Source organism: Thiorhodococcus drewsii AZ1 (assembly GCF_000224065.1).
Classification (GTDB): Bacteria; Pseudomonadota; Gammaproteobacteria; order Chromatiales; family Chromatiaceae; genus Imhoffiella; species Imhoffiella drewsii.
The window spans coordinates 1-43,931 of sequence record NZ_AFWT01000040.1; the positions used below are offsets into that span (position 1 = coordinate 1).

Consider the following 43,931-nt stretch of genomic DNA (forward strand, 5'->3'; position numbering starts at 1 on the left):
CGGGCTTCGTCATCTCGTGCTGACTCGCCCAGGGGCCAAGCCTTCTATGCGGTTTCTGTCCGTCGGCTCGCACTTTTGCACTCGGGCTTCCTCCAGACATCCCCTCGCGGGTTTGCCCTTGCCGTCAGCTAGTAGTTACAGTCCACTTCGTGGACACAGGTACTCCTACAGGGGACTTTCACCCCATGAGTTCACGCCCATGCCGGGCGTACACCAAGGGCTCAACCCGAGCGCATACTGCGCTCGTCGAGCTAAAGCGTATTTTTCAAAGTATGAGGAAGGCGCAGTATGCGCCGGGTTAGCCTTACGTTAGGCCATCCACAGAAAATAGGACAATCCCATGAGCAAAAGTGAACCTTACTGGTTAGGAAAGCGCCCGTTGGATGGAAAAAGGTGGGCGTATACAACATCTGCCGTTGTATTGGACGCAGGTGATTACCACGAAAAGTTGTTTCGGATGTTTCGTCGCTACACAAAACAGTGGAACGATATTGAACTTAACATGGATAGAGATTTATCCGAGCATACACACGAGATCCACGGAGCGCACATTGTCGGGGGCGCTGGCCGCAACTTCACGTTGCACTGGCATAACGATAAAGAAGATCACTGGATTCTTGAAATCCATTATGCCCGAGGATTCTCAGAATATTACCCTGAATTGTCTTGTGCGCGTAACCCCTTCCGTTCCGTCGATGATATCCGAAGCGCTCATCTTCATTCGAAGGGTAACGGTCAAGACAAATTCGAGAAATGGCTGGAGCTTGAAGAGAAGGAGAATAAGGAAAATGGAGAGTGGGACGAATACAAAGCCTAACGCAACTCAAGCCGACCCATACTGCGCCCATAGCTCAGTGCTTTTTTCAGCCTCATAGCAGCGCAGTATGGGTCGGCTTAGGTGTGACGTTAGGCATCTTCCTTTAGCGGATATCTATTGGAGTATCAAAATGATAAATAAGCCATTCGCATTAGCAACGCTCGTCTTTTTGAGCGCAACAAATGTTCACGCAACGCTTTACAATGTAACATATACCAACAACGACGGATCCCAGTGGACAGGTATCGTTGATACAATAACTGATTCACTGATGTTAACTAGCTGGATTGAGGGAGCTGGGGATAAGTCCTGGTGGACCCCCATTGATCCTACATCCATCATTTTTCATGCATATCAAGGTTCACGTTTTCAGAATACTTTATCAAGTCTAACTTCTTACGATGTGCCCGATGTCTGGAACGGAACGATCGATGCAAATTGGGGTTTCTTGTCAGACCTAGGTAAGAAAGAAATCCTCTGGAAAGAAGGTGAATTTACAGGAAATAATTCGCGTTTAGCTTGGGGGCTGGCACCCCTTAACAATGGGAATATTGACAACAAGGTAGAATCGTCGCTTGCTACAGAATATAGCTTCGGATACGTTCCAGCCAGCTCTGACGTCAATTATTATCAAGTATTAGATATTGGCAGTGGTGATACTGTATTAGTAACAAAATCGGTAGTTCCAATTCCTAGTTCTGTTTCGCTATTTGGAATTGGTATCGCTGTTCTTCTAGGCGCAATTAGGCCTTGGAAGACACTCAAGAGAAGGGAAACCGGGGCAGGCCACGTTTTATTTGCGTGAGCTGAAGAATCGCCTAAAACGCCCATAAAGCCGAGGCCATACTGCGCATTGACCTCAGAGCAATCCTATAGTGCCGTACTGGCCCAGTATGGCCCGGCTTATGGGTGACGTTAGCCTTCGAAAACCAGGATAATCGCTCTTTGAGCCAAATTTACATTCCAACTTCAAGCCCGGACCAATGGGCGCAATTTCTCGCCGAACCTGTCAAGCATTGGCGCCAGGGATATTCAGCGCGCGCCCTCGCTTATTCGTGGCAAGAATCTCGTGGCTTCCCCTCCGAGGTCGGATCTGTTCTGGAGTCAGCCTTCCCATCGATAGAGCTTCTTCTGGCCTTTCCAGAGCACAAAGTCCCATTGCCCGGTGGTTCTCGTCCATCGCAAAACGACATCTGGGTTCTCGCTCGCTCGGAAGGTCGGCTTATTTCCATTGCGGTAGAGGGTAAAGTTTCTGAGCCATTCGGCCCCACAGTGCAAGAGTGGCAACCCGACTCCAGTCCTGGCAAAGCCAAGCGCCTTGCATACCTTCTTTCTTTGCTTGATCTGCCTTCGGTCTCAGAGACTACGCGCTATCAACTCCTACATCGCACGGCATCAGCCATCATTGAGGCTCATAGATTCAACGCGGCTGATGCGATCATGCTTGTTCATTCCTTCAGTCAGTCAGTCAAGCGAGTGGTTCCAAGACTACGCGGCCTTTGTTTCGCTCATGGGCGGCAACCCGGCCGAGGACAGCATAATTTCGGTTGGCACGCGCTCTGGCGTTGCGCTTCACTTGGCATGGGTACGTGGCAATGCTGACTACCTTTCCAAGTAGTTCGCCAGCAAGGGCTGGCTGTTGCGCCCTAGGGATTGATGCGGAAGTCGAGCTTCTTTGCCAGAGCAATGTGATGGCTGTCAGCTTCTAGAGAGTGGCTGTCGGAATACCGATCAAATCAAAAGCAGTGACGTAATCCAATAGATCCAGCTTGGATTATTCTAAGAAAATCTGGTGGAATACAGCACGCGTTAACACCGGCGTTAGAATATTCAAGGCGTCCACTCTTCCTTCAATCGATCCGGGACGACTGACGTCTTGGACGGTTTATGCGCAAGATGCGATTCGCACGCTCACCGCATTCTACGGAGAGATGCTTTTCTGGATATCATCTTGATGGCATGGCGATTTGGCGTAGGTGTGAATTCATTCACATCGTCAAGGTTTCGAGTGTGAATGAATTGGCACCTACGCGTATTGAGAGGCGATTGGTCGAAGTTTATGCGATTTTTTCAATGTGTCACAAGCACATGCCGAAGAATGGTGTAATCCTCCAGGCCGTACATGGACAAGTCTTTTCCATAGCCGGTCTGTTTCATGCCGCCGTGAGGCATTTCGTTGGGCAGCATGAAATGGGTGTTGATCCAGGTGGCGCCATACTGAAGCCTGGCGGCAACCGCATGCGCTCGACCGACATCCTTGGTCCAGACCGATGATGCGAGGCCATACTCGCAGTCGTTGGCCCACTCGACCGCCTGCTCGATGCTGTTGTCGAACTTGGTGATCGAAACGACCGGCCCGAAGGCTTCTTCCTGCACGATCTCGTCTTTTTGCAAGGCGCCCTTGAGGACCGTGGGTTCATAGAAAAAGCCAGGGCCATCCACCGGTTTACCTCCACACAGCACCTCGATATGACCGGTGGCCACCGCACGCTGGACGAAGCCATCCACGCGTTCGCGGTGACGGGCGGTAATCAGGGGCGGAATCTCACCTTCAGGGTCGTTGATATCGCCGTATTTGATCGTACTGACCGCTTTAGCGAGCTCTGCAGCAAACGCATCATAGATCCCTTCAGCGGCGTACACTCGACAGGCAGCGGTACAGTCCTGTCCGGCGTTGTAATAGCCATAGCTGCGGATTGTTTCCACGGCATCGGCAATATCGGCGTCATCGAAGATGATTACCGGAGCCTTGCCACCAAGCTCGAAGTGGGTGCGTTTCAAGTTCCCTGCCGCGAGTCGGAGCACCTCTTTACCGGTGTTGACCGAGCCGGTGACGGATATCATGCGCACACGAGGGTGCTTGGCCAGCTCGGCACCAACCTCTGGTCCATTTCCGGCAACGATGTTGAGTACGCCAGCCGGAAAGAGCTCGGCAAAAAATGGCGCCAACTCGAGCATGGTCAGGGGGGTGTTCTCAGAGGGTTTGAAAATCACGCAGTTCCCGGCCGCCAGTGAGGGCGCAATCTTCCAGGCGGCCATCATGAGCGGGTAATTCCAAGGCGAAATTTGGGCAACTACACCAATGGGATCGCGCCGGGTCATGCTGGTCATGCCCTCGAAGTATTCGCCTGCCGCTGATCCGGTCATCAGCCGACAGGCCGAGGCGTAGAAGCGAAAACAGTCGACAATGGCCGGGATCTCATCCTCGAGCATGCGTTGATAGGGCTTGCCGGTATCTAGTGATTCCAGCCGGGATAGTTCTTCGGCGCGTGACTCGATGGTATCTGCAACCTTGGCGAGCAAGGCGCTACGCTCGGCAGGCGTGACCCGCGACCAGCTTTCGAAGGCCTTTTCAGCCGCGATGACCGCATCATTGACCTGAGCTGGGTTTGCGCCCGTGATTTCGGCAATGATTTCCCCGTTTTCGGGATTGACGATCTTTTCGATGCTTCCCTGTCCTTCAACAAGCAATCCGTTTATGAGTAGTTTATCCTGCATACTGTCCTCCCTATTGGGCGACTGGGATCATTGGCCCGCTGTCACGGAACGGGGTTCAAATAAGACCCTTGGCCTTCAGCTCTTCGGTCGCTTGTTCGATGCTTTGGGCCAAGATAGACACCAATTGATCAATGCCTTCCTTATCGATGACCAAGGGGGGGGAGAGGATCAATAGCGCCTCGTAGGGTCGGACGATGAGACCTGCCTCGTCGCAAAATTTGTCGACTGTGCGTGCGGCGGTAATATCCTTGTCCTCGGCTGCCACCGGGTTGCCGCTGATGTTGCATTCGACACAGGCCATAAGGTGATTGCCCCGAGTCTCGCCAACGATGTCGTACTTCTCCAGGGTTTTCAGCCTTTCGATGAAGTAGGGGCCGACCTCCCGCACATGCTCGCAGATATTATCCCGCTGAATAATTTCGATATTCTTTAAGGCAGCGGCACAGGTGATCGGGTGACCGGAATAGGTGTAACCGTTAGTGAAATAGGCTGCTTCCGGTGCATTGTCGCCAGAAATACGGTCGAAGAGGCGATCCGAGATGATCACCGCGCCCATGGGCTGGTAGCCGCTGGTGATACCCTTGGCACAGGTGATCAGATCAGGGATGATCTCCCAGACCGGTTCTGCCGAGAAGAAATGACCGAGGCGACCAAAACCGGTGACGACCTCATCGAGGATATAAAGAATATCGTACTTCTCGCAGAGCGCCTTCATCCCCTTATGGTAACCGGTTGGAGGTACGAGCACTCCGCCGGAGCCCATGATCGGCTCGGCGATAAAACAGGCGATGTTATCCGCACCTATTTCATTGATCTTATCTTCAAACTCACCCAGAAGCTGCTGACAATACGCCTCCAGTGAGAGACCAGGTTCACGCCGGTACGGATTAGGGCAGGAAATATGGTGGATAATATCATCCATATAATGGAAATAGGTGCGGTCAACCTGTTTTCCGGAGAGAGAGGCTGTGAGATACGAGCTGCCATGATAGCTCTCCAGGCGCGAGATAATATGTTTTTTCTCCGGCTTACCAATGGCATTAAAATAAAAGTGGACAAAACGGATTGCCGAATCAACCGCTCCTGAGCCACTGGTCGTGAACTGCACGCGATTCAAATCACCTGGAGTCAGCTCTGCAAGAACGCGGGCAAGCTCTGCGGAAAGCGGATTGGTCATCGCGCCAAAGGGCGTGTAGTAGGCGAGCTTTTGAGCCTGTTTGGCTATAGCCTCGGCAATTTCCACGTTACCATAGCCAATATTGACGCACCACATACCGGCAATGCCGTCAATGTAGCGTTTTCCATCGCTATCGTAGACGTGATACCCCTCTCCCTTGCTGATTACCAGGTCGCCGGTCGTGGGTGCGGTGGCCAAGTCTGCCCAAGGATGAATGGTGTGGCGCTTGTCGGTTTCGCTGATCTGTTCTGTTGTTACTGCCGGATGGGCGGCAGTGGCCTTTACCTGTATCGTCATACCCACCTTCTCATTCGCACTCTACTTCTAGTGTCACTATATCGCTGGATTCGCGACCCAGCGCTTTGAGTTTTTGTTTAATGACGCGCAAGCCCTCTGGGTTCACCATCTCCTTACGGCCGGTGATCCAGAAGCGACAGTTAGGCGTGTCGCAGAGACATGGAAACTGCTTGAAGAGAACATCTTCGGTGGAAGCGTAATCCATGGTCAGGGCCTGTCCCGCCTCGATGTCCCTCAAGGCCCAAATCTCGAACTCGGTCATATCCAGGAAGATATTGGGCGAGCAGGAGTGAAGCAGGTAACCCGTGAAATAAGGGTCGTAGAGATGAGTGGTCGGCGTTATTTGCAGGCTGTGCTGAACGATATTGGGAACGATGTTGCCGGTAATTCGGGCGACAAACTCACCGCGTTTGATGTTATTTTTGGTATAGACTCCGGCTCCTTTTCCATCCTCCTGACGGGTGACAAGGAAGTCCTTTTTCTGAGGATAGCCGTCATTGGGATTAAGACCGTATTCATCAGGGTATATCAGCATCTATTCTCTCCTGTACATCTGATATTTATTTATGAGATCTGACTAATTAGCGGACCTCTTTGAGGCGCTTTATTTGCGCAAATCAACGCCATCGAGCAGAAGACATTCTGAATACTCTCCCCGCATGCAGTGGTTCGAGCCCATTGATGTGGTGTAGGCTCCGGAATTGATGAACACCAACAGGCTTCCCTCTTCAATTGAGGGAAATGGAAGGTCGTCATACATGACGTCGAGTGCCTCGTTGATATTGCCGACAAAGGTTGTCGGCTGCATATTTTCCGCAGCAAAGATCTTTTCTGGAGAATCCGGAAGCCGGCACATAACAGGTTCGGCGGGAAGCTGATAATGGACCGGTTCCATAGTCAGATTGAACCCGCTATTGACACCGACGAAGAGCTTGCCGGATTTCGTTTCCACGGTATTTGCTTCGAGAACGAGCAGGCCAGCGTCCTTGGCAATATAGGTTCCAGGTTCGACATGGATCTCATATCCGCTCGAGCCGAAAACGCGTTCGATAACCCCTGCCCACTGATCGAGATCGAGCTCACTATCATCGCTGGTGAGCGGGACGCCGAGTCCGCCGCCCAGGTTGAGGGCGCTGACGGTGGGGATTTTTCGGATCATCGCCAGGCTGGTTTTCAGGATTTCTTCCCATGAATCCAACTGGTCGTTGAGATAGCCGCAACCTGTGTGGAAGTGGATCCTGGTGATGGCCAGGTCATATTGAGCGGCAAGCTCTATGGCCTCGTCGAGTTCCGAGGCGTATATGCCAAATTTGGTCGGTTTTTCACCACTGTACCGGAGCAGTTCGTTGGAACCGTAACCCGTGCCCATGGCCGGATTGATGCGTAAACCGATCTCTCGACCAGGGGCTCGCTCGCCGACCCGCCGAATCATGCTCAAGCCGTCACAGTTGAGTTTGAGGTCATCGAGGCCGGTGAGGAAATCGAGATCGGCGTTGGAGACCGATGTACCGGTATAGGAGATATCCGAAGGGACGAATCCGCAACTCAGGGCATGAATAACTTCAGCAGGGGCACAGGCATCGATCCCGCAGTCGGTCGCGGTCTTGATGAAGGTCAGCAGAGGGGCGTAGCGATTGGCCTTGAGTGCGTAAAACACCCGGCTTGCCAGGCCCGTACTCTGCAGAGCCTGCTCTACCCGATTAATATTGGCGAGAATGCGTGCTGCACTGTGAACGAAAAGCGGTGTGCCGACCTGCTGGGCAAACTGCTGTATGTTTTTATTAGCGAAGATGAGTTCATTATTGTCGTCGTAGCACAAATCATCTCTTTCCCACCATAGTTTCATTTTTATGTGGCGCTCCATAAATCAGTCGTTCGGTTGATAGAGACTGAGCAGCAGACAAGTTTCTTGGTCTAGCCGCGAGGCGTGAAACTTTTATGAAGCAGACTGTCGCATTCTGATGTGATTTTTGTAACGTGCAGCATTGCGTTACAAACTAGAGCAGAGTCTTTTTCCGGTATCAGGAGGTGCGACCATCGGCCTTGATTTTACTCTTGCCCTTAATAAGTCACGCATGTATTCATGCAAAATGCGCGAACAGCGCTCAGGCAAGAGAAATGAATTCAGCCTTTCCTAGCATTACAACCATGCAGTGTTCCTGAAAGAAAACCCATGAAACTGGAACCCTCCGGATCGAAGGGTAAATATTTCTCAATCAGAACGCGGTACAACGAGGAGATGAGCAGATTGCCTGTATTCAGGAATGCTGGTTCCTGATTTATGCAAGAGGCGGGAAAATAATGCTCGTTTACTAATTCGACTTTGTCAGATTCGCGGAGCTAAATATTTGCAATGAGGGCGTGCAAAAAACTCCTTTTTTATAGCTAAAGAGTAAATTACGACACGAAGATCTCCCATGACCACCAGCCCGATACACCCGAGCCCACGCCAGTGAGAGACTTGACCCGTGCCCAAACTCAGTGGTTCTTCATCGAGCACCGTTTTCGCGAGATCAAGAGCACGTGCGTACGGACCAATTATTCAGGTCCACCGCTTGAATGCGGGTACCACCACATGGCCGTGGTGATGTTGGCGACGCTGTTCATACTCCAGCAGAAGATCCAAGAGTAGAACTCAGTGGCCGACGCTCTCGCTCAACGGTTCTGTCACGGCTCTAGTCCATCTCTTGCCAATGACCAATACCAAGGCGCCAGTCACCGCCGAAGAACTGGCGGACATCATCGCTAAGCGCCATCAACATCCGCCGCAGGCCAAAGCACTCTCTGCTCCGTAGACGACAGAAACGCTGGAATCAAGTCTGACAAAGCAGAACGAAATGATGAATAAATAATGGGTGAAAAACACACGCTTATTGATTTTCAGAGAAAAACAACAGCCTCTAGACCTCAAGTAGCGCTTGCTTAATAAGCATCCTAGCGAGTGGATGGGTGATCAGTCAACGGACCAGTGATTCGCGACGCATTTAAAAATCCTTTTATATCAGTTATTTGGAAAATCGGTCTTCATAAATCTTTAATGCTAATATCTTTATTTATCAAAGATATAAAAGGTTTCAAGGCAAAAAACCCTGTCAACGGGCTATCTTTATTGACAACGACCGGATCAGGGCGGCGAACGGAGGATCGCCAACCCCATCTACCGCGAAACGCTTCCATGCATGCTGGCCCGGTAAAGAAAGGCCGCGACCAGCGCGGTGAAGGGGGCCACTGTGATGAGTCCGAAGCTGCCGACCAGGATGTTGACCACCTCGGCGGCGACGAAGGGGGCGTTGAGGATATTCGCGGCCGGGAGCCCCTTGGCCATGAACAGCAGGAACATGGCGATGTGGCTGCTCGAATAGGCGAGCAGCAGGGTGGTGGTCATGGTCCCGATGACGGCCCTTCCGACCCTCAGCCCTGAGGTCAGGTGCTCGAACAGCCCGATGCCCGGATGATTGCGCTGGATCTCGTCCATGCTGGCGGCGATGTCCATCGCCAGATCCATGACCGCGCCCGATGAGGCGATGAAGATGCTGGCGATGAAGATGTCGGTCAGACGCAGATCGTAGTAGCCGGCATAGAGCAGCGTCTCGGCGAATGGCCTCACCGCGCCGTGCAGATGAAAGGCGTTGACGGACCAGACCGCCAGGGTGCAGGTCAGGGAGACCCCGAGCATGGAGCCGGCGAAGGTCGCGATACCGCGCCGGCTGAGCCCTCCGACCGAGAAGGTGATGACCCCGGTCAGCAGCGCGACCAGCGCCAGTCCGCACGGGATTGGCGGGTAGCCGAGCAGCACCAGGGGAAAGAAGACCTTCCACAGCACCAGGGCGGCGAAGACGAACGACAGCGCCGCCTTGAGCCCGGTGACACCGGCAACCGCGATCAGCAGTACCACGAAGATGCCGATCAGCATCAGCTCCAAGCCCAGCCGGTAATAGCCGCGCGCCATCCCATTGGCCGGCTTGCCGTTCTTGACCCCGTACTCGACCAGGATGACCTGGCCCTCCTCGTAGAACTCGTCGAGCTCCATCTTGCCGGTCAGCATGTTAGTGACCGCCAACTCCTGACCTTCGTATGGACCGTTGAGCAGACGAACGATGAGGAATTGATCCTCGGTCTTGACGATGAGATTGACCCGCACCTGGCTGTTGTCGACCTGGGTGACCAGGGCGCGCGCGTGCAGACCCGTCTCGGCGGAGGGCACGGGCGACAGATTGATCAGGGCGAGCAGACCGCAGATGAGCGCGATGACCAGGGCGAACAGCCAGTCTCGGCTCAAGACGAAGGGAAAGGATTTCATCGGAACTCCATGACCGAACCGCCGCATCACGCGCGACATCATGGCGGTCCGGAACACAAGAACGGCGCCGTCGCAAGGACGGCGCCGTGTGGCGGGAAACGGAGACGGCGGGAGGTCTTATTTGACGACCGGAAGGGTCTCCCGGAAGCCCATGGCCTTGGACAGATTCTTGGCGATGTCCGTGTTGTCGTAGAAGCCGGCGAAGAGGTCTGCCTGACCTCCTTGCGCGAAGACGGGTACCGGAACGCCAGTGTGGGAGTAGGACGTCCAACCGATGCTGGCGACCTCGTTCAGGATGTGGGTAATGGTGACGATGATCGGCTCGTAGTTGCCGTACAACAGCTTGTTCTCGGCGCCACTGTTGTCGTTCTCGCCAATCATGGACATGTCGTAGGCGTCTTCCAGCTTCTCCTTCTGGTAGTCGTTCAGGTCGTTCCAGACGAGTCCAAAGTCATCCTTCAGCAGGGCGACCATCTCGGCGTTGGAGGAGAGATTGTCGTCGGCTGTCCAGTTGTAGCCGCTCTCGTATTTCGCCTTGTGGGCCTCCCACTGATTGGCGGCGAAGTGCTCGAAGCTGTTCGATTGACCGAACAGCTTGTCGTAATAGGCGCTATAGCCCGTGGTCGCGTGACCGATGGTCATGCCGCCCGTCTCGTGGTCGCCGGTCACGACGATCAGGGTGTCGTTCGGATGCTTGGCGTAGAAGGCCAGCGCCTTGGCGATGGCCGCGTCGAAGTCGAGCACGTCGTTGATCGCGGCAACCGCGTCGTTGGCGTGGCAGGCCCAGTCGATCTTGCCGCCCTCGACCATGATGAAGAAGCCGCGGTTGTTCTTCGCGTAGAGGTTTTCGATCGCGACCTCGGTCATCTCGGCCAGCGACAGATTGGTCTCCGGGCGATCGATGGCGTAGGGCATAGCCGAGGAGCGGTCCAGGGTCTCGTTGATGGCGACGACCTTCTCCGGGGCACCACGATCCTTCAGCGCCAGAATCGACGCGCGACCGTTGACCACGGTGTAGCCGTTGGCGGTCAGCAGATCCCAGATGTTGTTCTCGGAGTCTCCGCTACGGGCGGCACCGGTCGGAGCGACGAGGCCACCGCCGCCGAAGAAGTCGTAACCGGACTCGGCGAGCTGGGTCTCGATCTGGTTCATGTAGCCACGGCTGGTCACGCTCGCGTAGTAGGCGGCCGGGGTGGCGTGATCCAGCGAGACACTGGAGAGGATACCGACCTTGCGGCCATGCTCGTGGGCGAGCTGGGCGACGCTCTTGTAGCTGGTGGTCAGGGTATCGTCCATGCCGAGGACCCCGCTCTTGGTCTTGATCCCAGTCGCGAAGGCGGTACCGGCCGAGGCCGAATCGGTCATGAGCGCACCGGCGTCATAAGTGGTCTGCATGCCCTGGATGGGCAGCTGGGTCATATTCAGACGGTTGTCGGGGTTGAGCAGATCGACAGCCTTAATCGCCGAGCCACCATTCTTGGTCGTCAGATAGGCCTCGGTCGCCTGGATCTGGCCGCTCGCCATGCCATCGCCAAGGAAAAAGAAAACGTACTTCGCCAGTGGTGCCGCGTCGGCCAGGCTGGCGGAACAGAGGGCCACCACGGCCAATAACCGGGGGATCGAATGTGTCGGGGTCATTTGCTCAACTCCTGCAAATAGAGACGGACACCGCCCCGGAAACCGGAACGATGAAAAAATCGGGGGGAATCCCAAGCGATCCCCCGTGGTTTGGCGCAGGAAATCTAACGAATAACCATTTCAACAGTGTGACAATTAGATGAAGCTATTCCCGGATCGCCGCCACTGACGACACGGCCGCATCGACCGAAAACGCCCCTCGATCACCCCGCAAGACAGGGATGTCGTCCGCTGTTCCGATTCTCACAAGCGCTTGCCCAGCAACCTGTCGCAATCCTCACAAAGCGGAAAAGCGCCACAGAAAAAACAATTTAAAATCAATTATATATACAGCAAAAACAAGCAGGCATGGCAATTGCTTACATATGGATCAGATTCTTCGATCCACTGGGGCGGGTGCCCCCGATTCTCTGGAGGCAGCGTGATGGAGTTGAAGGTAAAGAGCCAAGGCGGTTGCGCATCGAGCGGCTGCGGCAGCAGCGCGGACCGACTCTCCCATCTACCGGAGGCGATCCGCGCGAAGGTCAACAACCATCCCTGTTTCTCCGAGGATGCGCATCATCACTATGCGCGGATGCATGTTGCGGTCGCGCCGGCCTGCAATATCCAGTGCCACTATTGCAACCGTAAATACGACTGTTCCAACGAGTCGCGCCCCGGCGTGGTCTCCGAACTGCTGACACCGGACCAGGCGGTCAAGAAGGTGCTGGCGGTCGCGGCCAACATCCCGCAGATGACCGTACTCGGCATCGCTGGACCGGGCGATCCGCTCGCCAACCCCGAGCGCACGCTCGAGACCTTCCGCCAGCTCTCCGAGAAGGCCCCGGACATCCGGCTCTGCGTCTCGACCAACGGCCTGGCGCTGCCCGAGCTGGTCGACGAGATCTGCAAGCACAACATCGAACACGTCACCATCACCATCAACTGCGTGGATCCGGACGTGGGCGCCAAGATCTATCCCTGGATCTTCTGGAAGAATCGCCGCGTCAAGGGCCGCAAGGCCGCCGAGATCCTCATCGCGCAGCAGCAGAAGGGGCTCGAGATGCTGGTCGAGCGCGGTGTGCTGGTGAAGGTCAACTCGGTGCTCATCCCGGGCGTGAACGACGCGCACCTCAAGGAGGTCAGCCGTGTCGTCAAGGCCAAGGGTGCCTTCCTGCACAACGTCATGCCTCTGATCGCCGAGGAAGAGCACGGCACCTTCTACGGCCTCATGGGCCAGCGCGGCCCGACCAACGAGGAACTCCAAACCCTGCAGGACGCCTGCGCCGGTGACATGGCCATGATGCGCCACTGCCGCCAATGTCGCGCGGATGCGGTCGGCATGCTCGGCGAGGACCGGGGACACGAATTCACGCTCGACAAGATCGAGACCATGGAGATCGACTACACCGCAGCCATGGCTCGCCGCGCCCAGGTCCATGCCGAGATCGAGGCCAATCGCGCGGCCCAACGCACTCAGAGCGGCGAGGTCTTCGTCTCGCTCGCCTCGCTCAAACGCCCAGCGCCCAAGAAGACCGAGACGCGTCCGGTGCTGATGGCCGTCGCCACCGCCGGCAGCGGTGTCGTCAACCAGCATTTCGGGCATGCCCGCGAGTTCCTCGTCTACGAGGCATCCGCCACGGACGTACGCTTCATCGGGGCACGCAAGGTCGACCTCTACTGTTCCGGCGGCGACACCTGCGGGGACGCCGAGACCACCCTGCAGAAGATCATCCGCACGCTCTCGGGCTGCGAGGTCGTGCTCTGCTCCAAGATCGGCTACGAGCCCTGGGGTCAGCTGGAAGCCGCTGGCATCGTCCCGAACGGCGAGCATGCGATGGAGCCGATCGAGGAGGCCGTCGCCGCCGTCTATCGCGAGATGCTCGAATCGGGCCGCCTCGACCACGCGCCCGCCCCCGAACAACGCATGTCGGCCTGAGAGGAAACGCGACCATGGCACTGACAATCATCGAAAGCTGCGTCAATTGCTGGGCCTGCGAGCCCCTGTGTCCGAGCAAGGCCATCATCGAGGCCAAGCCGCACTTCCTGATCGACGCCAAGAAATGCAGCGAATGCGATGGCGATTTCGCTGAGCCCCAATGCGCGAGCATCTGCCCGATCGAGGGGGCGATTCTCGACGCAGCCGGACTCGCAGTGAATCCGCCGGGCTCCTTGACCGGAATTCCACCCGAGCGTCTGGCTGCGGCCCAGGCCGAAATCCGCGCCCGCTGATCCAGGGCGCGGAGCCGAGACACGCATCGACCGCATAGTGGGATTCCGTTGAACGCCGCACAGGATTGGCTTGTGTCGCATTCAGGTCGAACAGACGACCGGTGTCGAACGACCGAACTCGGCGATCCGAATCATGACGAGCGCCGCGCCGCATCCAGGTGGAGGGCTCATCGAACAGACTGACGAGAGGAGAAGCGCAACGTGAGCACGTCCGTGATCTTCTACGAGAAGCCGGGATGCATCTCCAACGCCAAGCAGAAATCGCTGCTGAAGTCGCTGGGCCATCGCCTGAGCGTGCGCAATCTGCTGACCGAGTCCTGGACGGCGGAGCGGCTGCGTCCCTTTTTCGGCGAGCGTCCGGTGCGTGACTGGTTCAATCCGACCGCACCCCGCATCAAGGCGGGCGAGGTCGAGCCGGGCGCGCTCGACGCAGCGACCGCCCTATCCCTGATGGTTGCCGATCCGCTGCTGATCCGCCGCCCCTTGATCGAGTGCGACCTCGGGGTGAGCTGCGGTTTCGACGCCGGCCCCCTGCTCGATGCCCTGGGCGTGCAACTGACCGAGGGTCAGGATCTGCAGTCCTGTTCGCAGACAGGGCCTGATCCCCATTGCGATCTGCCGACCGCCGAGGCGGACCTCCGATGACGCACCTTCCGTCGACCTCCCGAAACGGCATGGCCGAGGCGACCGAGGCGGTCGAGATCCGGCCCGGTCTGCATTGGATCGGTGCGCTCGATCCGGGATTGCGCACCTTCGACATCATCCTGCGTACGGCCAACGGCACCACCTACAATTCCTACCTGGTGCGCGGGAGCGACGGGGTCGCCGTCATCGATACCGTCAAGGCGGAATTCGCCGACGACTTCTTCGCCCGACTGGAATCGGTCGCCCGTTACGACGAGATCAAGGTCATCGTGCTCAATCACCTTGAGCCGGACCACACGGGCGCGCTGCCCGAACTCATGCGTCGCGCGCCCCAGGCGCGGCTCCATATCTCGACCCGCGCGCCGGCCATGCTCAAGGCGCTGCTCAAGCCGAGCGAGGAGCATCCGCTCGAATACCAGGCAGTCGATACCGGAGACGAGGTCTCGCTCGGCGACCGCACGCTGCGCTTCCTGCATACGCCCTTTCTGCATTGGCCGGATACCCAATGCACCTATCTGGTCGAGGAAGCGACGCTGTTCTCCGGAGACGTTTTCGGCTGTCATCACTGCGACAGCCGCATGTTCAACGAGCAGTGCGGGGACTTCCGTTTCGCGTTCGATTACTACTACGCGCACATCATGCGACCCTTCAAGACGCATGTGATGGACGCCCTCAAGCTGATCGAACCACTGCCGCTCCAGATCATCGCGCCGACCCACGGCCCCATTCTGCGCGACCGGCCCAGACGCTATCTGACCCGGTATCGCGAACTCTCGACGTCGACCTTCGCCGAACGGATCGGCAACGAGGAGCCGACGCTGGTCGTCTTCTATATGAGCTCCTATGGCAACACCGCGCGGATGGCCGAGTCCATCCGCACCGGTGCCGAGGAGGCCGGGGCGCGCGTCTCGCTCTACGACCTGGAAGGCGGCGAGATCCAACCCTTCGTGGACCTGGTCGAATCGGCCGACGCCCTGGCGTTCGGATCGCCGACTATCAATGGGGACGCTGTAAAGCCGATCTGGGATCTGCTGTCCTCGCTCGCCGTGATCGAGCTCAAGGGCAAACTCGGCGCCGCCTTCGGATCTTACGGCTGGACCGGCGAAGCGGTGCGCATGATCGAGGACCGCATGCGCGGATTGAAGATGCGTGTTCCGGTGGCGGGGCTGCGCATCAAACTCATCCCGACCGATGAGGAACTGGCCGAGTGCCGCGACTTCGGACGTGCGCTGGCCAGTGCCATCGTGAGTGGAGAGAAGGGCCGAGTCATCGATTTCGCCGACTTGGGCTGAACAGGTCCGAGACCTTGACTCGACCTGCGGAGCCTATGCGATTGGCTAGGCTGTGCACCCTCTCCCACGGTCCTTCTCCCGTCCGCGGGAGAGGAAAACCTATCCGGTACCCCTCGGGGATTCGGATCCGGGAGAGCGGTAAATGGACCGAACAGCGACGCCAACCCCAGGGTTTCCCGGGGCGGCCCGCCGATCGACAGCCATTGACCAAATCAACTATCGAAACATAGGAGTCTGACGTCATGGCGAAAGCCAAAATCACCTTTTCGGACATCGACCAGACCGTGAACGTCCCGGCCGGTACCCGTGTCATCGAGGTGTCCGAGAAGATCGGCGCCGGTGTCATCTACGGCTGCCGCGAGGGCGACTGCGGGACCTGCATGATGCATGTGGAGGAAGGCTGGAACAATCTGACCGAGCCGTCCGTGCTCGAGGAAAAGGTCCTGCGCGAGAACATGGCCGGTCGTCACGACCGTCTCGCTTGCCAGGCCCAAATCCTCGGCGACTGCCGCGTCAAGCCCGCCTGATACAGGGGAGAAGTATCGTGCCACTCGTAACCTTTTCGAACCCCGAGTACAAGGACAAGACCGTTTACGCCGTGGCGGGAAGCCACACCGAGACGCTGCTCAAGCTGGCCAAGGAGCACAAGATCCCGGTCCATCACGACTGCCAGGACGGCGAGTGCGGCAACTGCATCGTGCGCGTGTCCAGCGTCGACAGCAAGCAACAGCGGATGGGGTATCATTTGACCGACAAGGAGCAGACCGTTCTGCGCCACCTCGGCAAGCTGACCAAGGAAGACATCGAACGCCTGGCGCTCGATGACATGCCCAGCGAATGGCGTCTGGCCTGCCAGATGATCGTTCGCGACGAAGACATCCTCGTGGAGTACTGACCATGTCGACCCTGGCCTACGACCTGACGCGGGAAGCCGATCGTGTCTTTGCCCGATTGATGGTGCGTGCGGCCAGGGACGGCAATGATCGGGCCTTCGCGGCGATGATCGCAACGCGCGCCGCCGGTGGCGGCGCGCTCCCCGCCTGGCTGGGTCTGGAGCTGAGCGAGTTTCGCGATCTCATGGCCCATCACTTCCCGGGCGTCTCGCCCGACGTGCTCAGTGCCATCGACTCGGGTCAGCCGCTGACCGGCGCACGCCAGGACGAGCGCGATGAGCTGATCGAACTCATGCTGACGCATCGCGCCAACCGCACCCTCTCCGAGGTCTGGATGGCCCGTGTGGTCGCCGCCGGCTGCATGGCCAGCGACCATCTGTGGCAGGATCTCGGGCTCTGGGAACGTCCAGAGCTGACCGCCCTGATGAACAGAAACTTCCCGACCCTGGCCGAGCGCAACACCAAGGACATGAAGTGGAAGCGCTTCCTCTACAAGCAGTTGTGCGAGGCCGAGGGCATCTATGTCTGCCGCTCCCCGTCCTGCGAGGTCTGCGTCGACTACCATGTTTGTTTCGAATCTGACTGACTCCTCGCCCATCCAAGGCCGGAGCGACCGACTCCAGCAACGCGCCATCGGTGCCTATCTGGGCATGGCCGTCGGCGACGCCCTGGGCGCGACCGTCGAATTCCTCACCCCGCGCGAGATCCGGGACCAGTACGGTGAGCATCGCGACATCATCGGCGGCGGCTGGCTGCGTCTGCGCAAGGGACGGGTGACGGACGACACCGAGATGAACCTGGCGCTGGGCCGAAGCCTGCTCGCTGCGGGCGGACTGGATGCCGTTGCCATCGCCGAGTCCTTCAGCGACTGGATGCGCACCAAACCGGTCGATATCGGACACACAGTCCGGCGCGGTATCAGTCTCTATCGGCGCACCGGAGAGACCCAGGTCCCGGAGAACGAGTACGACGCCGGCAATGGCGCCTGCATGCGCGCCCTGCCGATCGCGCTCTACACCCTGGGCGCGACGCCCGATGAGGTCGACGCGGCCAACCGTGTCCAGGCCCACATCACCCATCACAACGCCTTGTCCGATCTCGGCACCTTCGTCGTAATCCGCATGGTCCAGACCGCCCTGCTGGGCGGGACCATCACCGATCTGGCGGCGCTCGCCAAACAGCTCGTCGAGTCCGACGCCCATTTCCGCTACGACCGCAAACGCACCGAGAATCCCGGCGGCTATATCGTCGAGACCCTTCGGGCCGTCATCCAGTCGCTGTTGCAGACCGACTCATTCGAATCGGCGCTGGTGGATGTGGTCAATCGAGGAGGCGACGCAGACACCACGGGCGCGATCCTGGGCATGATCGTGGGCGCGCTCTATGGCCCCGAGGCCATCCCCAAGCGCTGGATGAACACGCTGGACAAGGAGACGGCCAAGGCCTGTCGAGCGCAGGCCCTGGCCCTGGTGCGGGCATCCCCGCACCAGGGGGGGAGTTTGCACGCCCTACCGCACCCCGCCTCCTAAAGAGCCTGTCGGACCTCACGACGGCATCAGACGATCCCTACCGGAAAACCGAATTCCAGGGGGCAATCGCGACATCGCCCGGACGGACTCAGGGACGCGCCGACTCCACGGCCCTCGCCCCAAACCGACGGCTCGCCAGTCCACGCCCAAGGTCGCGCATCGGTCGCTCGATCAGCAGGTGGGCGACCCCCGCCAGCAGGACGACCAACGTCGCACAGAGCAGATAGGCGTAAGGCCCCGACAGGGCGAGGCCGGAATCCTCGTAGAGTCTCAAGATCAGGATGTGAAAGAGATAGACGCCATAGCTCAAATTCCCGAGCGTGAATGCGATCCAGAGACAGAGGCCGCCCTGGCAACGCACCTTCAGCAGCAGCCAAAAAAGGATGAGGCCGTAACTCAACGCGGACAGGAAGGAGAAGTAGGAGCGCAGCAGTAGACTCGAGTTGATCCCCGGATCACCTCGATAGGCGAAGAACACCGCGAGCGCCAGCCACAGGACAATACCGCCGAGCAGCGCTCGCGTGGGCCAGGGTCCACCCCCGGTCGAACGGCAACGCTGATAGACCCAATAGAGGACGGCCCCGACCAGGAACTCGATCAGAATGCCCGGAAGGTGGACCCGGAGGATGGAGAGCAGGTTCGGCGTCGGGGCCGAGAAGGAGGTCGCGCCCGCGACGATCGGCAGACGCAGCGCCAGGAAAAACGCAAGCAGGAGCAGCACGAGGCGAATCCTGCCCACCAGGATCCAGGCAAGCAGCGGCAGCACCAGGTAATACTCGACCTCGACCGGCAGGCTCCAATAGGCCGGATTGAAAAAGAACGCCTCCCGAGCCGACTCCGTGGTCCCGAGGAACAGCAGGTGCTTGAGAAAATAGAGCGGTTTGCTCGGATCGTCCGGTGTCGCCAGCGCATAGAGGAGTAGCGAGAAGAAATAGAGCGGATAGATACGGAACAACCGTCTGATCGCAAAAGGACGGACCGCAAAACCCCCGGAGAACAGCAGCGGACCGAAGACGAAGCCGCTGATGACAAAGAAGAGATCGACGCCGCTCCACATGAAGCTCAACAGGGACGGACCGGTCACCAGGAATTTCGAGTAATGCGCGGTCAAAACCATCCATGCGGCGGCCCCGCGCGCCAGTTCGATGGCGGGATTTAGCTTGGGATCCATCGCGGACGCCCTCTGAATCGGCCATTCACCGTTGCATTTTCCATGCGTTCCCGACCCGACACCCTGTTCCGAAACCGCGTTTAGCGGTCGACGACGGCGGCGACCTGCTTGCGCCTCAGATGGGCGGCCAGAGCGCTGTCCATGGTGAGTGCGTGCTGGGCGAACCAGCCCGGCATCTGCTCGATCACATAGGCACGCGCCATGGCAACCCGCCCGCGCCGCACCTGCCGCGCGAACCGCTCCAGATCGCCGAGAACGCGTTGATGTTCGGCGCGATGTTCGGCAATCGGGCCGAAGGCCGTCTCGCGCATCATCGCCTCCTCCGCCGCGAAGTGGGCGTGGGTCTGCAGCACCATCTCCGCGAAGAGATCGGCGAAGCTCGCGCTCGACGCACCGTCCATACGGTTGAGGAGGTCGACGAACTCACGGTGGTTCCGGTCCATGGCAGGCACGCCCAACAAAAAGCGCGCCTCGAAATCCTCGATCAGGGCCATGAATCCTCCTTGGCCAAATCGACGAGCCAGGGTATCGATCCGAGGTCCGAATCGGCTCGTCGATGATTCGTTCCTCCGCTATGTCATCCGGTCGCCAGACGCGGATCAGCAGCCGCTCTCATGCGCGACAGGAATCAGCTCGTCCATCGGATCCAGCGTACCGGCCGCAGCCAGGAAATCCGGGACATCGGCCTCGATGATCTCCACATCCTTGGTCGCACAGAAACGGCGTTCCTTGTCGGTCGGGTCGGGAATCAAGGCCCAGCCCGCCGGCGAGCCGGCAGCATAGATCATATCCGACATCACCATCCGTTCGGTGTCGCGATTGAGGCTCAGCCCGAGGAAGAGATAGCGCTTACCCGGCCGATAGGTCTTGATAAAGGACGGGATGGCAAAGCCGCCCATCAGCTCGGTGAGGTAGTCCACATAGTCGGCGTCGGACGCAATGTAGGTGGAATCCGGGCGCGGACTGCCCATCGGCTTGAACAGGATCGGCAGACTCGGGTCCACCTCTTCCTGCATCACCTCGCGGTAAGCCGTCCCGTCGTAGGCATGGATTCGGAACCGATAGTCCGTACCGCCGGTCCGGGCGATGCCCCTGACCAGGGTGTGCGGCACGTCGGAATAGGACTCCTGCAACTGTAGGTCGCGGTTGATGTCGATCAGATAGCGAGGGCGAATCGACCGCAACCAATCGTGCAAGGGCGCACGCGTCCAGGAACGCGTCGCATAGGTCGCCTCGAGAAAACGGTGGACGGCGCCACGTCCACGCTTGAGTTCGACATCCATGGCCGCGCGCGAGAATTCCCACATAAGACGAGGCGACATGGGTCGGCCGTTGTTCATGGCCAGAATCAGACTATCGCTATCGGCCGGGATAGGCTCGCCCGTAGACGTATCCACGGAGCCGGTCAGAGCGCCGGCCCCCAGATAGGGAACCAGTTCGCCGCGAGCCACCTCGTTCGCGAGAGATTCGAGTTGTGCAGACACCATCGGTTTACCCCTGAGCAGCGAATGAATTACTGAAGCTCAGCAAGAAACCTGCCACAAAACGACGCGCGGCATGTATTCATGAATTTATCGGGCCGATTCAATCGGCTGCGATCTCCCGTCAATGCCGATCCAATGCCTGGATCGGAACACATCGCGCGGGAGACCACGCATTTCGTGCAAAGGGGTACGCACTGTCGCAAAGACGACAGATCCGTCGCCTTCCAGACCGCGCATACCCCTCGGGTCAGCCAATCGCTCAATCGCGCGGTTTGCGGCCACCCGGTCCATGATCTCCACGGAAGCCCTTGGAGTCCTTGCTGCCAAAGGATTTGCGCGGCCCAGCGCCCTCGGCCTGACGACGGACATTGCCCGATTGCCGGAAGGTCTTTGGCTTGCCCTGACCCGGGCCGGCCTTGAAGCGCGACGCACCCGAGTCCTGACGGGGCTCCCAGCTGCGACGCGCCGGAGAATCCTCGTTCGTGGCTCCAGCGGCCGAGATGCGCAACGCCTGGCCGCAGACGAAGACGCGCTTGAGATGGCTGAAGACCTCGCGCGGCATTCCGTCCGGGAGATCGACGATCGAATGGTCGTTCTGGATGTTGATGCGACCGATGAAACGGCCTTCCAGACCCGACTCGTTGGCGATGGCGCCGACGATCTCGCGCGGCGTCGCGCCGTGCTGATGTCCGACCTCGATGCGATAGCTGACCAGATTCTCGTTGTCGCGCCGCGCCGGGCCACGCTCCGAACGCGGCGGACGACCCTCACGCGAGTGATTGCGGCCCTCGCCTCGCCGCGAACGCTCGTCAGACCAGTCGCGACGCTGGGGCCGCGGCAGATCTTCCTTGACGTCCAGCGGACGCTCGCGCTGATAGAGATAGGCCAGGGAGGCGGCCACATCGATCATCTCGATTTCCTGCTCCTGACCGATGCGGGAAAGCAATCGATAGAAGAAATCGAGATCCTGATCGCTCATCGTCTTGCGCACATCGGCGATGAAGCGATCGATGCGCGACTCGCTGAGCGCCTCGGCGGACGGCGGATCCATCGGCGGCACACTGCGCCGGATCGTGCGTTCGATCGCCTTGAGCAGGCCACGCTCGCGCGGCTCGACCAGCAGAATGGCACGCCCCGACCGACCGGCACGCCCGGTGCGACCGATGCGATGCACATAGGCGGCCGGATCGGTGGGGATGTCGTAATTGACCACGTGACTGATGCGATCCACGTCCAGACCACGCGCGGCAACGTCGGTCGCAACCAGGATGTCGAGCTGGCCCTGCTTGAGCCGCTCGACCGTGCGCTCGCGCATCTCCTGGTTCATGTCGCCATTGAGCGGCTCGGCCGCGAAGCCGTGCGCCTTCAGCTTATCCGAGAGCTCCGTGGTCGCGTTCTTGGTGCGCACGAAGATCAGCATGCCGTCGAAGGGCTCGAGTTCCAGGATGCGCGTCAGGATGTCGAGCTTGTGGAAGCGAGTGACGATGCAGTGATGCTGATCGATGGTATCGACCGTCTCGGAGTTGGAGGCGATCCTCACCTCGATGGGATCGACGAGCCGTTCCTGCGCCACCTTGCGGATCACCGGCGGCATGGTCGCCGAGAAGAGCGCAACCTGGCGCTTTTCGGGCGCCTGGTCGAAGATCCAGTCGATGTCCTCGGCGAAGCCCATGTTGAGCATCTCGTCGGCCTCATCCAGCACCAGGGTACGAATGCCGTCCATCGACAGGGTGCCGCGCCGGATGTGGTCCATGACACGACCCGGCGTGCCCACGATCACCTGCGGGTTGCGCTTGAGATGACTCAGCTGCAAGCCATAACCTTGACCGCCATAGATCGGCAGGACGTTGAAGCCCCGCAGGTGAGTGGCATACTGTTGGAATGCCTCGGCGACCTGGAGCGCCAGCTCACGGGTCGGAGCCAACACCAACACCTGGGGCTGTTTGAGCGAGGGGTCGATCCGGCTGAGCAGGGGCAGCGCGAAGGCTGCGGTCTTACCGGTACCCGTCTGGGCCTGACCGAGCAGATCGCGCCCAGCAAGCAGATGAGGGATGCACTGACCCTGAATGGCGGTCGGGGATTCGTAACCGAGATCTTTGACGGCTTGTTCAACGCCGGGGGCAAGACCGAGTTCGCCGAAGCTGATGCTCGTGTCGGGGGTATCCATGGTGGGGCCTCGAAGGGAAGGGAGCGTCCTCGAGGCCGACCTAATGCAACCTTTGGGACGATATGCGGAAGTAACAGAGTATTATCCGCGTAAAAACACATTCCTGCAACTGCATTCTCGTGACACCCGGCGTCGTCGTACCCTGTCGCAGGGCCCCAAACTCCCTAACCCAGGTGCAGCACAGCGAAACCCGGAACAACGCCAAACCAACCGCTATACCCCGACCACGAGGACTCCCCGGATTGCGCTATCGCTCCATCCGGGCTACGACAAACGACGACACGACAGGCCACGGGCGGTGGTCGAAACGGGAACCGCCGCTTGAGCGAGAGGTCTATCGGCAGCAGATCCGTGGCTCACAGACGCCACACAGCACTCGCATCCTCAGGAAGTCATCCCATGTCCGAATCGTCCGGCCCCCGTGGAACCGCCGTTCCCAGCAAACGACTGAGCCGACTCTGGCACCTGGGTCGCGCAACCGGCGACCTGGCCGCCGGCATCGGCGTCAAGGGGCTCATCGACCTGGCCCGTAACCGCAACAGCGACCAGCCGACCCGCATCCAGCTCTCGCCCGACCGCACCCGCCGCTTCACCGACCGGCTCGCCCGCATGCGCGGCGCCGTGATGAAGATGGGCCAACTCATGTCGATGGACGGTTCCGACGTCTTCACAGCCGAGACGGCCGAGATCATGAGCGCACTGCGCGACAGCGCCGAGCCCATGCCGATGAGCCAGGTCGCAAAGGTTCTGGAGTGCGAGTATGGCCACGACTGGAACCGCCGCTTCAAGCGATTTGAGTTCACCCCCATCGCCGCCGCCTCCATCGGTCAGGTGCATCGGGCGGAGACCCAGGACGGCCGACATCTGGCGCTCAAGATCCAGTTTCCGGGCGTGCGCGAGAGCATCGACAGCGACATCGACAACCTGGCGTTCCTCGGCCGCTCGCTCGGCATGGCACCCAAGGGCATCGACATCGCCCCCTTTCTCGACGAGGCCCGCCGCCAACTGCACCGTGAAGCCGACTATGCCGCCGAAGCCGAGGCGCTGGAGCGCTACCGGGCACTGATCGGCGACGACCCTGATCTCTTCATCCCGAGCGTGCACCACGACCTCACCACCCACAACATCCTCGCCATGGACTTTGCCGAGGGCGTCTCGATCGATCGCCTCTCCAGCCCGGACTACCGTCGTGCCGAGCGCGATCACGCCGCAGAGTCGCTGATGCGGCTCACCCTGCGCGAGCTGTTCGAGTTCGGCCTGGTCCAGACCGATCCCAACTTCGGCAACTATCTCTACGACGCAACGAACGGACGCATCACGCTACTGGATTTCGGCGCCACCAAACCGGTCTCGCCCGAGCTGATCGAGCGCTTCCGCAACCTGGCGCGCTCCACCATCGACGGCAAGCGCGAAGGGATGCGTGCCGCCTGCGTGGCAATCGGCTATATCGGCGAGGACGACCCGCGCGAGCATGTCGACACCATGCTCGATCTGCTGCAGATGGCCGCCGAGCCGCTGCGCCATCCCGGACAATACGACTTCGCCACCTCGGACCTGTTCGAGCGGGTCTATCGGAACGGCCGAGCCATGTTCCACTCCGGTGTCTTCAGCACCGCACCCGCACCGGAAACGCTCTTCCTGCACCGCAAGTTCATGGGCTCGTTCATGCTGGCGCGCCGTCTGCGCGCACGGATAGACCTCGCGGAGATGGCCGAAACCTTCATCTGAGTGCGCTCGGACCGTCCCGCGCGGATGTTCGAGCAGATGACGGACAAGGAAGGGGGTGACGCGCATCCAGACCCATGCGCTCAACCGTTCGGGCAAATCGCGGGCGCCGCGCAGGTCGGCCAATGGCGTCGAACGGATTCGGCGGCAAGGCCTGTACGCCATCCCCATCCTCCGCCCAAGACTCGCGATTCACACAATATAATGGGGGTATCTCGCCGGACCCAGTGCGCAACCCTCGGTCGGCGCTATTGATATAGAGTAGCGACCATGGAACTCAGCAGCTTCGTCTTCTCGGCTATCGTGCTGCTCTCGGCAGCCGCCATCTCGGTTGCACTCTTCAAACATCTCGGGCTGGGGTCGATCCTCGGACTGCTGGTGGCCGGCATCGTCGTTGGTCCCCATTCGCCAGGCCCCTACGTCACGGCGCACGTCGACGACGTGCGCAACTTCACCGAACTCGGCGTCGTCCTGCTGCTCTTCATGATCGGACTGGAGATGCAGCCCAAGCGACTCTGGGCGCTGCGCCGCGAGGTGTTCGGGCTTGGGACCATTCAGATCCTGCTGAGCGGTCTGGCGATCTCGGCCTACGTCTCCATCTACGAGCCATCCTGGCGGGTCGCGCTCCTGATCGGGCTGACCCTGGCGCTCTCATCGACGGCGTTGGTGATGCAACTGCTCCACGAGCGCGGCGATCTCGCAACCCGTCACGGCAACGCCACCTTCGCCGTGCTGCTGATGCAGGACCTGGCCGTGGTCCCCATGCTGGCCATCGTGCCGCTGCTCTCCGACTTGGGAACCACCACCTCCCTACCGTTCGCCGAACAGGCACTGAACGTAGTCGGCATGCTCGCTCTGGTCATCGTCTTCGGACGCTATGTGGTGCCCTTCGCGCTCGAGCGACTGCTGCGCCAGAGCAACCGCGAGGCATTCGCACTGGTCGTCATGCTGGCGGTCTTTCTCGCCGCATGGGCCATGCATCAGGCCGGACTATCCATGGCCCTGGGCGCCTTTATGATGGGCATGCTGCTCTCGACCTCGCGCTTCAGTTTCCAGATCCAGGCCCACATCGAGCCCTTCAAAGGCCTGCTGATGAGCCTTTTTTTCGTCTCCGTTGGCATGTCGATCGACCTGCCGGCCATCGCCGACGAGCCCTGGCTGATGGCCCAGCATGTCCTGGTGATCCTGGCGATCAAGCTCGCCGTCCTCTTCGGCATCGCCCGCCTCTTCGGTCTACCGCGCGGAGTCGCGACCCGAGTGGCCTTCCTGCTCGCCCAGAATGGCGAGTTCGGCTTCGTGCTTTTTGGCTTCGCCAAGACGCTCGGTATCATCGACTCGCACACCTTCGTGATCGCGGTTGGCGTCATCTCGGTGAGCATGATGCTGACCCCATTGTTGGTCAAACTCGGAGACGCCCTGGCACGCCGCGCCGAGCGGCGCAAAAACGCCCCGGTCGACTTCACTTACGAAAAGACCGGCATTCAGCCCAAGGGACGCGTCGTCATCGGCGGCTACGGCCGGGTCGGACACACCGTCGCCACCTTGCTGGAGGTCAACAAGATTCCCTTCATCGCCTTCGACACCAACCCAACGAACGTCGAACGGGGCGTACGCGACGGCCGCGCCGTTTTCTACGGCAACATCGGCGATCTGGAGCTTTTGAGAGCCGCTCAGGTCGGAAGCGCCACACTGGTGATCCTCACCATCGATCACGGACCCACCGCGCTACGAGCGGTCTCGCACATCCGCACCGCCTTCCCCCGGGTCCCTGTCATCGCGCGCGCTCGCGACCTAGAGGCCTGCGGCAACCTGCTGCGTGCCGGCGCCTCCCGCGTCTATCCCGAGGCGATCGAAAGCAGCCTGCGTCTCGGTGCCGAGGCGCTGCAGATGCTCGGCGTCTCGACCGACGAAGTCGACGCCATGCTCCAGGGCGTGCGCAGCCAGGGATATGTACAGGTCGCCGAGTGAGCACCATTCCCACAGACGGGAGCCGGCTGGTTGCCGATCCCCGGCAAACTTATTAAGCTCGTTCACCGCCTAGCAAAACCGACTCATCGGGGGACCCGTTCGAGATGGAAGAAAGTATCGAGCTCGCGCGTTTCAACATGATCCAGCAACAGATCCGCCCCTGGGGTGTTCTGGATGATCGTGCACTGGAGGCGATGACGGAGATACCGCGCGAACCGTTCGTTCCGGATGCCTATCTCGGTCTGGCCTACTCGGATATCGAAATCCCCATCGGCTCTGCGGCCAGCATGCTGGCCCCCAGGATCGTTGGGCATCTACTGCAAGCGCTGGCAGTGAAACCGGGCGACAAGGTGTTGGAGATCGGCACCGGCAGCGGCTATGTCAGCGCCTGTCTGAGCTGGCTCGGCGCGCGCGTATTCAGCCTGGAGATCGATGCGACCCTCGCCGCCGAGGCCCGCCAGCGGCTGGCGGCGCTCAAGTTCGAACGCATCGAGATCCGCGAGGCCGACGGCCTGGCTGGTCCGGCCGCAGACGCCCCCTTCGAGGCGATCGCCGTAACCGGCTCCATGCCGACCGACGCATCGCTCGACATGCTCAAGGGGCAACTCGCGATCGGCGGACGGCTGTTTTGCGTCATCGGCGAGGATCCGCTGATGCAGGCCACCCTGATCACGCGACTCTCCAAGAGAGATTTCCGCCGCCAGCCGCTGTTCGAAACCAGCGTGCCTGCGCTCCGCAACGTCGCCGAGCCCGCTGGATTCGCGTTCTGACCACGACCTCCCGGATACCGCCGAGCCCATCAAAAGGGTTCGGCGGCTCGCAATCGCTCCATCAAGCATTACCTAGATCAATTCTTGATCTTTGCCTAACTAATAGCGCACACTCCTCCGACCCCTCGCTCAGGGGATAAAAAAGAAGTAAACGTCGGAGGACATACGACATGAGCATCAATCAGGCCCAGATGCCGCTGTGCCAGCGGGCATCCTCGCAGCTACTCATCATCGACGCCCAGGAGCGGCTCGCCGCCGCCATGGACAAGGACGAACTGGAAGGCGTCGTCGACAACATCAATCGCTTGGTGACGGCCGCCAAGATTCTGGAGATTCCGGTCTTCGCGACCCAGCACAACTCCAAGGGACTCGGTCCGATCATCAAGGACATCCGCGACAATATGCCCGAGACGGCGGATCCGACCGAAAAGACCGCCTTCTCCTGCTGCACGGCACCGGGCTTCGAGCGCAACATCTCCTCGCATCCCGAGCGTCGGCAGCTGGTCGTGGTCGGCATGGAGGCGCATATCTGCATCTCGCAGACCGTCTCAGGACTCCAGCGCTGGGGCTACCAGGTCTTCGTCCCGGAAGACGCCATCATCTCGCGCAAGGCCTTCTACAAGCAGAATGTGCTCCAGCGCATGCGCCACAGCGGCATCCAGGTCGTCTGCACCGAGTCGGTCGGTTTCGAATGGATCGGCGACTCGACCGACGCCCAGTTCCGCGACGTCTGGTCGTTGTTCAAGTAAAGGCTTCCAGCCGCCAGCGCCCAGCCCTCAGCGGTTGCTTTGCCGAGGTTGTCGCCTCTCGACCCCTTCCCGAGCCATCGAGAACAGACATGCCTGACTCGAAGCTCGGGGGTCTGCGTGCAACGAGCTGGTAGCTGGAGGCTGTTAGCTGGCAGCTTGACTCGCCAGCGCCTCGTCGATTACGCCCAGCAGACGCTCCAACGCCCCCCGATTGCGCTCGACCACAGCCTGACCCTGCGCGCCGACCTCGGCGCGCAGGGCCGCATCGGTCAACCAGACTCCAAGCCGCTCGGCGAGCGCCTCGGCATCGGCGACCCGCGCCGCGCCGCCCGCCTCCAGCATCATCTCGGTGATGGCCGCGAAATTGAAGGTATGGGGTCCGACCAGGATGGGCACGCCCCAGGCCGCAGCCTCCAGCAGATTGTGCCCCCCGACCGCGACCAGACTGCCGCCGATGAAGGCGACATCGCCCGCCGCGAGGAAGGCGGGTAGCTCGCCCATGGTGTCACCGAGGAAGACCGAGATTCCGTCGCCGCAGACGTCCTGATGGCTGCGCCGGACCAGAGCCAGCCCCTGGCGCTCGACCAGGGCGGCGACGCGCTCGAAACGCTCAGGATGACGCGGCACCAGCACCAAGAGCGCCTGGGGCAGCCGCTCCAGCAGACGACGATGGGCCTGCAGCAGCAACGCCTCCTCCCCTTCGTGCGTGCTGGCCGCCACCCACACCGGACGCTGCCCCCACAAGCGTCTCATCGCCTCGGCACAGTCGCGCTGACTGGCGGGCTGGCGCAGATCGAATTTGATGCTTCCGGTGACCCGAACCCGCTCGCCCACCGCTCCGAGCTCGATCAGACGATCCGCATCGGCTTGGCTCTGGGCCGCGATCCGGGTGAAGCGCTGCAGTGTCTCGCGGGTGAACTCGGGCACGCGCGCATAGCCCCGAGCCGAGCGCGCCGATAGACGGGCATTTGCGAGCACGACCGGAATACCGCGTCGCTCGCAAGCCTCCAGCAGGTTGGGCCAGATCTCGGTCTCCATCACGATCAGCAGACGTGGACGAACCTGGTCGAGAAAGCGCCCGACGATTCCAGGCAGATCGTAGGGCATGTAGCGGTGCGCGACGCCGTCTCCGAACAGTTCACCGAGCCGTGCCGCGCCGGTGGGCGTGGTGGTGGTGACCAGGATCCCCTCATCGCGAACCCGTTCGAGCAACTGGCGAATCAAGAGCCCCGCCGCCTGAACCTCGCCTACCGAAACGGCATGAATCCAGATGCCGGCCTTGGGCGCATGTGCCCCCAGGACCAGTCGCTCGCCGACACGTCTGCGATAGCCCGGCGCCTTGATGCTGCGCCAATAGAGCCGCAGCACCGCCAGCGGAAGCGCCAGCCGTAGGATCAGGGTATAGAGACCCCGCGTCGCGATTCTCAATCCCCGTTTCCCATCGGTGCGCTCATTCATCAAGCAGCCAACCGGTCGAGCAGCCCCTGAAGCTGCACGGATTCGCCGATCATCTGCTCATAAAACGCGTTTGCTTGGACCTGATTGGCCGCATCGTGTGCCTTTACGACCTGCTTGCCCAATTCATGCACCCGCTGGTGATGACCATCGAGTTCCTGGAACGACTGGTTGTCGGCGAACTTCGCCTGCCCCGCCCCCTTGTACCAGAGACCGAATTCACAATGCCGATGATCGGGCAGCGCGCCGGCATCGAGCTGCTCCTGCCCCATCTGGTGCAGTTTGATGCGACGCACGAACAGCATATGGGCGATCTTGGCCTTGTGGACGATGCTGTCCAGATCGTTTTCGCAGCGGAAACGGCCCAACGCCCCTTGCAGTTCCTGGAAGATCCCCATCAGGCGCCCCGCCGTCTCCTCGGCGCGGCGCGATTGGTGCAACGACTCCTGAGTCAGCGCATTGATCTGGGCGATGTCGCGGGCGACCTCGCTGTTGGTCACGGCGAGTTCCTCGGCAGCAGCGGCGATCTGATCGATCTCTGAGTTGACCGCCCGCGCCCCGTCGAGGATGTCGCTCAACGCGGCGCCTGAGCGCGCCGCAGCATCCGAGCCCTGCTCGGCCTCGCTCAACCCCTGCTGCATGGAATCCACAGCGGTGGCCGTCTCCGCCTGGATCGACTGGATCATTTCGCCGATCTCCTGGGTCGCCCGGTTGGTGCGATTCGCCAAGGCACGCACCTCGTCCGCCACGACCGCAAATCCGCGCCCCACCTCGCCCGCGCGCGCCGCCTCGATCGCCGCGTTCAGCGCCAGGAGATTGGTCTGATCCGCGATCTCCTTGATGGTGCCGACGATGGTGCCGATCTGATGGGAGCGCACCCCCAGACCCTCCACCACCCCTGCCGAATCGCGCACGCGCGCTGCGATGTTCTGCATGGTATCGACCGTCTCCCGAACCACCTCCGCCCCCTGCTCGGCGTTCTGGCTCGCCTGGCGCGAACGCTCGGCCGCGTTGCTGCAGCTTTGGGCGATGCTCGCGGTCGTCATCGTCATCTGCTCGGTCGCCGCCGCCATGCCGTTCATGCGGTCGGCCGACTGCTCCACCCGCACCAGCGCCTCGCGCGACTCGACCTCCAGATGGAAAACCGTGTCGACCGCCTCGGCGCTGTGACCATGAACACGCCGAACGACGCCCCGAATGCCCGCCGTGAAGGACTCCAGCGCACGGGCCACCTGACCCAGTTCGTGCTGATCGTGCACTTCCAGAGAATCGGGCATGCTCCCGCCGCCCTTGGCGAGATCGCCCAGCACAGCGCCCAACTCATGCAACGGCCGGGTAATCGAGCGCACGATCGCGAACAGTGCCAGTGTCAGCAGCAACACGAAGACGGGCATGGCCGTATTCAACAGACCAAGAAGCCGATCGAATTCGGCCAGCATCTCACGCGCCTGCCCATCGACCTGGGCCGCCTGGTCGAACACCTCGTGAGCCATACGTTCGAGTCCGCCGATGGAGAACACCACGGCGCCGTACATTCCCAGCACGAAGACGATGACGATGGCATAGATCAGATACAGCCGGTGGGAGACCTTCAAGGCCACGAAGGGATTCATGTTGCGTTCCTATCGAATGGGATTCGGAGCGGAGAACCAGGCCTACCGCATCGCCTAAAGGGCATGAGTCGACCAGAAAATCAGCTGTCGCGGATCGCCCCGATGATACGGCTGGTCGAACGCCCCGGAAGAAAGTCAAAGACCCGCACCTCGCCGCCATTGGCCCGGACGCACTCGGCGCCGGCGATCTGATCGGGGCGATAGTCCCCACCCTTGACCAGCAGATCCGGCTTGACCCGACAGATGAGCGATTCAGGGGTGTCCTCGCTGAAGGCGCACACCCAATCCACAGAGGCCAAACCGGCCAGCACTGCCATGCGTTGCTCGACCCCGTTGATCGGCCGGCCATCACCCTTGAGACGCCGCACCGAATCGTCGTCATTGACCGCGACGATGAGCCGATCGCCCATCCGCCGGGCCTGCTGCAGATAGGCGACATGGCCCTCATGGAGGATATCGAAACAGCCGTTGGTCATGACCAGACGTTCGCCGCGCGCCTGTGCCTCGACCGCCGCCGCGACCAATGCCTCCTGATCGAGAATGGCGTGCCACTCGGCACCCAGATAGGCGCGCTCCAGCTCTCGCGCCCCAACGGTCGCCGTGCCCAGTTTGCCGACCGCGAGCCCGGCGGCGCAATTGGCCAGTGCGCAGGATTCCTCGATCCCGACCCCGGCCGCCAGCGCTGCGGCCAGAGTCGCGATCACCGTATCGCCCGCGCCGGTCACGTCGAACACCTCGCGCGCCTGGGTCGGCAGATGCAGCGCCTCGGCATCGGCGCGCACCAGCAGCATCCCACGCTCACCGAGCGTCACCAGCATGGCGTCCAGATCCAGTTCGTCGCGCAGATTGCGCGCCCGCTCGACCAAAACGGCATCGTCGCCACAGACACCCACGACCTCCTCTAGTTCCCCTCGGTTCGGCGTCAACAGGGTCGCACCCCGATAACGGACGAAATCGCGCCCCTTTGGATCGACCAGGACCGGCTTGTCCAGCTCGCGCGCCAGCCGGATCAGCAACTGGGGATCGGACAGGGTGCCCTTGGCGTAGTCGGATAGAAGCAGCAGATCCGCATCCGCCAGCGCCGCCTCGATCATCGATGGCAGAGGATCCTCGCCGAGCGGGGTTAGCGACTGCTCGAAATCAAGCCGGATCAGCTGCTGATGGTGACTCAACACCCGCAGCTTGGTGATGGTCGGCAGATCCGCACGCCGATGCAGCCGAGTCTCGATGGATTGGTCGGCGAGCCGCTCGGCCAGGATGTCGGCCGCCTCGTCCGCCCCAGTGACGCCTATCAGCAGGGTCCGCACACCCAGCGCCGCCAGATTGAGCGCCACGTTCGCCGCCCCGCCCGGCCGATCCTCGACCCGATCCACGTGCACCACGGGCACGGGGGCCTCGGGCGAGATGCGCCGCGTCGCCCCAGTCCAGTATCGATCGAGCATCAGATCGCCCGCCACCAGGACGCGAGCACGGGAGAAATCGGGAAAGGCAGAGACGGGTATGGTGTTCAAGACGGCAGGATTCTTGCGGGGCAATGGAATTAGTCTAGCTCGCGGCCAAGCACTCTGACCAGAACAGGCCAAACCTCGCGTTACCCCGATACGCTGAAGAATCCCACCAACCCTGAATTCCGCTGCACTCCATCCAGGCTACCCACGGGAGAGCGTGGCGCGCCATTCGGCCAACGCCGGCTTGGGCGCATTTTTGATGGCGAGCTTCCACCAATAGCCGATCAGATTGTCGCCGTAGGAGATGGCCTTGCGCGGCAGAACCAGCGGATGGTCGAGCGCCGTGGCGGCGCCGCGCAGACAGGTGGTGGCGCTACGATAGCCCGCCTCGGCGGCCAGCTCAACCGTCTCCCGATCGAAGCTGCCGAAGGGATAGCAGAGATGCTCGACCGGCTCGCCGAGGACGTCCTCCAGCACCGACCGGCTCTCGGACAGCTCGCGCATCTTGGTCTCCCGGCCGACCTCGGCGAGCTTCACATGCTCGAGCGTATGCGAGCCAACGGTAACACCGGCAGCACGCATGGCCCGCAGCCGTTCGCCGCTCATCAGGGTCGGGATGGGCCGACCTGGATCCTTGCCGAACCACTCGGCCGAGCGCCCAAGCCAGCCGCCGATGGCATAGAGCACAGACGGAAAACCGTGGCGCTGCAGCACCGGCAGGGCATGATCGGCGAAGTTGTCGTAGGCGTCGTCGAAGGTGAGCACCACCGCCCTGGGCGGCGTGGGACGCTCCCCGCTCAGACAGGCCAGCGCCTCGTCCAGCCCCAGCACCGAATAGCCGAGCAGGTCCAGGAATCCCATTTGATGCGCGAACTGACGATGGTCGCAATAGTTCGCCCGATGCGCAGCCATCGGCGCGAACGCGCCGACCTGGTGGTACATCAATATGGAAATGCCCGGCGATTCGCTCATGCCGATCCTTCTCGCAGTGCCGCCAGCAACCCCTGGAGCAACTCCACCGGCGTGGGCGGACATCCCGGGATCTTCACGTCCACCGGAACGACATTCTCCACCGCCCCGCAGCTTGCGTAGGAGACCCCGAATTCGCCTCCGGTGCAGGCGCAGTCTCCGGCCGCGATCACGAATTTAGGCGCGGGCGTCGCGCGCCAGGTGCGGCGCAGCGCGGTCTCCATATGACGCGAGACCGGGCCGGTCACCAGCAGGACATCGGCATGACGGGGCGAGGCGACGAAATGAACGCCGAACCGCTCGACGTCGTGATAGGGATTGTTGAGCGCATGGATCTCCAGCTCGCAGCCATTGCAGGAGCCGGCATCCACCTGACGAATCGCCAGACTGTGCCCGAAGCGGGCATCGATGCGCCGACGTAGCTCGACACCGATGCGCTCCAGCTCGGCATCCGTGGGATCCGAAACCGGCTCGGTGACGACGCCAGGGGTCAGCGCTTGTTTGAGAATACGGAACATGGTCGGAGTATCCGGGATATACGTATTGCGAGCGTGATGATCGATCAACCTGCGGGATGTGACGAGCGTACCCTATGCTAAGTCATCCGCCGAACGAAAATCGACGCTGATGCAGACGCAACCATTCACGGATACGAGTCCAGGCGCGACGACCTAGGATCGGGTGCATCGCGGGGCAGGCGCATGCTGAAGGTCGCGCCTGCACCCACCTGGCTGGAGACCCTGACGCTGCCGCCGAGCACGCCGTTCACCAGGTTGTAGACGATATAGAGTCCGAGGCCACTACCCCCTTGTCCCAGTCGGGTGGTGAAGAAGGGCTCGAAGATGCGTTCCTGCTGTTCCGGCGGGATACCGACACCATTGTCCTGATAGATGAGCTGTATGGCGTTGGAGTCATCCGCACACCCCCGAATCTGGATCAGGCCATGCTCGATCCCGGCAAGGCCGTGGGTCAGGGAGTTGGCAATGAGGTTCGTGATCACCTGCTCTAGCGGGCCGGGATAGCTGTCCAGCTCCAGGTCTGACGCGATATCCAGCTCGATGCAATGGGCCGTGCGTTTTAGGGTCGGCCGCATGGTCACGAGCACCTCGTTTACCGTCTCCAGCACGTTGAAGCGGCGGCGACGCATGCTCGTCTGGTCGACCGCGACCTCCTTGAAGTGCCCGATGAGATCCGCAGCTCGGATGGTGTTGCGCTCGAGCAAATCGACCGCTTCTCGGCTCTGGTTTAAGAAGTCAACGAGCTGCGAGCGACGCATTGCTCCGGAATCCAGCGCATTGGCAAGCTCTTGAACCTGATCGCTCAGGGTGCTCGCAATCATTCGGGCGTTACCGAGCGGCGTATTGAGCTCGTGCGCAACTCCAGCCACCAGATGCCCCAAGGCCGCCAGCTTCTCCGACTGCACCAGTTGACTCATCGCGTGCTTCAGGGCCTCGGTGCGCTCTTGCACAAGCTCTTCCAGATGCTCGCGATACTGGCGCAGCTCTGCCTCGGCCCGGCGGCTCTCGGTAATATCCATACTGAGGCCGACGACCCCACGCACCGCATCATCCCTGACCGGGGCAATCACATTGCGGAAATAGCGTTCCTCCTCGCCAGTTGCCATGCGGGTCTCTTGATCGACAAGCACGCCCGCGATCGCCCGACTAAGCATGGCTTCCAAGCCGGCAGAGATGGTTCGGCTAGCCGCTGCCTGCGCGGAGCAGGTACCAACAAGATCCCCCCATCGCACCTGCGAAGCCGAATTCTGCAGCACGAAGCGACTCTCGGCATCGAGCACGAAAAAGTCGAACGGGATGCTCTCGATGGCCGCGCGCAGTCGCGCCTCACTCTCCTGCAAGGCCCTCTCCGCGCGCTTCTGCGTTGTGAGATCGTGCACTGAGGACAGTAAGACTTCCTCATCGCCAAGCATGACGATCTCGGTGGACCAGAGGATTTCGCGACGCTCGCCATTGGTGGCGATAATCACAAAGGGCATATCCCTGAACGGGCCGTTCTCACGCAACTGCGAGACGATATACTCACGCGATGAAGCATCCTCCCAGAAGCCAACCTCTCGCGTTGTGCGACCCAGTAGATCCTCGCGCCGGGAGCCAACCATGCTGGCCCAGCTCGCGTTGGCATCGATAATCCGGCCCCCGGCGAGGTTCGAGATCAGCATCGGCGCCGGACTTAATTGAAAGGCCTTAGCGAACCGTTCCTCGCTCTGGCGTAGCGCCGCCTCCGCCCGATTGCGCACGGTGACGTCCTGAAGGTAGGAGATGCGCACCATCTCGCCACTCAGCTCGATGGTATTCGCGGACCAGAGATAGTCGCGCGGTTCGCCACTTCTGAGTACGACGGGAATCGGAAAGTCGCGCAGGGAGCCTGATTGCTCGAACAACGCATAGGCGGAAGCAAGAAGCACTGTATCCGTCACAATCCCGAGCTCGACGAGGGTTCGTCCTAAGGCCTCCTCGCGCGTGTAGCCTGTCGCGCTCACCCAACGGTCGTTGACGTCGATCAGACGGCGCTCTTTGAGACTGGTCATGGTCGTCGGCGCGGGACTGCAACGAAAGGCCTTGAAAAAGCGCTCTTCACTTTGGCGTAACGCCTCATCGGCACACTTACGCTCACTGATATCGCTGACATTGGCGAGGATGGCCTGCGCGTCACCGAAACGGATCGCTCGCAGCGTAACCTCCACGGGGAAGAGGCTTTCATCGACTGGCCGCTTCGCGATCCACTCGAAGCGCTGGCCCTCCCCCCGAACTGCGGACTCCCAATAATCGAGCGCCAGTATCGAGGATTGCCCGGGACCGGAAAGGTCTGGGATACCGCACGCCAGTGCGTCACGGTGCTCCAGTCGAAACATATCGAGCATGGCCTGGTTCACCGCGAGAATCCCCCCTTGGGGATCGTGCACGATGATGGCGTCGAAGGCGTTATCGAAGACGGTACGGTAGCGCGCCTCGCTCTCCTTGAGCTGGGCGAGCAAGAGCTGACTGTTGAGCGCCTCCTCGACTCGCTCGGCGATGCTTCGGAACAGACGCTGCTCGGCCGATGTCCAGACGCGCGGGGATTCGCACTGCTGGATGCCCAGCAGCCAGGGCCGATCCGCTTGCGGACGCAGCGCGACAGCCATTTGGCTACAGATCCCTTCGGCGCGGGCAGCAGTCGATAACGCGTGGAAGTCAATCATCACGGGGGCGTCTTGTGCCAGAGCGGCGCGGATGACCCCTCGAAAGTCATCATCCAGAGGGAATTCCCGTGCCGACGCATACGCCTCAGGGTCGGCGTTGCGGGTGGCCTCCATAGTGATCCGAGCGACGGTCGCCTCGGGATCGCAGGGCGTCAGAAAAAAGGCTCGATCGACCTGAAAGATGTCCAGAATCGCATCGACCAGCTCTTTCAAGACATCGGTGTCGGGCGATCTGCGGGTGAGTATCCGCGAGATACGATCCAGGTTCTCCAGGAAGTGGGTCTGCGCTCGCAGGGCCAGCCCGGATTCACAGCGCTGCAGGCTATGAGCGACGATCTCGGCCACCATGCGCGGCAGCCTGATCTCCTCGTCGGACCAGACAGGATTCGGTCCCGGCATCTCCAGACCGAGACAGCGGCGCAGGCGATCGCCCCAACGCAGCGGGATACAGATCAACGGATGCGAGCCAGACTCGAGCGGTGTCACCTTGGCAGACGTTTCCTGGGCCGGCGACAACACTTCGGCGATTGCCACCTCGCCACGCTCAAGACTCCCGAGGAAGGCCCGGTCGTCGGCGACAGGGAGATCTTGCAGACCCCGAATCCGAGGTGCGACGCCCTCAGCGCACCATTCATGGACTCGACTCGCTGTTTGGCCATCCGGGGCCATTTCGACGAGGAAGGCCCGCGCGGCGCCCGCGAGCGAGCCGACACGCTCCAGTGTCCAATCGAGGCGTGCATCCAGGTCGTCCCAGCCAGGTTTGATCATCAAGGCCGAGATATCGGCCAATGCCTTCTCGGAGTTCAGGTGATAGCGCAGCTTGGCTTCGGCGTCCTTGCGGCTGGTGATGTCGCGGACAAAGGCAACGTTGTAGTTCTTATCATCCACCGAGATGAAATTGCTGAAGATCTCGACAGGGAAAATGGAGCCATCCTTGCGCCGGTGCCTGGACTCGAAGCTGAGGGAGCCGGCTTCGCGCAGGCGCTGTAAGAACTCCGCTGTCTGTTCGACAGGGAAGTCCGGATCGAATTTATCGACTTGGCAGCCAAGCAGTTCTTCTCGACTGAAGCCCACCGAGCGGCAGGCCTCGTCGTTGGCATAAAAGAGCTTGCCATCGGCATCGAACCAGGTGATACCGATGACGGCCCGATCAACAGCGACCTGGGTCAGCTTGAGAGCCTCCTCGGCCTTCTTTCGCCCGGTGATATCCAAGTGAGTGCCGAGCATGCGAAGGGGGTTTCGCCTGTCATCCCACTCGACCACGCGCCCCACCGAACGCAACCAAACCCAGTCTCCAGATCCAGACATGATGCAGAAGTCGGCCTCATACTCGGAGCGCTCGCCCGAAACCAGCTCCTGGTAGAGCCCCAATACCAGATCGCGATCGTCGGGATGCAGCCATCCGCTCCAAGTCTCGAAGGTCGCGGACCGCGCGTCCGGATCTCGTTTGAGCATGCGCGCATGGGCCGCGTCGAACACCACATCGCCGCTCGTCAAATCCATTTCAAAGAGCGCCTGACCGGAGACATCGAGCGCGAGCGCCACTCGTGCCTCGCTCTCCCGTAGAGCCCGCGCGGTCCGCCGCTCGCTCGTCATCGGCCGGACCAACGCGCAACTGCATTCGAAGCCATCGAGATCGAGATGCTGGCTGGAAATCTCGACCGAGGTGATCGAGCCGTCGCGGTGACAGTGGCGCGTGAGAAATCGCAAATGCCCGGCACGGCGCAGTTCCCGCCAGTGCTCGGACCAGCGTTCGCGAGAGAAGTCGAGGTCAACGTCCCAAACGCACATCTGCCTGAGCGCTTCCCGGCTGTATCCCAGGGACTGGCAGGCGGCCTCGTTGGCATCGAGCAGGCGCCCGTCGGGATGAACCCAAAAAAGGAGATCAAGCTCAACGGATGCAGTATCGATGAGATTCATGCACAACCTCTCTCGCAGCCAAGAGTCCACTGATGCTTGAGGCGGTGAATGCCTAAAGCTGGATTCTCCTGATTCTAGATCGGTTCAGCGGAGCGCTGTGGGCGCAGGTCGCTTGGAAGGCGACGGCATCGGTTTCGGGACCCCCGAAGGTCAGATGGAAGAGGGCCGGTCTCCTCGTTCACGTGGCGTTCCGTGTGTCACCGAGCAGCCTCATTCGACAACGCCTCGCGGTCGCCGAACGACTCGGCATCGGCACGCCAGGGGCACGCATGGTCGAAGCGCTCATAGGCCGAGGCGAATCCTCCAAGCCCGATCCTCACGGCTGAATCGGCGAAGGTCACCCGCATATGCGATGCCTTCTGAATGGCGACGAGCAGCGGATCGGAGGGGGCGAGATCCATGCGAGGGACCTCGCCGAGCTGACCGAAATGGACAGTCGTCGCAGTACGCCGAAAGACCTCTCCCGCGACCTCGAAGCTCAGAGGACCGGTGGTGCGATTCTCGGTATCGAGCGCAGCCCAGTAGATGCTGGCCGACGCAGGTCTGCCCCATCCATGGCATTCGATGAGCATGCCGATGTCATCGCCGCAGTCCGTACAGTCCATCAAGGCGATGAAATCGCTATTCAGGGTCTGGCTCCATTGCCGCTACGGCTCGGACGGCTCCGGGACGCCCTCGTCGAGGATCTCGCCGCCACTGCAACGATCCAGGATCTCGTCATCCGTCCCGTCAGCGGCATACCCGAAGACAAAACCCTCCGTGCCCTTGCTCCACCAGCCCCAAGGCACGTCTGGGCCGCCGAACTTGGCGCCGCTGCCCGAACGCACGGGTACGAGCGTCAACACCTGATCGCGATAGCGGACCCGCATGGTATCGGTTTGCGGATCGTAGGCACTCACGAGGGTCGAACCGCTCTCGCAGCGATAGGCGTATCGCTCGATGTGGGTCGGCATATCCTCGTCCAGGGTCGGCGGTTGGGCGCAAGCCGTGCCCGCGAGAATCGCCTGGATCAGGACGGCCGATACCCATGTCAGACGCCGGGGATGTGATTCCATCGAGTGTCTCCGAGTTCGACAATGGCGGTTGCCATGATTCACCTTCCAACCAACCGGCAAGCTGGCCCCAGTAACCGGACCGTTTCACCATCAATGCGTCAGCTTCTCGTACTCCCCGATCAGCTCATTGCCGATCAGAACCATACCGCCACTGCAAACGCATATTTTTTGACAAAAACAGTCGGCGATCTAGTGTAAACCAAGACCGCAGAAATTCGTAGTTCCAATGATCTGGTCAAGCAAATAGCAACCGATACCGCTCCCACTGTCTCTGAAGGGATGCAAACAATGCATGAAAACGTTTGAATCAAAAAACATCGGAGACGGTCTGGTCCAAGTCGATTAGCGATCGTAATGCATCAATTCAAAGCCTGAATCGCGCCTAACCGCGAGTTGCTGTCATTATCCTCGGCCCAGAGGGTGCGGCGCACCAGTGCATTGGTTCGGGGATTTTACCGTTCATATCAACGGTGAGTTCATTCAGTTCCGCATCGGCTACTGCTCTGCGAATATTAACGCGATCCGGAGGGAAGCCGGCGATACTTTCATCTACGAGTTCGATTTAGGCGTATTTCGGTAAGACTCTTGTCAAACCTTGCTTCCAATCGTTTACGAACTCTTCAATGGATTCGATAAATTCGTTTTCCGCTTCTGCATCATCGATCGTGCAGTGCACCACCACGACAGATTCCTCTGTTTTAGCCGCGACGGTCCAAGCCAGTGCGTGTGGGCAATTCAACAAGGCTATGCGTACGCCATTTCGAATTCTTTCGCGTGAAACCTGAAATTGGCCCCAGACGCAGTAGATCTCTCCAATTCTTTCGGATTGGATAGAAACGACAGAGTCAATTGACGCGCACAATTCGGGCAGGCGGGCGATCGTGATCAATTCGCAAACCTGTTCTGCAGTAACAGCTTGAATATCAATTTCTGCGAAGAATTCCATGAATAACCTATGTGAGTCAATTATGTGTCAGTCTGAATTTCCGAGGTGGGTGCGTCCTCGTCTTATGTGGGATCGGCCCGAAGACGATCGGTTCTATCACATAGCTCTATTCAGAAGATCTGTCCCGAAACAGATCGGGACGCCGTCGATGGGCGGCTTCTGAAACCGCGTCGGCTTGGGCGGTCGTCGATATTGTCCGGGAACGACCCAATCCACAGAGTCTCGCTGGCATTGCAAGAGGCGGTGTAGTCTTTCCCGCGACAGCATTCGATAGGATGACCTTCATGACCCAGCCAAGACCTCCAGCCGATCGGGCTCCAACGACCGCATGTCCGGATCTCCGCTCGACCTGTCAGACATACAGGGTCGAGTCCGAGCCGAAAACGTCTGTTAGGAGCATGCACGAAGACGTCGCCGTTTGGGAGGGCTGCGGTTCCTGCGGGGCCGAGCCCTACTGGATCGAGATCGGTGCCGGGATGGAGCTGGCGCCGGACGGTGCGGACGAGGACAGCCGCTGATGTCGGTCGAGTTCGCGCGATTCGCGCATTGGTGGCGGTCTCTGACCAGGCACGGCGAGCAGGATCCATTTGCGGCGGAGGACTGGGAGCAGGCCTGGCGATCGCTGCCGCAGCTCCAGGGGCTGGACGACGATCAGTGCGCCAGGCTCCGTCGGCTCGCGCTCGGTTTCCTGGATGACAAGACCTTCGAGCCCGTGCAGGGGCTCGTTCTGACGGATCCCATGCGTCTCAGGATCGCCCTTCTGGCCGCGCTGCCCGTGCTCGAGCTGGGGCTCGACTGGTACGGCGGCTGGTACTCGGTCATCCTCTATCCGGATGCCTTCGTCCCCGAACACCAGATGATGGGCGACGACGGCGTGGTCTGGGTGGATCGAACGGTCAAGGCCGGTGAGTCCTGGGATCTGGGGCCGGTCATCCTCTCCTGGGAGGACATCCGCCAGGACGGCGAACTGGACGGCCACAACGTCGTCATCCACGAGCTGGCACACAAGCTGGACGGGCGCTCGGGCAGCACCAACGGTTGTCCGCCGCTGCACAAGGGCATGTCCGGGGCGGACTGGAAGCGCGCCTTCGCGGAGGCCTATGCCGACCTTTGCCGCCGCGCCGATTCGGGCGAGGACACGCCGATCGATCCCTACGGGACCGAATCGCCCGCCGAGTTCTTCGCCGTGGTCAGCGAGGCCTTCTTCGAGATTCCCGGTTTGCTCCTCAAGGAGTATCCGCGAGTCTACGCCCAGCTCGAACGTTTCTACGGACAGGTTCCGCTGCGGCGGCTCGGCGGGCTGAGCCGCTAGTCCTCGGTGGGCCGCCGGGAACGTGTCTGCTTCACGCGGGCGCGGAGCTTCTTGGACGCCAGCCGACGCTCCTTGGAGCCTCTGGTGGGGCGGGTGGCGATGCGCGGCTTGGGACGGTGCGCGGCCTGGCGGATCAGATCGGCCAGACGCTCCCGGGCGTCCTCGCGGTTGCGCTCGCGGGTACGGAAGCGATGGGCCTCGATCGTCAGGACGCCATCCCCGTCGATCCGCCGCCCGGCCAGCCCGTTCAGTCGCCGGCGCACGTCCTCCGGAAGCGAGGGCGAGCGTGCGACGTCGAAGCTCAGCTGGACGGCCGTGGCGACCTTGTTGACGTTCTGCCCGCCCGGTCCGGGGGAGCGGATGAAGCGTTCGGAGAGTTCGGATTCCGGGATACGGATCGCGGTGGTGATCTGAAGCATGCGCGGATTCTGGCCCGCCGTTCCGTGCCGGGCAAGCCGCGATCGCCGTGAAACGGCTGGTTTGGATGTTGGAGCGAAGGCGCGAGAGTTTAGGCGCCGAGGCATGTTGGGCCTCCTTGCGTCGGCCCAACCTACCGGTTTTCAGGCGGCTGCCTCCTCGTGCAGGTCATGGCTCAGGGCGTCACGGTGAGAGGGAGGTTCTGCCATCGGCGTCTCCCGCCATCCATGCGGAGCGCCTGGTGATCGATCAGACGAGTATCCAAGTGAATTACACCATTCGCTGATGAATGTCTTCGGATGTCTCGAGGCTGGTGGTGGCAGCGATCGGGGGATCAGGATCCTTCATTGGACGCCGAGGCGTCCGATCCCGGCCGCCTGGAAGGCTCAGGTCCGATCCGAGTCGTCCCCTCCCGATTTCTGCTCGGACCGATCGCTGCTCTCGCTGCTGGAATGGCTGCCCGAACTCGACGAGTTGATGTAGATGAGCCAGGCCACAAATCCGACGAGCACGATGGCCTCTCCCACGGCAAAGCTCTGGTTGTATTCCACCGTCTTCCTCCTCTGTATGAGAGCGCGCATACGAGCGCTCGATGCATGCTTCTGTGCTTCTGAGGCAGCATTGGGACGCATGCTGGATTTGCAACCTCAGTATGAGAAGGGGGGGATAGATCGCTCCAGGGTTTCGGCCTCGAACTTCGATGAGATCTCATCAAATGAAGGCGCGGCTACGGCCGCTGTCCTTCTTCGCTTCGTTCCAACGTATCCTGATTGACCCTTTGTACGGCTAGTGCTGGATCTGCCGATGAGTCGTTTTGAGGATACGGAATTGGAGTCAGATCATGCAACTTTCCGCTTCATCCCGACCTGAGTGACTGGGCCGCCGCTAGGGCTGGCGTGATTTGGCGCAACTTCACGGCTCGATATTTCAAAACCTAGCTTTTCGAATATTGCAACGTTTCCCGTCTCTTCGATAGCACACAAGGCCAACGTCGGCAGAGCATTTCTCTTTGCTATCTCTCCGACTTCCAGTACAAGCGCACGACAGACACCTTGACCGCGATATCGGGCATGAACGGCAATGCCCTGTAGGTATACCTAGCGAATGCAGGATTTCGGTTCTCAATTACCGATAATCTGGAAGTTCTCAGCAAGCAGCGTGCGCAGTTGGGGCGCATAGAGATCCAGCTCCGCAAAAAACTCTTTGCAGGCTATTCGGAACTCGGCAAACCGCTCGTAATAACGATTGTAAAGCACTTGCTTCTTG

The 43,931-nt window shown here is 60.5% G+C and carries 38 protein-coding genes and 1 pseudogene; 17 read left to right on the forward strand and 22 right to left on the reverse strand.

Annotated elements, in window-relative coordinates; translation table 11 throughout:
• Nucleotides 1-340 precede the first annotated feature (340 nt).
• The 4 genes and pseudogenes from THIDRDRAFT_RS19145 to THIDRDRAFT_RS27365 all read left to right on the forward strand — a co-directional run bounded on the left by THIDRDRAFT_RS19145 (nucleotide 341) and on the right by THIDRDRAFT_RS27365 (nucleotide 2,435).
• Complete coding sequence (locus THIDRDRAFT_RS19145; RefSeq protein WP_007042560.1) at nucleotides 341-817, forward strand: hypothetical protein; 477 nt, start codon at nucleotides 341-343, stop codon at nucleotides 815-817.
• A 130-nt stretch (nucleotides 818-947) separates the two neighbouring features.
• On the forward strand, nucleotides 948-1,622 hold the full coding sequence (locus THIDRDRAFT_RS25855) for a hypothetical protein (protein WP_007042561.1): 675 nt from the start codon (nucleotides 948-950) through the stop codon (nucleotides 1,620-1,622).
• 104 nt (nucleotides 1,623-1,726) lie between these two features.
• Nucleotides 1,727-2,233: pseudogene (locus THIDRDRAFT_RS27360) on the forward strand (DUF6946 family protein); the annotation flags it as partial.
• 16 nt (nucleotides 2,234-2,249) lie between these two features.
• Nucleotides 2,250-2,435, forward strand: a complete 186-nt coding sequence (locus tag THIDRDRAFT_RS27365; protein ID WP_425358451.1) for a DUF6946 family protein — start codon at nucleotides 2,250-2,252, stop codon at nucleotides 2,433-2,435.
• Between the two features lie 452 nt (nucleotides 2,436-2,887).
• Here THIDRDRAFT_RS27365 and THIDRDRAFT_RS19150 read toward each other — a convergent pair whose 3' ends face one another.
• The 6 genes from THIDRDRAFT_RS19150 to THIDRDRAFT_RS19180 all read right to left on the reverse strand — a co-directional run bounded on the left by THIDRDRAFT_RS19150 (nucleotide 2,888) and on the right by THIDRDRAFT_RS19180 (nucleotide 11,727).
• Nucleotides 2,888-4,315 (reverse strand): gamma-aminobutyraldehyde dehydrogenase, encoded by a 1,428-nt coding sequence (locus THIDRDRAFT_RS19150; RefSeq protein ID WP_007042563.1) that lies wholly within the window; start codon nucleotides 4,313-4,315, stop codon nucleotides 2,888-2,890.
• 55 nt (nucleotides 4,316-4,370) lie between these two features.
• A complete protein-coding gene (locus THIDRDRAFT_RS19155; protein ID WP_007042564.1) occupies nucleotides 4,371-5,789 on the reverse strand; it encodes an aminotransferase in 1,419 nt (472 codons plus the stop codon).
• A gap of 10 nt (nucleotides 5,790-5,799) precedes the next feature.
• On the reverse strand, nucleotides 5,800-6,324 hold the full coding sequence (locus THIDRDRAFT_RS19160) for an SET domain-containing protein-lysine N-methyltransferase (protein ID WP_007042565.1): 525 nt from the start codon (nucleotides 6,322-6,324) through the stop codon (nucleotides 5,800-5,802).
• A 69-nt stretch (nucleotides 6,325-6,393) separates the two neighbouring features.
• Nucleotides 6,394-7,635, reverse strand: a complete 1,242-nt coding sequence (locus THIDRDRAFT_RS19165) for a type III PLP-dependent enzyme domain-containing protein (RefSeq protein WP_007042566.1) — start codon at nucleotides 7,633-7,635, stop codon at nucleotides 6,394-6,396.
• Between the two features lie 1,311 nt (nucleotides 7,636-8,946).
• Nucleotides 8,947-10,089 (reverse strand): YibE/F family protein, encoded by a 1,143-nt coding sequence (locus tag THIDRDRAFT_RS19175; protein ID WP_007042567.1) that lies wholly within the window; start codon nucleotides 10,087-10,089, stop codon nucleotides 8,947-8,949.
• Between the two features lie 117 nt (nucleotides 10,090-10,206).
• Nucleotides 10,207-11,727 (reverse strand): alkaline phosphatase, encoded by a 1,521-nt coding sequence (locus THIDRDRAFT_RS19180; protein WP_007042568.1) that lies wholly within the window; start codon nucleotides 11,725-11,727, stop codon nucleotides 10,207-10,209.
• 424 nt (nucleotides 11,728-12,151) lie between these two features.
• Between THIDRDRAFT_RS19180 and nifB the strand changes: the two genes are divergently transcribed.
• The 8 genes from nifB (at nucleotide 12,152) to draG (ending at nucleotide 18,297) form a co-directional block, all read left to right on the forward strand.
• Nucleotides 12,152-13,645: a nitrogenase cofactor biosynthesis protein NifB gene (gene nifB / locus THIDRDRAFT_RS19185; RefSeq protein WP_007042569.1), complete on the forward strand. Its 1,494-nt coding sequence runs from the start codon at nucleotides 12,152-12,154 to the stop codon at nucleotides 13,643-13,645.
• Nucleotides 13,646-13,659: 14 nt separating this feature from the next.
• On the forward strand, nucleotides 13,660-13,938 hold the full coding sequence (locus THIDRDRAFT_RS19190; RefSeq protein WP_007042570.1) for a 4Fe-4S dicluster domain-containing protein: 279 nt from the start codon (nucleotides 13,660-13,662) through the stop codon (nucleotides 13,936-13,938).
• A gap of 201 nt (nucleotides 13,939-14,139) precedes the next feature.
• Complete coding sequence (locus THIDRDRAFT_RS19195; protein ID WP_007042571.1) at nucleotides 14,140-14,583, forward strand: ArsC/Spx/MgsR family protein; 444 nt, start codon at nucleotides 14,140-14,142, stop codon at nucleotides 14,581-14,583.
• The gene (locus THIDRDRAFT_RS19200; protein ID WP_007042572.1) at nucleotides 14,580-15,875 is read left to right on the forward strand and encodes an FprA family A-type flavoprotein; all 1,296 of its coding nucleotides are present in this window, start codon (nucleotides 14,580-14,582) and stop codon (nucleotides 15,873-15,875) included. The genes THIDRDRAFT_RS19195 and THIDRDRAFT_RS19200 overlap by 4 nt, the downstream gene beginning before the upstream one ends.
• 242 nt (nucleotides 15,876-16,117) lie before the next feature.
• Entirely contained in the window at nucleotides 16,118-16,402 is a 285-nt protein-coding gene (locus THIDRDRAFT_RS19205) for a 2Fe-2S iron-sulfur cluster-binding protein (protein ID WP_007042573.1), read from the forward strand.
• 17 nt (nucleotides 16,403-16,419) lie between these two features.
• Nucleotides 16,420-16,770 (forward strand): 2Fe-2S iron-sulfur cluster-binding protein, encoded by a 351-nt coding sequence (locus THIDRDRAFT_RS19210; RefSeq protein WP_007042574.1) that lies wholly within the window; start codon nucleotides 16,420-16,422, stop codon nucleotides 16,768-16,770.
• Nucleotides 16,771-16,772: 2 nt separating this feature from the next.
• A complete protein-coding gene (locus THIDRDRAFT_RS19215; RefSeq protein ID WP_007042575.1) occupies nucleotides 16,773-17,354 on the forward strand; it encodes a nitrogen fixation protein NifQ in 582 nt (193 codons plus the stop codon).
• Complete coding sequence (gene draG, locus THIDRDRAFT_RS19220) at nucleotides 17,332-18,297, forward strand: ADP-ribosyl-[dinitrogen reductase] hydrolase (RefSeq protein ID WP_007042576.1); 966 nt, start codon at nucleotides 17,332-17,334, stop codon at nucleotides 18,295-18,297. Before THIDRDRAFT_RS19215 ends, draG begins: the two co-directional genes overlap by 23 nt.
• 88 nt (nucleotides 18,298-18,385) lie before the next feature.
• Here the strand turns inward: draG and THIDRDRAFT_RS19225 are convergent, their stop codons facing one another.
• The 4 genes from THIDRDRAFT_RS19225 to THIDRDRAFT_RS19240 form a co-directional block, all read right to left on the reverse strand.
• On the reverse strand, nucleotides 18,386-19,468 hold the full coding sequence (locus THIDRDRAFT_RS19225) for an acyltransferase family protein (protein WP_007042577.1): 1,083 nt from the start codon (nucleotides 19,466-19,468) through the stop codon (nucleotides 18,386-18,388).
• An 80-nt stretch (nucleotides 19,469-19,548) separates the two neighbouring features.
• A complete protein-coding gene (locus THIDRDRAFT_RS19230; RefSeq protein WP_007042578.1) occupies nucleotides 19,549-19,962 on the reverse strand; it encodes a bacteriohemerythrin in 414 nt (137 codons plus the stop codon).
• Nucleotides 19,963-20,067: 105 nt separating this feature from the next.
• Entirely contained in the window at nucleotides 20,068-20,955 is an 888-nt protein-coding gene (locus THIDRDRAFT_RS19235; RefSeq protein ID WP_007042579.1) for an SIR2 family protein, read from the reverse strand.
• A gap of 256 nt (nucleotides 20,956-21,211) precedes the next feature.
• Nucleotides 21,212-23,119, reverse strand: coding sequence for a DEAD/DEAH box helicase (locus THIDRDRAFT_RS19240; protein ID WP_007042580.1), 1,908 nt, complete (start codon nucleotides 23,117-23,119; stop codon nucleotides 21,212-21,214).
• Nucleotides 23,120-23,518: 399 nt separating this feature from the next.
• Between THIDRDRAFT_RS19240 and THIDRDRAFT_RS19245 the strand changes: the two genes are divergently transcribed.
• The 4 genes from THIDRDRAFT_RS19245 to THIDRDRAFT_RS19260 all read left to right on the forward strand — a co-directional run bounded on the left by THIDRDRAFT_RS19245 (nucleotide 23,519) and on the right by THIDRDRAFT_RS19260 (nucleotide 28,331).
• Nucleotides 23,519-24,847, forward strand: coding sequence for an ABC1 kinase family protein (locus THIDRDRAFT_RS19245; RefSeq protein WP_007042582.1), 1,329 nt, complete (start codon nucleotides 23,519-23,521; stop codon nucleotides 24,845-24,847).
• Nucleotides 24,848-25,114: 267 nt separating this feature from the next.
• On the forward strand, nucleotides 25,115-26,812 hold the full coding sequence (locus tag THIDRDRAFT_RS19250; protein ID WP_007042583.1) for a cation:proton antiporter domain-containing protein: 1,698 nt from the start codon (nucleotides 25,115-25,117) through the stop codon (nucleotides 26,810-26,812).
• A gap of 104 nt (nucleotides 26,813-26,916) precedes the next feature.
• On the forward strand, nucleotides 26,917-27,582 hold the full coding sequence (locus THIDRDRAFT_RS19255; RefSeq protein ID WP_007042584.1) for a protein-L-isoaspartate O-methyltransferase family protein: 666 nt from the start codon (nucleotides 26,917-26,919) through the stop codon (nucleotides 27,580-27,582).
• Between the two features lie 170 nt (nucleotides 27,583-27,752).
• Nucleotides 27,753-28,331 carry an isochorismatase family protein gene (locus THIDRDRAFT_RS19260; protein WP_007042585.1) on the forward strand — a complete coding sequence of 193 codons (579 nt, stop codon included), beginning with the start codon at nucleotides 27,753-27,755 and terminating at the stop codon, nucleotides 28,329-28,331.
• Between the two features lie 144 nt (nucleotides 28,332-28,475).
• Here THIDRDRAFT_RS19260 and waaA read toward each other — a convergent pair whose 3' ends face one another.
• The 9 genes from waaA to THIDRDRAFT_RS19305 all read right to left on the reverse strand — a co-directional run bounded on the left by waaA (nucleotide 28,476) and on the right by THIDRDRAFT_RS19305 (nucleotide 40,936).
• Nucleotides 28,476-29,789: a lipid IV(A) 3-deoxy-D-manno-octulosonic acid transferase gene (gene waaA, locus THIDRDRAFT_RS19265; RefSeq protein ID WP_007042586.1), complete on the reverse strand. Its 1,314-nt coding sequence runs from the start codon at nucleotides 29,787-29,789 to the stop codon at nucleotides 28,476-28,478.
• Nucleotides 29,789-31,399 carry a methyl-accepting chemotaxis protein gene (locus THIDRDRAFT_RS19270; RefSeq protein ID WP_007042587.1) on the reverse strand — a complete coding sequence of 537 codons (1,611 nt, stop codon included), beginning with the start codon at nucleotides 31,397-31,399 and terminating at the stop codon, nucleotides 29,789-29,791. Before THIDRDRAFT_RS19270 ends, waaA begins: the two co-directional genes overlap by 1 nt.
• 80 nt (nucleotides 31,400-31,479) lie before the next feature.
• The gene (gene hldE, locus THIDRDRAFT_RS19275) at nucleotides 31,480-32,901 is read right to left on the reverse strand and encodes a bifunctional D-glycero-beta-D-manno-heptose-7-phosphate kinase/D-glycero-beta-D-manno-heptose 1-phosphate adenylyltransferase HldE (protein ID WP_040845500.1); all 1,422 of its coding nucleotides are present in this window, start codon (nucleotides 32,899-32,901) and stop codon (nucleotides 31,480-31,482) included.
• A gap of 147 nt (nucleotides 32,902-33,048) precedes the next feature.
• The gene (locus tag THIDRDRAFT_RS19280; RefSeq protein ID WP_007042589.1) at nucleotides 33,049-33,819 is read right to left on the reverse strand and encodes a polysaccharide deacetylase family protein; all 771 of its coding nucleotides are present in this window, start codon (nucleotides 33,817-33,819) and stop codon (nucleotides 33,049-33,051) included.
• Nucleotides 33,816-34,334, reverse strand: coding sequence for an NADH-quinone oxidoreductase subunit B family protein (locus tag THIDRDRAFT_RS19285; protein WP_007042590.1), 519 nt, complete (start codon nucleotides 34,332-34,334; stop codon nucleotides 33,816-33,818). The genes THIDRDRAFT_RS19280 and THIDRDRAFT_RS19285 overlap by 4 nt, the downstream gene beginning before the upstream one ends.
• Before the next feature lie 125 nt (nucleotides 34,335-34,459).
• The gene (locus THIDRDRAFT_RS24090) at nucleotides 34,460-38,935 is read right to left on the reverse strand and encodes a PAS domain S-box protein (protein WP_007042591.1); all 4,476 of its coding nucleotides are present in this window, start codon (nucleotides 38,933-38,935) and stop codon (nucleotides 34,460-34,462) included.
• 197 nt (nucleotides 38,936-39,132) lie between these two features.
• Nucleotides 39,133-39,543 carry a hypothetical protein gene (locus tag THIDRDRAFT_RS19295; protein ID WP_139058822.1) on the reverse strand — a complete coding sequence of 137 codons (411 nt, stop codon included), beginning with the start codon at nucleotides 39,541-39,543 and terminating at the stop codon, nucleotides 39,133-39,135.
• Nucleotides 39,544-39,582: 39 nt separating this feature from the next.
• Nucleotides 39,583-39,990 carry an MliC family protein gene (locus THIDRDRAFT_RS19300; protein WP_007042593.1) on the reverse strand — a complete coding sequence of 136 codons (408 nt, stop codon included), beginning with the start codon at nucleotides 39,988-39,990 and terminating at the stop codon, nucleotides 39,583-39,585.
• A gap of 562 nt (nucleotides 39,991-40,552) precedes the next feature.
• Nucleotides 40,553-40,936: a hypothetical protein gene (locus tag THIDRDRAFT_RS19305; protein WP_040845490.1), complete on the reverse strand. Its 384-nt coding sequence runs from the start codon at nucleotides 40,934-40,936 to the stop codon at nucleotides 40,553-40,555.
• 517 nt (nucleotides 40,937-41,453) lie between these two features.
• Between THIDRDRAFT_RS19305 and THIDRDRAFT_RS19310 the strand changes: the two genes are divergently transcribed.
• The gene (locus THIDRDRAFT_RS19310; RefSeq protein WP_007042595.1) at nucleotides 41,454-42,248 is read left to right on the forward strand and encodes a M90 family metallopeptidase; all 795 of its coding nucleotides are present in this window, start codon (nucleotides 41,454-41,456) and stop codon (nucleotides 42,246-42,248) included.
• Here the strand turns inward: THIDRDRAFT_RS19310 and arfB are convergent.
• From arfB to THIDRDRAFT_RS27370, 3 genes are all read right to left on the reverse strand, one after another.
• Nucleotides 42,245-42,667 carry an alternative ribosome rescue aminoacyl-tRNA hydrolase ArfB gene (arfB, locus tag THIDRDRAFT_RS19315; protein WP_040845492.1) on the reverse strand — a complete coding sequence of 141 codons (423 nt, stop codon included), beginning with the start codon at nucleotides 42,665-42,667 and terminating at the stop codon, nucleotides 42,245-42,247. The genes THIDRDRAFT_RS19310 and arfB overlap by 4 nt on opposite strands.
• Before the next feature lie 384 nt (nucleotides 42,668-43,051).
• Entirely contained in the window at nucleotides 43,052-43,216 is a 165-nt protein-coding gene (locus THIDRDRAFT_RS26255) for a hypothetical protein (protein ID WP_007042597.1), read from the reverse strand.
• Between the two features lie 288 nt (nucleotides 43,217-43,504).
• The gene (locus THIDRDRAFT_RS27370; protein ID WP_086009940.1) at nucleotides 43,505-43,747 is read right to left on the reverse strand and encodes a GNAT family N-acetyltransferase; all 243 of its coding nucleotides are present in this window, start codon (nucleotides 43,745-43,747) and stop codon (nucleotides 43,505-43,507) included.
• Between the last annotated feature and the right edge of the window lie 184 nt (nucleotides 43,748-43,931).

What these genes read in the sequence shown, in the direction of transcription:
- THIDRDRAFT_RS19235 (WP_007042579.1), bottom strand. Translation starts at nt 20,955, where the DNA reads ATGGTGTCTGCACAACTCGAATCTCTCGCGAACGAGGTGGCTCGCGGC.
- THIDRDRAFT_RS19305 (WP_040845490.1), bottom strand. Translation starts at nt 40,936, where the DNA reads ATGGAATTCTTCGCAGAAATTGATATTCAAGCTGTTACTGCAGAACAG.
- THIDRDRAFT_RS19310 (WP_007042595.1), top strand. Translation starts at nt 41,454, where the DNA reads ATGTCGGTCGAGTTCGCGCGATTCGCGCATTGGTGGCGGTCTCTGACC.
- THIDRDRAFT_RS19175 (WP_007042567.1), bottom strand. Translation starts at nt 10,089, where the DNA reads ATGAAATCCTTTCCCTTCGTCTTGAGCCGAGACTGGCTGTTCGCCCTG.
- THIDRDRAFT_RS19280 (WP_007042589.1), bottom strand. Translation starts at nt 33,819, where the DNA reads ATGAGCGAATCGCCGGGCATTTCCATATTGATGTACCACCAGGTCGGC.
- THIDRDRAFT_RS19145 (WP_007042560.1), top strand. Translation starts at nt 341, where the DNA reads ATGAGCAAAAGTGAACCTTACTGGTTAGGAAAGCGCCCGTTGGATGGA.
- THIDRDRAFT_RS19205 (WP_007042573.1), top strand. Translation starts at nt 16,118, where the DNA reads ATGGCGAAAGCCAAAATCACCTTTTCGGACATCGACCAGACCGTGAAC.
- THIDRDRAFT_RS19165 (WP_007042566.1), bottom strand. Translation starts at nt 7,635, where the DNA reads ATGAAACTATGGTGGGAAAGAGATGATTTGTGCTACGACGACAATAAT.
- THIDRDRAFT_RS19250 (WP_007042583.1), top strand. Translation starts at nt 25,115, where the DNA reads ATGGAACTCAGCAGCTTCGTCTTCTCGGCTATCGTGCTGCTCTCGGCA.
- THIDRDRAFT_RS19150 (WP_007042563.1), bottom strand. Translation starts at nt 4,315, where the DNA reads ATGCAGGATAAACTACTCATAAACGGATTGCTTGTTGAAGGACAGGGA.
- THIDRDRAFT_RS19260 (WP_007042585.1), top strand. Translation starts at nt 27,753, where the DNA reads ATGAGCATCAATCAGGCCCAGATGCCGCTGTGCCAGCGGGCATCCTCG.
- THIDRDRAFT_RS19160 (WP_007042565.1), bottom strand. Translation starts at nt 6,324, where the DNA reads ATGCTGATATACCCTGATGAATACGGTCTTAATCCCAATGACGGCTAT.
- THIDRDRAFT_RS19285 (WP_007042590.1), bottom strand. Translation starts at nt 34,334, where the DNA reads ATGTTCCGTATTCTCAAACAAGCGCTGACCCCTGGCGTCGTCACCGAG.
- arfB (WP_040845492.1), bottom strand. Translation starts at nt 42,667, where the DNA reads ATGCTTCAGATCACCACCGCGATCCGTATCCCGGAATCCGAACTCTCC.
- waaA (WP_007042586.1), bottom strand. Translation starts at nt 29,789, where the DNA reads ATGAATGAGCGCACCGATGGGAAACGGGGATTGAGAATCGCGACGCGG.
- nifB (WP_007042569.1), top strand. Translation starts at nt 12,152, where the DNA reads ATGGAGTTGAAGGTAAAGAGCCAAGGCGGTTGCGCATCGAGCGGCTGC.
- THIDRDRAFT_RS19240 (WP_007042580.1), bottom strand. Translation starts at nt 23,119, where the DNA reads ATGGATACCCCCGACACGAGCATCAGCTTCGGCGAACTCGGTCTTGCC.
- THIDRDRAFT_RS19245 (WP_007042582.1), top strand. Translation starts at nt 23,519, where the DNA reads ATGTCCGAATCGTCCGGCCCCCGTGGAACCGCCGTTCCCAGCAAACGA.
- THIDRDRAFT_RS27365 (WP_425358451.1), top strand. Translation starts at nt 2,250, where the DNA reads ATGCGATCATGCTTGTTCATTCCTTCAGTCAGTCAGTCAAGCGAGTGG.
- THIDRDRAFT_RS19200 (WP_007042572.1), top strand. Translation starts at nt 14,580, where the DNA reads ATGACGCACCTTCCGTCGACCTCCCGAAACGGCATGGCCGAGGCGACC.
- THIDRDRAFT_RS19180 (WP_007042568.1), bottom strand. Translation starts at nt 11,727, where the DNA reads ATGACCCCGACACATTCGATCCCCCGGTTATTGGCCGTGGTGGCCCTC.
- THIDRDRAFT_RS19230 (WP_007042578.1), bottom strand. Translation starts at nt 19,962, where the DNA reads ATGGCCCTGATCGAGGATTTCGAGGCGCGCTTTTTGTTGGGCGTGCCT.
- THIDRDRAFT_RS24090 (WP_007042591.1), bottom strand. Translation starts at nt 38,935, where the DNA reads ATGAATCTCATCGATACTGCATCCGTTGAGCTTGATCTCCTTTTTTGG.
- THIDRDRAFT_RS19255 (WP_007042584.1), top strand. Translation starts at nt 26,917, where the DNA reads ATGGAAGAAAGTATCGAGCTCGCGCGTTTCAACATGATCCAGCAACAG.
- THIDRDRAFT_RS19300 (WP_007042593.1), bottom strand. Translation starts at nt 39,990, where the DNA reads ATGGAATCACATCCCCGGCGTCTGACATGGGTATCGGCCGTCCTGATC.
- draG (WP_007042576.1), top strand. Translation starts at nt 17,332, where the DNA reads ATGTTTGTTTCGAATCTGACTGACTCCTCGCCCATCCAAGGCCGGAGC.
- THIDRDRAFT_RS25855 (WP_007042561.1), top strand. Translation starts at nt 948, where the DNA reads ATGATAAATAAGCCATTCGCATTAGCAACGCTCGTCTTTTTGAGCGCA.
- THIDRDRAFT_RS19225 (WP_007042577.1), bottom strand. Translation starts at nt 19,468, where the DNA reads ATGGATCCCAAGCTAAATCCCGCCATCGAACTGGCGCGCGGGGCCGCC.
- THIDRDRAFT_RS19270 (WP_007042587.1), bottom strand. Translation starts at nt 31,399, where the DNA reads ATGAATCCCTTCGTGGCCTTGAAGGTCTCCCACCGGCTGTATCTGATC.
- THIDRDRAFT_RS19155 (WP_007042564.1), bottom strand. Translation starts at nt 5,789, where the DNA reads ATGACGATACAGGTAAAGGCCACTGCCGCCCATCCGGCAGTAACAACA.
- THIDRDRAFT_RS19215 (WP_007042575.1), top strand. Translation starts at nt 16,773, where the DNA reads ATGTCGACCCTGGCCTACGACCTGACGCGGGAAGCCGATCGTGTCTTT.
- THIDRDRAFT_RS19190 (WP_007042570.1), top strand. Translation starts at nt 13,660, where the DNA reads ATGGCACTGACAATCATCGAAAGCTGCGTCAATTGCTGGGCCTGCGAG.